At 55.7% G+C, this 52,959-nt stretch carries 41 protein-coding genes and 1 pseudogene (1 of these 42 only partly in view); 12 read left to right on the plus strand and 30 right to left on the minus strand.

What is annotated here, in order from left to right:
- The 6 genes from dnaJ to LEPIL_RS00345 all read right to left on the minus strand — a co-directional run.
- Positions 1-646 carry the 5' portion of a molecular chaperone DnaJ gene (dnaJ, locus tag LEPIL_RS00320; RefSeq protein WP_002768820.1) on the minus strand. It extends 461 nt beyond the left edge of the window, so the window shows 646 of its 1,107 coding nt (coding positions 1-646); its start codon is at positions 644-646; its stop codon lies beyond the left edge, outside the window.
- Between the two features lie 100 nt (positions 647-746).
- Positions 747-2,651: a molecular chaperone DnaK gene (dnaK, locus tag LEPIL_RS00325; RefSeq protein ID WP_002768821.1), complete on the minus strand. Its 1,905-nt coding sequence runs from the start codon at positions 2,649-2,651 to the stop codon at positions 747-749.
- 43 nt (positions 2,652-2,694) lie between these two features.
- Positions 2,695-3,348, minus strand: a complete 654-nt coding sequence (locus LEPIL_RS00330; protein ID WP_002768823.1) for a nucleotide exchange factor GrpE — start codon at positions 3,346-3,348, stop codon at positions 2,695-2,697.
- Between the two features lie 40 nt (positions 3,349-3,388).
- Positions 3,389-4,483 carry a heat-inducible transcriptional repressor HrcA gene (hrcA, locus tag LEPIL_RS00335; protein WP_040918006.1) on the minus strand — a complete coding sequence of 365 codons (1,095 nt, stop codon included), beginning with the start codon at positions 4,481-4,483 and terminating at the stop codon, positions 3,389-3,391.
- 211 nt (positions 4,484-4,694) lie between these two features.
- Complete coding sequence (locus LEPIL_RS00340; RefSeq protein WP_002768827.1) at positions 4,695-5,207, minus strand: tetratricopeptide repeat protein; 513 nt, start codon at positions 5,205-5,207, stop codon at positions 4,695-4,697.
- Positions 5,204-6,241, minus strand: a complete 1,038-nt coding sequence (locus tag LEPIL_RS00345; protein ID WP_040918008.1) for a hypothetical protein — start codon at positions 6,239-6,241, stop codon at positions 5,204-5,206. Before LEPIL_RS00345 ends, LEPIL_RS00340 begins: the two co-directional genes overlap by 4 nt.
- 7 nt (positions 6,242-6,248) lie before the next feature.
- Here LEPIL_RS00345 and LEPIL_RS00350 point away from each other — a divergent pair, with 7 nt between their 5' ends.
- Positions 6,249-7,274, plus strand: a complete 1,026-nt coding sequence (locus tag LEPIL_RS00350; protein ID WP_002768830.1) for a metalloenzyme domain protein — start codon at positions 6,249-6,251, stop codon at positions 7,272-7,274.
- A gap of 5 nt (positions 7,275-7,279) precedes the next feature.
- On the opposite strand, the gene LEPIL_RS00355 is transcribed toward LEPIL_RS00350, so the two are convergent.
- Both LEPIL_RS00355 and LEPIL_RS00360 read right to left on the minus strand, forming a co-directional pair.
- Positions 7,280-8,569 carry a tetratricopeptide repeat protein gene (locus LEPIL_RS00355; RefSeq protein WP_002768832.1) on the minus strand — a complete coding sequence of 430 codons (1,290 nt, stop codon included), beginning with the start codon at positions 8,567-8,569 and terminating at the stop codon, positions 7,280-7,282.
- Complete coding sequence (locus LEPIL_RS00360) at positions 8,566-10,533, minus strand: hypothetical protein (protein WP_002768834.1); 1,968 nt, start codon at positions 10,531-10,533, stop codon at positions 8,566-8,568. Before LEPIL_RS00360 ends, LEPIL_RS00355 begins: the two co-directional genes overlap by 4 nt.
- A 70-nt stretch (positions 10,534-10,603) precedes the next feature.
- Between LEPIL_RS00360 and LEPIL_RS00365 the strand changes: the two genes are divergently transcribed.
- Positions 10,604-11,242 carry a class I SAM-dependent methyltransferase gene (locus LEPIL_RS00365; protein ID WP_002768836.1) on the plus strand — a complete coding sequence of 213 codons (639 nt, stop codon included), beginning with the start codon at positions 10,604-10,606 and terminating at the stop codon, positions 11,240-11,242.
- A 299-nt stretch (positions 11,243-11,541) separates the two neighbouring features.
- Positions 11,542-12,102 carry a hypothetical protein gene (locus LEPIL_RS23245; RefSeq protein ID WP_002768838.1) on the plus strand — a complete coding sequence of 187 codons (561 nt, stop codon included), beginning with the start codon at positions 11,542-11,544 and terminating at the stop codon, positions 12,100-12,102.
- A 61-nt stretch (positions 12,103-12,163) separates the two neighbouring features.
- Here the strand turns inward: LEPIL_RS23245 and mtaB are convergent, their stop codons facing one another.
- From mtaB to LEPIL_RS00400, 7 genes and pseudogenes are all read right to left on the minus strand, one after another.
- Positions 12,164-13,603 carry a tRNA (N(6)-L-threonylcarbamoyladenosine(37)-C(2))-methylthiotransferase MtaB gene (gene mtaB, locus LEPIL_RS00370; RefSeq protein ID WP_157135001.1) on the minus strand — a complete coding sequence of 480 codons (1,440 nt, stop codon included), beginning with the start codon at positions 13,601-13,603 and terminating at the stop codon, positions 12,164-12,166.
- The gene (locus LEPIL_RS00375; protein ID WP_002768841.1) at positions 13,572-14,345 is read right to left on the minus strand and encodes a tetratricopeptide repeat protein; all 774 of its coding nucleotides are present in this window, start codon (positions 14,343-14,345) and stop codon (positions 13,572-13,574) included. Before LEPIL_RS00375 ends, mtaB begins: the two co-directional genes overlap by 32 nt.
- A 57-nt stretch (positions 14,346-14,402) precedes the next feature.
- The gene (locus LEPIL_RS00380; protein WP_002768843.1) at positions 14,403-14,900 is read right to left on the minus strand and encodes a hypothetical protein; all 498 of its coding nucleotides are present in this window, start codon (positions 14,898-14,900) and stop codon (positions 14,403-14,405) included.
- Between the two features lie 187 nt (positions 14,901-15,087).
- Positions 15,088-17,547, minus strand: a pseudogene (locus LEPIL_RS00385) (ATP-dependent Clp protease ATP-binding subunit); the annotation flags it as partial.
- A gap of 111 nt (positions 17,548-17,658) precedes the next feature.
- Positions 17,659-18,807, minus strand: coding sequence for a hypothetical protein (locus LEPIL_RS00390; RefSeq protein WP_157135002.1), 1,149 nt, complete (start codon positions 18,805-18,807; stop codon positions 17,659-17,661).
- Complete coding sequence (locus LEPIL_RS00395; RefSeq protein ID WP_002768849.1) at positions 18,770-19,501, minus strand: ABC transporter ATP-binding protein; 732 nt, start codon at positions 19,499-19,501, stop codon at positions 18,770-18,772. Before LEPIL_RS00395 ends, LEPIL_RS00390 begins: the two co-directional genes overlap by 38 nt.
- Before the next feature lie 7 nt (positions 19,502-19,508).
- On the minus strand, positions 19,509-20,843 hold the full coding sequence (locus tag LEPIL_RS00400; RefSeq protein ID WP_143464762.1) for an ABC transporter permease: 1,335 nt from the start codon (positions 20,841-20,843) through the stop codon (positions 19,509-19,511).
- Positions 20,844-20,934: 91 nt separating this feature from the next.
- On the opposite strand from LEPIL_RS00400, the gene LEPIL_RS00405 reads away from it, so the two are divergent.
- The 5 genes from LEPIL_RS00405 (at position 20,935) to LEPIL_RS00425 (ending at position 26,193) form a co-directional block, all read left to right on the plus strand.
- Positions 20,935-21,903 (plus strand): hypothetical protein, encoded by a 969-nt coding sequence (locus LEPIL_RS00405; RefSeq protein ID WP_002768852.1) that lies wholly within the window; start codon positions 20,935-20,937, stop codon positions 21,901-21,903.
- Positions 21,904-22,312: 409 nt separating this feature from the next.
- Positions 22,313-23,320 carry an IS5-like element ISLil2 family transposase gene (locus tag LEPIL_RS00410; protein WP_002768854.1) on the plus strand — a complete coding sequence of 336 codons (1,008 nt, stop codon included), beginning with the start codon at positions 22,313-22,315 and terminating at the stop codon, positions 23,318-23,320.
- Positions 23,321-23,735: 415 nt separating this feature from the next.
- Positions 23,736-24,131, plus strand: a complete 396-nt coding sequence (locus tag LEPIL_RS00415) for an NINE protein (RefSeq protein WP_002768855.1) — start codon at positions 23,736-23,738, stop codon at positions 24,129-24,131.
- Positions 24,128-25,360 carry a hypothetical protein gene (locus tag LEPIL_RS00420; RefSeq protein ID WP_002768856.1) on the plus strand — a complete coding sequence of 411 codons (1,233 nt, stop codon included), beginning with the start codon at positions 24,128-24,130 and terminating at the stop codon, positions 25,358-25,360. The genes LEPIL_RS00415 and LEPIL_RS00420 overlap by 4 nt, the downstream gene beginning before the upstream one ends.
- The gene (locus LEPIL_RS00425; RefSeq protein WP_002768858.1) at positions 25,357-26,193 is read left to right on the plus strand and encodes an inositol monophosphatase family protein; all 837 of its coding nucleotides are present in this window, start codon (positions 25,357-25,359) and stop codon (positions 26,191-26,193) included. The genes LEPIL_RS00420 and LEPIL_RS00425 overlap by 4 nt, the downstream gene beginning before the upstream one ends.
- 64 nt (positions 26,194-26,257) lie before the next feature.
- On the opposite strand, the gene LEPIL_RS00430 is transcribed toward LEPIL_RS00425, so the two are convergent.
- The 6 genes from LEPIL_RS00430 to LEPIL_RS00460 all read right to left on the minus strand — a co-directional run bounded on the left by LEPIL_RS00430 (position 26,258) and on the right by LEPIL_RS00460 (position 33,775).
- Positions 26,258-27,445 (minus strand): DUF1574 family protein, encoded by a 1,188-nt coding sequence (locus LEPIL_RS00430; RefSeq protein WP_002768860.1) that lies wholly within the window; start codon positions 27,443-27,445, stop codon positions 26,258-26,260.
- A gap of 9 nt (positions 27,446-27,454) precedes the next feature.
- Complete coding sequence (locus LEPIL_RS00435; RefSeq protein WP_002768862.1) at positions 27,455-28,879, minus strand: MBOAT family O-acyltransferase; 1,425 nt, start codon at positions 28,877-28,879, stop codon at positions 27,455-27,457.
- A 3-nt stretch (positions 28,880-28,882) separates the two neighbouring features.
- Positions 28,883-31,009: a pseudouridine synthase gene (locus tag LEPIL_RS23250; RefSeq protein WP_002768864.1), complete on the minus strand. Its 2,127-nt coding sequence runs from the start codon at positions 31,007-31,009 to the stop codon at positions 28,883-28,885.
- Between the two features lie 137 nt (positions 31,010-31,146).
- Positions 31,147-32,016 (minus strand): SH3 domain-containing protein, encoded by an 870-nt coding sequence (locus tag LEPIL_RS00450; protein ID WP_002768866.1) that lies wholly within the window; start codon positions 32,014-32,016, stop codon positions 31,147-31,149.
- Positions 31,976-33,100 (minus strand): HEAT repeat domain-containing protein, encoded by a 1,125-nt coding sequence (locus LEPIL_RS00455; RefSeq protein ID WP_002768868.1) that lies wholly within the window; start codon positions 33,098-33,100, stop codon positions 31,976-31,978. The genes LEPIL_RS00450 and LEPIL_RS00455 overlap by 41 nt, the downstream gene beginning before the upstream one ends.
- Positions 33,101-33,232: 132 nt before the next feature.
- Positions 33,233-33,775: a polyhydroxyalkanoate synthesis regulator DNA-binding domain-containing protein gene (locus LEPIL_RS00460; RefSeq protein WP_040918014.1), complete on the minus strand. Its 543-nt coding sequence runs from the start codon at positions 33,773-33,775 to the stop codon at positions 33,233-33,235.
- A 175-nt stretch (positions 33,776-33,950) separates the two neighbouring features.
- Between LEPIL_RS00460 and LEPIL_RS00465 the strand changes: the two genes are divergently transcribed.
- The gene (locus tag LEPIL_RS00465) at positions 33,951-35,582 is read left to right on the plus strand and encodes an acyl-CoA dehydrogenase family protein (RefSeq protein WP_002768871.1); all 1,632 of its coding nucleotides are present in this window, start codon (positions 33,951-33,953) and stop codon (positions 35,580-35,582) included.
- 155 nt (positions 35,583-35,737) lie between these two features.
- Here the strand turns inward: LEPIL_RS00465 and LEPIL_RS00470 are convergent, their stop codons facing one another.
- From LEPIL_RS00470 to LEPIL_RS00490, 5 genes are all read right to left on the minus strand, one after another.
- Positions 35,738-37,909 carry a single-stranded-DNA-specific exonuclease RecJ gene (locus LEPIL_RS00470; RefSeq protein ID WP_002768872.1) on the minus strand — a complete coding sequence of 724 codons (2,172 nt, stop codon included), beginning with the start codon at positions 37,907-37,909 and terminating at the stop codon, positions 35,738-35,740.
- Positions 37,906-38,256, minus strand: coding sequence for a membrane protein insertion efficiency factor YidD (locus LEPIL_RS00475; RefSeq protein ID WP_002768873.1), 351 nt, complete (start codon positions 38,254-38,256; stop codon positions 37,906-37,908). The genes LEPIL_RS00470 and LEPIL_RS00475 overlap by 4 nt, the downstream gene beginning before the upstream one ends.
- Before the next feature lie 91 nt (positions 38,257-38,347).
- Positions 38,348-38,893 (minus strand): ferritin family protein, encoded by a 546-nt coding sequence (locus LEPIL_RS00480; RefSeq protein ID WP_002768876.1) that lies wholly within the window; start codon positions 38,891-38,893, stop codon positions 38,348-38,350.
- An 85-nt stretch (positions 38,894-38,978) separates the two neighbouring features.
- On the minus strand, positions 38,979-40,103 hold the full coding sequence (locus tag LEPIL_RS00485) for a hypothetical protein (RefSeq protein WP_002768878.1): 1,125 nt from the start codon (positions 40,101-40,103) through the stop codon (positions 38,979-38,981).
- Between the two features lie 34 nt (positions 40,104-40,137).
- Entirely contained in the window at positions 40,138-40,959 is an 822-nt protein-coding gene (locus LEPIL_RS00490) for a DUF2167 domain-containing protein (RefSeq protein ID WP_002768879.1), read from the minus strand.
- 131 nt (positions 40,960-41,090) lie between these two features.
- On the opposite strand from LEPIL_RS00490, the gene LEPIL_RS00495 reads away from it, so the two are divergent.
- The 3 genes from LEPIL_RS00495 to LEPIL_RS00505 are packed head-to-tail and all read left to right on the plus strand — an operon-like array spanning position 41,091 to position 45,059.
- Positions 41,091-41,810: an ABC transporter ATP-binding protein gene (locus LEPIL_RS00495; RefSeq protein ID WP_002768880.1), complete on the plus strand. Its 720-nt coding sequence runs from the start codon at positions 41,091-41,093 to the stop codon at positions 41,808-41,810.
- Positions 41,810-44,149, plus strand: a complete 2,340-nt coding sequence (locus LEPIL_RS00500) for an ABC transporter permease (RefSeq protein ID WP_002768883.1) — start codon at positions 41,810-41,812, stop codon at positions 44,147-44,149. Before LEPIL_RS00495 ends, LEPIL_RS00500 begins: the two co-directional genes overlap by 1 nt.
- Before the next feature lie 16 nt (positions 44,150-44,165).
- A complete protein-coding gene (locus tag LEPIL_RS00505) occupies positions 44,166-45,059 on the plus strand; it encodes an efflux RND transporter periplasmic adaptor subunit (protein ID WP_002768886.1) in 894 nt (297 codons plus the stop codon).
- Positions 45,060-45,236: 177 nt separating this feature from the next.
- On the opposite strand, the gene LEPIL_RS21390 is transcribed toward LEPIL_RS00505, so the two are convergent.
- The 4 genes from LEPIL_RS21390 to LEPIL_RS00525 all read right to left on the minus strand — a co-directional run bounded on the left by LEPIL_RS21390 (position 45,237) and on the right by LEPIL_RS00525 (position 52,855).
- Positions 45,237-47,180 carry an adenylate/guanylate cyclase domain-containing protein gene (locus tag LEPIL_RS21390; RefSeq protein WP_002768888.1) on the minus strand — a complete coding sequence of 648 codons (1,944 nt, stop codon included), beginning with the start codon at positions 47,178-47,180 and terminating at the stop codon, positions 45,237-45,239.
- Positions 47,181-47,297: 117 nt separating this feature from the next.
- On the minus strand, positions 47,298-47,909 hold the full coding sequence (locus LEPIL_RS00515; RefSeq protein ID WP_002768889.1) for a GNAT family N-acetyltransferase: 612 nt from the start codon (positions 47,907-47,909) through the stop codon (positions 47,298-47,300).
- A 61-nt stretch (positions 47,910-47,970) separates the two neighbouring features.
- A complete protein-coding gene (locus LEPIL_RS00520) occupies positions 47,971-50,811 on the minus strand; it encodes a bifunctional diguanylate cyclase/phosphodiesterase (protein WP_052608095.1) in 2,841 nt (946 codons plus the stop codon).
- A 175-nt stretch (positions 50,812-50,986) separates the two neighbouring features.
- Positions 50,987-52,855 carry a gamma-glutamyltransferase family protein gene (locus LEPIL_RS00525; RefSeq protein ID WP_002768891.1) on the minus strand — a complete coding sequence of 623 codons (1,869 nt, stop codon included), beginning with the start codon at positions 52,853-52,855 and terminating at the stop codon, positions 50,987-50,989.
- Positions 52,856-52,959 lie beyond the last annotated feature (104 nt).

The following is a 52,959-nucleotide window of genomic DNA, read 5'->3' on the forward strand; positions in this document are numbered from 1 at the left end:
GCCTCTTCTCTTTCACGCCCTGTCCGTTACACGAACGGCACGGATCTTTGATGATCTTTCCGTTTCCGCGGCACTGCGGACAGGTCGTCGTCACCGAGAAGAATCCCTGTGTCGTGCGCACCTGACCGCTGCCCTGACAGAGAGGACAGATCTGCGGACGGCTTCCTTTCGCAGCGCCGGAGCCTCCGCAATCCTCACAGGCCTCGTTGCGCGGTATCTCGACCTTGATCTCCTTTCCTTCGGCGGCCTCTTCCAGAGAGATCTCGACGTTGTAGCGAAGATCCGATCCGCGGCGCACGCCTCCCTGCGAACGATAGCCGGCCCCGCCGCCGAAGAATTCCGAGAAGATGTCGCCAATATCGCCAAAAATATCAGAGAAGTCGGTGTAGGCGCGGTAGCCGAAGCCCTGTCCTCCCATTCCATCGACGCCGGCCTTGCCGTATCGATCATAGGCCTGACGCTTTTCAGGATCGGATAACACCTCGTAGGCTTCCGTCGCCTCTTTGAACTTCTCCTCGGCCGTTTTGTCGTTTTTGTTGCGGTCGGGGTGATACTTCAGCGCCAGCTTCCTGTACGCCGACTTAATATCGTCCACCGATGCGCCTCGTTCGACGCCGAGTATTTCGTAATAATCGCGATCTGCCATCGTTCCTCTGCGTTCAGCGGTTCTCCGCATCCGGGTTAGTCAGGACGCCAGGCGCCCTGCATTCCTCAACAATCGGGCGGGGCTTACCCCGCCGCAAACATCACTTCTCATCATCGACAACGGTATAATCCGCATCGACAACCTTTTCTCCAGAAGGAGCGGCATCAGGCTCGCCCTGCGCAGCGGCGCCAGGCTGCGGACCGGCGCTCTGCGCTCGACCGGCGATCTCGCCGATCAGTTTGCCGAGTTCGTCCTTCGCCTGATTCAGCGAGACAAGGTCCTGTGAATCAAGCGCCGTTCTTGCGCGTCGTACGGCGTCTTCGGCCTTCGCCTTCTCGTCGGCCGGCAACGCTTCGCCAGCCTCAGAAACCGCTTTCTCAACGGCATAGATCAGCGAATCGAGTTCGTTACGGGCTTCGATCGTCTCTTTGGCCTGCCTGTCTTTCTCGGCGTTCGCCTCGGCGTCGCGGACCATCTTGTTGATCTCTTCTTCCGTAAGACCGCTCGAGCTCTCGACGCGAATCTTCTGCTCTTTGCCGGTGCCCAGATCCTTCGCAGAAACGTGAACGATACCGTTTGCGTCGATATCGAACGTGACCTCGATCTGTGGCATGCCGCGCGGCGCCGGAGGAATACCCACGAGATCAAAGCGAGCCAGCGTGCGGTTGTCGCGGGCCATCTCGCGCTCGCCCTGCATGACGTGAACCGATACGGCCGTCTGGTTATCCGCCGCCGTCGAGAAGGTCTGACTTTTGCGAGTCGGAATCGTCGTGTTACGCTGAATCAGACGTGTGAAAACGCCGCCCAGGGTTTCAATACCCAGCGAAAGCGGAGTCACGTCGAGCAGAAGAACGTCCGATACCTCGCCTGCAAGGACCCCGCCCTGAATGGCGGCGCCGACGGCTACTACTTCGTCAGGGTTAACAGAGCGGTTCGGCTCTTTCTTGAAAAGATCTTTTACAAGATTCTGCACGGCCGGAATACGCGTCGATCCGCCGACAAGGATAACCTCGTCGATATCGGCCGCGGTCATACCCGCATCGCGCAGGGCGTTCTCGCACGGAATGCGGGTACGCTCGACGAGGCTCTGCGTGATCTGATCGAACTTCGCACGGCTCAGGCTGAGATTCATGTGCTTCGGACCGGTCTGGTCGGCCGTAATAAAAGGAATGTTGATCTGCGCCTGCATCGTGCCCGAAAGCTCAATCTTCGCCTTTTCAGCCGCCTCTTTCAGACGCTGCAGAGCCATCTTGTCTTTGCCGAGATCGATGCCCGACTCTTTCTTGAATTCCTCGATCATCCATTCCATGATCGTCTGGTCGAAATCGTCGCCGCCAAGGTGCGTATCGCCGTTCGTCGACTTGACTTCATAGAGGCCGTCGGCCAGTTCAAGGATGGAAACGTCGAACGTTCCGCCGCCGAGGTCATATACGGCGATACGAGAGTTCTTTCCTTTCTTATCAAGGCCATAAGCGAGAGCGGCCGCCGTGGGTTCGTTAATAATACGCTCCACTTCAAGACCAGCGATACGGCCGGCATCTTTGGTGGCCTGACGCTGTTCGTCGTTAAAATATGCGGGCACGGTAACGACGGCCTTTGTGACCGGATGACCGAGATACGCCTCAGCCGTCGCCTTCATCTTCTGAAGAATCATGGCCGAAACTTCTTGCGGAGTGTAGGATCCATGATCGGTTTCGATCTTCACACCGTCGTTACCCGACTTCACGACCTTATACGAAACATACTTGAGTTCTTCGTTGATCTCAGAATAGCGACGTCCCATGAAACGCTTCACGGAGCGGATCGTATTCGCCGGATTCGTAATGGCCTGGTTCTTCGCAATCTGGCCCACAAGACGCGTTTCGGCGTCGGTCAGCGCCACGATGGACGGCGTGGTGCGCGTGCCTTCGGCGTTTGCTATGACGATCGGATCACCGCCTTCCATCACAGAAACGCAGGAGTTCGTTGTTCCAAGGTCGATTCCAATAATCTTTTCTTTTGACATAGTCTGTATCCTCTACATATCGAAGCCTGATTGCCGGCTTCTTTTAGTTTGCATTTCCTTCTTCGTTTTTCGCTTCCTGTTCCGCATCCTTTCGCTTTCCGCGAATCACCTTTACGGTCGCCGGACGCAGAACCTGACGTTCTCCACCATCTGAAATCTGTACATAGGCCTTTTTATACACATGCTCCACCTTCTCGCCCTCGAAGCCTTCGCGCTCTTCCAGCTCGACGGCCTCCATCAGATACGGATCAAAGTCGTTACCCGCATCGACCTCGGGCCTGATGCCTTCGCGACCGAGAATGTTCAGGAATTCGCCGCGAATCATGTCGACGCCGATTACGAAATTCTTAACGGCCGGATCTTCGGTCGGCGCGGCGAGCACCAGGTCAAGGTTATCCACGACCGGAATCAACGAGCGCACGAAGTTTGAAACGGCCGACGTTCGCGCCTTTCCCATCTCTTCTATCATACGTTTGCGATAGTTCGAGAAATCGGCTCGTTCGCGCGCCCAGTTCTGCTTCGTCTCTTCAAGCTCGGCCTTCAGGGCCTCGATCGGATCAAGAGGCGCCTCGTTCGATCCTTCGGCTTCTGCCGCTCCCTGCTCTTCGGCTGCATCGTCTTCAGGTCTTCCCTGAGCCTGCTCGATTCCTTCAAGCGTCTCTTCAATTCCCTGTTCCTTTTCCTGCTCTGGATGCATCGTATAACCTCTCTCAATCTCCCTCTTTTTCCAGGGTTATTCACTTATTCATGCGGGTCATCATTCCCGAGATAATAATCCTCAAATATTCAAGCACACGAACCACCCTGCGATAGTTCATGCGATTCGGGCCGACGACGCCCATCGCTCCGATGTTTTTTTCGCCCATGCGATAGCTACCGGCAAGAATCGTCAGGCCCGACAGCGTCGGATTCCGATCCCCTTCGATCGTGACTGCGATGTCGTCAAGATCGACGGCCCTGCGTAATATGCCGCGAAAGATGTCTTTCATTTCATAGATACGGGAGACGTTGAGCTCGGGAGAACCAAGCTCTTCAACGACGCGGTCAAGGCCCGTAATAAAGACGTCGTTCCTCTGTCCCATCGAAGCAAAATGCACAGATAGCGTCTTGAGAAGAAGGCTTGCATACTGATGCAGCTCTCCTTCAAGGCCCACCGGACGCTCGCCTAACTGGCGTTCCACGTCCTGGAGATCGAGGCCCTGAAACTGCTCGTTCAGATAACGCGATATCTGCTGCAGATAGCCGCGGGGAATCCGATCCTCGATGGTGATGTTTTTCGTATAAACGGTGCCCGATCGGGTAAGAATGACCATGAGGATCTCGTCGGGCCCGACGTCGATGAGCTCGATATGTTTGAGAATCGTTCGTTCGGCCGATGGCGCCACGACAAGCCCGGCATGATTCGTCAGCATGCTCAGGATCTTGCTTGTCGCCTCAAGCACGTCTTCCATCTGAAAATTGCGACGCAGATACTCTTTCTGGATGGCCATCTGCTCTTCTTGGGCCGGATCAAAGGGCGGAAGACGAGCGGGCATTCTCGTAATAAAAAAGCGATATCCGCGCTCGGTCGGGATGCGACCCGCAGAGCGATGAGGAGCAAAGAGCATGCCTTTTCGGCTCAGCTCGGCAAGAATCGAGCGGATGGTGGCCGAACTCAGGTTCAGATCAAAGGACTGCACAAGCTGAAGGCTGCTGATCGGCACGCCGTTCATGATGAAGGCCTCAATGACAAGGCACAGGATCTCCTCCTCCCTTGCTGTGAGGTGAAAGTTCTCGACCACAGAACTGCCCGGATCGGCCGGGATCATCATATAACCGGATCTTTCTTCCATAACTCAAAAACTAAAAATCATTACGATTTCAGCTCACCGACCACCGCCCTGGGCATCGAGCCCGGGCTCCTTCCGACACGGGAAAGAGTTCTGGCCGGGAAGCAACCACCTCAACCGACTGCCAGGACGGCATTAGCAATCGACAGATGCGACTGCTAATCATCAGGTAAAAAATAGGATATCGGGGCTCGGGTGTCAACTCATTATTGTCTCAAAAAGGATCGATTGTGGCAATTCGGATGTAAGTCTGCTTTCTCAGACGTGCCTCTTCATACCGCCCCAGTTCATCAAGGATGGTGATCGAATTATAGAGAGCCTGGTGAAAGGTCGGATCGAGTCGCAAAGCCCGATCAAAGGCGGCAAGCGCCAGTTCGGATTGATTCAGATACCATAGCGCCATGCCAGCATAGAAGTGGCGCCAGGCGAGAGCCTTCTCCTGCCCCGGAATCCCTTCGTAGATGCGGATGGACTCTTCAAGCATACGCAGGGCCCGCCTCAGATCGACGACATAGTCGGCCGATTCTCGCCGCATGAGCAGACAGCGCACCAGGCCCATCTTCAACCGATCGCTGGTCGGTTCCTGGCGGAGCGCTGATTCGAAAACCGGGCAGGCCGCGTCGAACTGCCCCTTCTTGAGGAGGGCTTCGGCGGCCTCTGATTCGGCCCGGAGCCCTCCGGAAAAAAAGAGCAGGCATACGGCGACCGAAACGCAGAGGCGCCTCATAGCACCGCCGAGCTGACAAGGTCGGCGCTGACCGGCATCTGAAAGGAGCTCACCTCGATGCCAAAGCCGGCGGCAAGCTCGCCGACCGTCTGCAATAAAGGCTCAGCAGGCGAATCGGGGGTCAGCAATATTTTCAGGCCATCATGACGCAGGCGCAGAATCAGAACGAGGCGCTGATGAGAGAGGACCCGGCGCAGTTCTTTCAAGAAGCGGTGGCAAACCTGTCCGTCGACAAGTGAGCCGAAGTGAAACTGAACAAGACGCGCACCGTCAGCAAGGTTCAGGAAGGAACGCACCTCGCGGGCCGCCGCCTCATAGATGTTACGCCTGAGATGGGAGCGCTTCTCTTTTTCGAGATACCGAACAAGCAGCGGATGGATCCAATCAAGGGCCGAACGCAGCTCCTCGACCGGTAACAACGGAGGCTCCTCGTCAAAGAAAAAGACGAGCAAGGCCGGGGCCGATCGATCCTCCCGCGGAATCGAAACGACGCCGCCCAGAGAGGCCAGGAATTCTACCGTAAACCTCTTCGCAAAAAAGGGATTCTCTTTCAACGAACGATCGATGACGAATGACTGAACGGAGTCTCTTGTGAAAAAGGGGTCGCGCGCCGATACCCAGAGGTTCTGACGCTGCGCATCGTCCAGGCCGGCACTCAACAACAGACGAAATACCCCCTCCTCCCTGGAAAAGAGAAGCACCGCCGATCCAAGAGCCGAAAAACGTCGGTTCCAATCGCCGAGCAGCGACTCCGGTAGCTCACCTTCTTTTTCTACATAGAGACGGGCAACGGAGCCGGCAAGACCGGTCAGCGGAGGGCCGAGCTCCTCGAAACGAATCGTCGTTTCAGGACTCTGCGTTCCGTGGCGCTGAATCGAACGGGCAAGCTCCTTCAGTTCGTCGGTGAACACCCTGTTGCGAATCGGTGGATGCCTTTCGGCCCCGGCCTTTTCTGGAAGGCTCCGCATCCTTTCACGCAGATGCAGGGCCTTCCAGAACGCCGGATCCTGCCATTGGTCTAATTCATCGGCCATAGAGATTATGGAAAAGCTTTCTATTCATAAGCGACGCGGCAACGAAAAAAACTTTACCCTTGTCGGGCCGTTCTATTTAAATGGAACTGACGTGAGCGTTATCTACTTCTTCATTGACGGGATCGGCATCGGGCCAGACGACCAGGCGACCAACCCTTTCTCGCGGTATGCCACCTCGGTTCTCTCGGTCTGTTCGGCATCGTCCCGTGCAGATGCGCTCAGCCGCGACTTCCTGCTGCTCCCGCTTGATGCTGCCATGGGCATCGATGGCCTGCCTCAATCCGCAACAGGGCAGACAAGCCTCTGGACGGGCGTGAACGCTCCGCAGCTGCTCGGCCACCACCTGACCGGCTTTCCCGGACCGACGCTGCGTGCGGCCATTGAAGAGCATTCGATCTTAAAAAAATTCAAAAACGAAGGCTTCGCAGCGACTCTTCTCAATGCTTACAGCGAAAAGTTTTTAAAGAAGCTCGAAAGCATGCCGCGCTTTGCAAGCGCCTCGACGCATACGCAGAAGGCCTCGGGCCAGCCGCTTTTCACGCTCGCCGATCTTGAGGCCGGTCGTGCTCTGTATATGGATATCACGCATCAGATCATGCATCAGTACTATCCTGAAACGAAAGAGCGTTTTCCCATCGTTGATGCTCACACACGAGGCGCCGACCTTGTGCGCATCGCACAGGATTATGAGCTTGTGATCTTCGAGTACTTCCTGTCAGATAAGGCCGGGCACAGTCAGGATTTCGACGCCGCGCAATTCGTTATTGAAAGCCTCGAGACCTTTATTAAGGGTATCTGTGAGGCGATGGGGCCCGACGATACGCTCATCATTTCGTCGGACCACGGGAACCTCGAGGACCTATCGACGAAGACGCATACGCATCACCGCGTGCCGCTTCTGGTATACGGCAGGCTCATGAAGGATTTAGCCGGCGATATGCAATATCTCTACGACATCCCCCGGCGGCTATACGAGATTTACGGCTTCGCCCTGCCCCCGCTCATTCTACCGCAGCGCCCCCGGGCCGGTTAACGTCGTTACGGCGTCTGCTTCTTCAAGAAGTTCTCGGTCTCCCGCATCCACTGTTCGGCGCGACGCGTATAATTCCCGTCGGGGAATTCCTGCACGGCTCTATTGAAGATCATATAAGCGGCCTCGTACTGCTGCACGTCGAAGAGCAGGATTCCCTTGCGAACAAGAGCGGCCTGATCAAGAGAGGCGTCGGGATTGGAAAGGACGCGATCGAACTGAGCATGCGATTCGTCGCGATCCTCAAGCGATGCATAGGCCTCGCCTGCTCTGAAAAATACATGTTCGAGCTGTCGGTAGATCTTATTGCGCAGCTTCACGTCTTTCAGCTGCTCGGGCGAGAGGCCGTTCAGAAGATCCGCCGCTTCCATGAAAAGCTTGAGCGCTTCACGATGATTGTTCTGCCGCGTGAGGTTGAGTCCCTTTGCATACAGCTCTTCGGCTCGCAGATAATCGGCCGGCTCTGTTCGCGCCCCCGGAGAAGCCTTCTTCGGTTTATCCGTGCCGGCCGGCTTCTTCCTGTCTTTCCTATCTTTCTTCGTGTCGCTCTTCTTCGGCTCTTCTTTCCTGAAGATGTCGTCGGCAAGGTGTACGTCAAACAGATCGGGATCGGATTCCGTCATATCGGCGAAGCGACGGGCCGACTCCCCCGAAAAAGCCGCATGAAAGTTGTCGGGATAATACTCAACGGCGATGCGATAGCTCTTCTTCGCCTTCGTACGATCTCCCTTCTTCACGTAATAATCACCGAACGCCGAATGCACCCGAGATTGAATAATTCGATCCGTCGTGCGCGAAAGAAGAGACTGCAGAATAGAGCGGCCTTCATCTTCATGACCGGCCAGCAGAAGGATGCGTCCCAGCAGAAAATCGACGTTATCTGAAAGAGATCGATCGCCGATATCCTCTCGTTTCAGGGTGCGCAGATGTTCGAGCGCTCGCCGGTCGTCGCCCAGTCTGTAAAGCGCCGAGGCCAACCCGAATCGGGCCACCTGATTGACTTTGCGATCGGTATCATAAGAAAGGATGTTCGTATATAGCTCCATCGCCTTTGTCGCAGAATCCTTCGAATTCTGACGCAGATACTCTTCGGCGCGCAGCATGTCGCTTCGCAGCTCTTCTTCGGAATACGGCTTCGGTCGCCGTCCCTCGCCGCGATCGTCGGCAAGAGCTCCATCTGTGATTCTCTGCCCGGTGAAATCGGCGCGCATGCGGCCATAATCGAGGCCGACGACAAGAACGCCGGCTGCAAAGAGAAGCAATCCGCCTGTCAGGTAATAGATCTGTCGGGTATTCATCTTTTCATCCTTTCAAGACTGATACGATACCAGAAGAGGGCTCGCTCGCGATCATGTGCCTGGGCGACAGGATCTTTGAAGATCTCGCGAGCCTCTTCATACTTCTGCAAACGAAACTTCACAATACCGAGATAGAAAAGCGCCTTTGACCGCAGCTCTTCAGTAAGATCCGTACCGGCAAGATAGGCGTCGAGCTGCTCTTCGGCCTCTGTATAACGCGCCCCCGTAAAGGCCCCGGAGAGGATCTTCTCAAGTCGCGCAGCCGCATCTTCTGTCGGCCTCGACTCTTCTATCGTCAGCGGATGTCTCGAGAAGTATACGGCAATATACGTCTTCGTCGCCGGATCATATTCGGCCAGACTGTAGTAGTGATCGCCCGCTCCGGGGTTACGATCGACGGCCGCTCCGTCCGAAACGGCAAAGTCACCGAGCAAAACGGCCTTTGATTGCAGAGCGGCAGGATCGTTAAGAGGTTCTTTTGCGCGAAAGGCCTGTATGCGCGTCGCCGCAGATCCCGGAACGACCTTCCAGTTCAATCGGACGTTTTCACCCTCGGGAATGATCTCGAATCCCGAGATAGCCGACTTCAGAGCATCATCGGGCTTGGTGTCGTCGGGTTTGGTATCATCGGGCTTCGTATCGGTAGCGGTGTCAGCCGTATCCGTTCGCGGAGCCCGCAAGCTCACGCCGAACATCGTAAAGGTACGACCGGCCTGGAATACGCTTAACAGCTCGCCCGACGTCGTAATCGGAAGCAGAGCATAATAGTACGTGCCCGCACCAAGTCCGCTGTCGCGAAAGCCGCCGCTGCCGGGAGATGCCGTTCCCAGCTCCTTTGAATTCGCAAGGATCTCGGCAGACGTAATCGGCATCGTATTACGAAAGACGCGATACTCTTTAACCGTCGGGCCGGGATCAATCCAGATCAGCTGAATCGTATCGCCGCTTGCAAGAAAGGCCGTCAGCGACTCGGGCAGAAACGTATCATACCGCACCTCAAGCTTGGGCCGTCTGTGCGTGTGTTCGATATAGGAGGCCTGATACTTCAGATCTCTGTAAACCTTGCCGGTAATGGCGTCACGCACGGCGATGCCGTAATACATACGCTTCCCTTCGACGGCTCCTTCATCTGTGAAGAACGGAGTGCCCTCTCGCACCTTGCCCAGGTTAACGGCACGATCGATTCGCTCGGCCGAATCGATGGGCTCGGCGCTGCGAAAAATCTCGTATTCAATGCCGCGAATGGGCAGGCCCGGCCAGTTCAAGACGACTCCCTTTTCGGTGTCAAGGGCGGTCAGACTTTTGATATAAAAGTCCTCAGGCTTCAGGTTCGGATCGCGATCGGACTGTGTGGCCTCGGGCTTCTGTGGATCGGCAGGCTTCGATTTATCCTGCCTGTACACCATAAAAGGCACGACCGTATAGTTCTGACCGGGCTTCAGTTCCAGCCGTCCGTCACGCGAAAGCTCGAATGCCGTTACGACGGCATAATAGTACACGCCTTCGGGCATATCCCGGTTCAAGAAAACCTGCGTTCCCGCTGCAAGAGGCGGCGACGTCAGGTTATAGGCCTCAAGAAGGATGGCACGATTGGCAATCGGCTTACTGTAGCGAACGACATAGATGGGCGTTGAGGCGTCAGGATACAGATCCCACGAGATCTTCGCCGTAAAGGGCTCGCTGGGCTCGGGCACGACGGTCAGGTTACGCACTTTAGGATACCCCGGATCAGCCGGATTCATTTGCGGATTGGTCGTGTTGTTCGCGTTTGGAGCGGTTTGAGAATCGGGTTTTGTCGAGCTCGGGCTGCCGTCTCCCGTTGCCAGAGGCAGCGGATCGATGCCCGGAATGTTCTTCGCCCTGTCGGCCCCCGCAAGCAAAACGGGCACAAGCAGCGCGCAGAGCAAAAAAAGATTCCGGATAGCCAAAAAGGCTTTTGCCGATTTTCCCGATTTCGCAATCATGACGTTCTCCTTGAATATCGGACTGCCTGAGAGCCGAATTCAACCATCAAAAAAAGAGTTTTTTTCCAGAATGCGCGGACTGCCCTACTACGAAGAATCCGACTACCACCGCTACCTGCTCTCGCCGGCGCGGCGCGACCTCTTTCCCGTCGACCCCATCCTCGATGCCATCGAGTGGCGCGGCAACGAAAACGTGCTCGATTTCGGCATGGGCAACGGCTATTTTCTCAGCGGATTGCTACGGCGCACCGCTCCGAACGGACATGTGTGGGGTGCCGAATCTCAGGAGCTGCTCATCGACTACATTCTACGAAAAAAGGTAAAAGAAGACATCGAGCGCTTCACGCCCTTTTATGTGGAGCGGACGGAGCATCCGCTGCTGCCCGATTGGATCCCCATGATGGATATCATCTTCTGCTCGATCGTGCTCTCTACGTTTGCCGATCCGACATTGCCCATTAAAAGCGTGGGACGTGCCATGAAACCGGCCGGCAAGATCCTGATCGTCGACTGGGAACGCGTCGAAGCGCCATCGGGCCCTGCTCTCGTGCAGAAGATGTCGCTCGACCGCATGAAATTCTGCATCAACGAAGCCGGATGCCGTATCATGAAAGAATGGAAGATTAATCCGTATCTCTATGGCCTTGTCATCGAAAAAGATCCGGAGCTTTTCGAAGAGCGGCACTTCCAGGACGCCGTTGAAAATTAAGGCCCGCCCGCACCCCCTGCGTCCGGCGCGTGGCGCGATCCTGCGCCAGGCGCCGTCGCTTTCCCATCCATGGTCCGCTACGCAGGGGGAGCGGGCAGGCTGGCACCGGGGCAATGGGACTTCTGGTCTAAGCCTGTCCCGGCTGCAGCGCTCCCGCCCGAAAGCGTGACACGGAGGTCAGAGCGGCCCTGGGGTGCCGGGCAGAGACACTATACTTCAGCTCGCAAAACGGCAGGGGGACCAGCAGGCTTTACGGAGAAGGGAATAAGGAAGAGGGGAAGGTTTAGAGTTCTACAGGTATGAAGAAAGTCTACTGTCTTGTTCTATTGTTGCTTGGTGGCTGTGCAGGTACGGAAAGACACATTCCGCTTACTGCACACCATCGTACAGCAACAGAATGCAGAAACTGTGAGAAGATCTGTATCGCTGTTTCAGACCGTACGACACTCTATAAAGATCGCAGCTACACGCTCCATGCGCAACAAGCCATTATAGATGAATTGCGCCACTCTCTAAGTGCTCAATTCCAAACTGAAATCTATCCTCGCTGTTCCATAGATTCTATGCTATTGCGACTAACGAAAATGGATGTTGTATTGGAATTTGACAGTTTCTTCTGGCCTGTGCTGGGGTGGAGCTTACGGCTTTCCCTTGATATGGAAACATATGCCGGCGGTACAACCAGGACCTTTCGTGCCTCTTCTGACTTTCTCGGCAACGTGCGCCGTGACTTTTCAGTACCACCGGTCGAAAAGGTAGCTCGAACTGCGTTTCCTGCCGGCGTGGAGCAGGCATCATGTAGAGTTGCTCAGGCGCTTCTGAAAGCCTCTACAAACCAGTGCGAACCGAAAAGACCATAACATAGAAGCGATTTCGTAAGAACGGCCTGATCTCATCGCTATCTGTTAGCTCTCTGTCTCTTCAATCCACCGGCCAGCCCACCCTGCCCTCTGCCTGGAGCTTGAGTTTTACAAGCTGGCCGCGGCGCAGAGTCGTTGTGTCGCTGATGGGAACATTGAGACGAAGAAATTCGCCGGTTAACGCTTCCATAAAGAGAGAACTGCCGACCTCTTTTGCTTCTGCCTTTGCCTCTCCTTCAAGAACGCCTTCGACGATACTTCCGTCCATGCGGCGATAGAACGATTCCATAGCGGCTTCTTTATGTGCCGCCACGCGCTGCATGCGTTCTTTGACGGTGGTTCCGTGCACACGTCCGGGCATGACGGCGGCAATCGTTCCCTCGCGAGGCGAAAAAGGAAAGGCGTGTACGCCGGCAATATCAAGATCGACGAGAAGCTTCAGTGAATCTTCGAAATCGGCGTCGGTTTCGCCCGGAAAGCCGACCATGAGATCGGTGCCGAGAAAGACGTCGGGGTTGATCGATCGTACCTTTTCGATTCGCATGCGGAAGGTTTCGGGCGTATAACTGCGTTTCATCTGCCGCAGAATATTCGCCGAGCCGCTCTGCACGGGCACGTGCAGATAGTTACAGAATCTCGGATGCAGGCTGAGTTCGGCAAGGCGCTCGTTTACGTCGGACGGCTCGATGCTTGAGAGGCGAATGCGCGCATGCTTCACCGTTTCAAGCATGCGTTCCAGCAGATCGGCAAAGCGCATGTTATTCTCGCGAAACCATCCCAGATTGACCCCAGTGAGAACGATCTCGGGAATTCCCGCCTCGTCCATACGCCGTAGATGCGCCATGATCTCGGCCGCATCGCGCGAGATGCCGCCTCCTCTTGCCTGGGGAATCTTGCAGTAGCTGCACTTGCGGTCGCATCCGTCCTGTATTTTCAGATACGCCCGGCTGTGATCGACGGGAAACACGTCGCCATAGGCAAAGGGATCGGTTAACACCGCCCTTTTACCGCGTCCCGGATCGGCGATGGCGCCGCCAGAGAGCGAGACCTGCGCGGATGGAGGCGATTGTGTCGTGCGCAACGAATGCACTGATTGCGAAACAGGGTCGGCGTCGGAACGGCGTTCCTCTTCAAGCATGCCTTCGATGATCTCGAAGATATTCGATTTACGATCGTTGCCGACGACGGCGCGCACGCCAGGGATGCCGAGGATCTTTTCTGGGTCGGTCTGCGCATAGCAGCCCGTCACAAAGATGCGGGCCTGCGGATTGCGTCGCAGCACCTGTCGGATGATATTTCGATTTCGCGCGTCGGCCGATTCGGTGACGGTGCACGTATTGATGATGGCGATGTCGGGCCCGTCGGTTAACGGCACGATGCGATAGCTGTGCCGGCCGAATCGGTTCAGTATGCCGTCGGATTCATACTGATTCAGACGGCATCCGAGAGTGTGAATGCCTACGCTGAGTTCAGTCGATTCGGTCGAGGTTGCTTTTTGCAACGGCGTACTCTCCATCAAGCTCCAGCGCCTTACGATAATACTGTCGCGCCAGGTTCAGCTTCTCTTCTTTCTGCGTCGGATTGGCCTCTGCCAGTCGCTCGTTTACGATGCCGAGGTTGTTATACAGACGCTTCGTCCACTCTTTATCGGTCATCTTAATACGCAGGGCGTTCTTGAACCTGAAGTCAGCCGTCTCATAGCTGCCTTCAAGCATGTAGATAAGACCGTCGAGATAGATGGCAGGAAAGAAGTTCGGATTCTTAGCGATGATGGCCTCTACCTGACGACGGGCATCGGCATATTTCTTCTGTTCGAGAAAGGTGGCGGCCAGCTCATAGCGAACCCAGTGCTCGTCGGGAAACTTGCCCGCCGTACGACGCATCATCTCAAGCGCCTTTGCCGTCGCTCCTTTCTCGCGCTGCAGCGTCGCCATATAAAGGGCCGGACCCGGCTGATCGGGATGCTCCTTCATCGCATAGAGCATATGCGCCATCGCCGAATCAATGTTGCCCTGACGATGGTAGTTCGCCGCCGCCAGCATACGCAGCTCAAGCGATCCTTTATTCGCATCAAAGACCGAACGGATCAACTCAAGAGATTGCTCGTACTGCCCGGCCCTGTAGAGCTTTACGGCCTCGGCGTATTCGGGTGGAGCGGCAAACAGAGCCGAGCCTGCAGCCGAAGCAAAAACGATCGCAATAGCCAGGCAGGAGAAGGATAAAGAAGAGATGCGGTTTTTCATAGCGACTCAACCGGATTATCGGCACGGATCAGCGGGCCAATCAATTTTCGAAAAACGTCAGAGCTGACGGTCACGACGCTCTTCGGCGGCGACGGGCAGAATCGAAGGAACGGGAAAGTTGCGTGAAGGATCGGCAGAAAGAAATCGAATGCGCAGAACAGGTCGTTTTGCAAGCAGGGCATGTTCGATCGCCTCGTCGCCGACGTAGGTCTGTTCGTTCCAGTACAGCACAGGCAGGTCGATCTCGGCGTTGTGACGCAGAACGGGCTCCGCTCCTCTGCCATCAAGCAGCTGCGCCGGACTGAGGCGGCCCTTGCCCGAGTACTCATGCCCGCGATGGCGGAATTCATATTCGAGCTCAAGCTCGTCGGCATCGGCCGGAACGCGAATCGATCGAATGCCGGCCACGGCCTGAAAGCTGCGCTTCAGGCGCCAGTTATAGAATCGCAGGCCGAGCAGGATGGCCAATCCGACGCCGATGAGGGCGAACACCCAGGCAGCGATGCCGGGCGTGGCCGTCAGAGCGGACGAAAGTGCGGATTGCCATCCTTCCATACTCTGTTACCTTCTTCGATGCGATCTCGCGATACGAAAGCTCTCAGGTCAGCTGACCTGAGTTTGCCGGGCGAACCGACGGCGAGTTGCGAACGGAAACGCCGCGCAGCTTGAGCTGAGCCGCTTCCTTCTCTTTCTTCTGCGCCTCTTTACGGGCACGCTCGGCCAGCTTCTCGGCATACAGCGCCTCGTACTCCGCCCATTCCTGTTCGTCGTACTTCAAAGAGCGTTTGCCCTTTTCGTCTGCCTCGGACCGGATCAGGATCTTTGTAGGCTCACGAAAGGCCCCTTCGAGGAAGCGGTTCGCCATATAGTCCTCAACCTCGCGCTGCAAAGCGCGACGCAGCGGACGGGCGCCGAACTTCTCGTCGAAGCCGATCTCGGCAAAGTAATCGCGACCCGAATCGTCGATCTCGACAAGGATCTTGCGGTCAAAGAGCTGCTCGTTCAACCGACGCAGCATGATTCCGACGATTTCTTTGATCTGCTCTTTGTTAAGCGGATGAAAGAAGATGATCTCGTCGATTCGGTTCAGGAATTCGGGGCTGAAATGTTTTTTCAGCGCCTCCATCGCCTTCTCGCGACGTCCGATCTCGACCTGAGCGGCGTCTTCGGAGAATCCCATCTTGCCGCCTTTTTGCATCTCACGGGCGCCGAGATTCGACGTCATGATGATGATGGTGTCGCGGAAGTCTACCTTGCGACCATGTGTATCGGTCAGCGTTCCTTCTTCGAGGATTTGAAGCAGGATGTTGAAGATGTCGGGATGCGCCTTCTCGATCTCGTCGAAAAGCACGACGGAGTACGGACGACGGCGCACATACTCGGTGAGCTGCCCGGCATCGTCATAACCGACATAGCCCGGAGGCGAACCAATCAACTTCGATACGGAATGAGGCTCCATGTACTCCGACATATCAAGACGGAAGAGAGCGTCTTCGGTACCGAAGAGAAACTCGGCCAGCGTGCGGGCGAGCTCGGTCTTACCGACGCCCGTCGGCCCGAGAAGAACAAACGAGCCCGACGGCTTGCGCTGATCCTTGAAGCCGGTACGCGAACGACGCACGGCGCGGCTGACGAGATGAAGCGCATCGGACTGACCGACGACGCGTTTTTGCAGCTCTTCTTCCATACGCAGAAGCTTCGAGGCCTCGCTCTCTTCGATCTTTTCAAGAGGGATGCCCGTCCACATGCTGACGACGGAGTAGATATCTTCAGAGATGATCTCGATGGCCGAGCTCGACAGCTTCTCCTGCCATTCGCGATTGATATCTTCAAGCTCCTGCTTTTTCAGATTGATCTCGTCGCGAACCTGTGCGGCCTTCTCGTATTCCTGCGCCTTCACAAGATCGTCTTTCTTGCGCGTTAACAGCTTCACCTCTTCTTCGAGGGCAAGGATCTCTTCGGGTCGCGAAGAATTCTGCAGTCGGGCGCGCGAGCCGGCCTCGTCGATGATGTCGATGGCCTTATCGGGCAGGAAGCGCTCGGTGATATAACGCTCCGACAGCTTCACGGCAAGCTCGATCGAATCCTCGGTGTAAACAACACGGTGATGCTCTTCGAAGGTCTTCTTGAGACCTTTGAGAATGAGGATCGTGTCGTCGATCGACGGCTCTTTAACGTGAATGGGCTGGAAGCGACGCTCAAGCGCCGAGTCTTTCTCGATATACTTGCGGTATTCGGTAAGCGTCGTAGCGCCGATGCACTGGATCTCGCCGCGGGCAAGGGCCGGCTTCAGCATATTCGCCGCATCGATCGCTCCTTCGGCAGCACCGGCGCCGATCAGCGTATGCAGCTCGTCGATGAAGATGATGACGTTCTTCGAGTTCTGAATCTCGCGAATGATCTTCTTCAAACGATCTTCAAACTCGCCGCGGTATTTCGTACCGGCAACAAGGGAGGCCAGATCAAGGGCGATTACCCTCTTATCAAAAAGCAGATCGGGCACTTCCATCGAGACGATGCGCGAGGCCAGGCCTTCGACGATGGCCGTCTTACCGACGCCTGCCTCGCCGATCAAGACGGGGTTATTCTTCGTCTTGCGGCAGAGCACCTGCGTCAGACGAAGGATCTCCATATCGCGGCCGATAACGGGATCAAGTTTCTTATCGGTGGCAAGGGCGGTCAGGTCGCGGGCAAACTCGTCGAGAGTCGGCGTGCGCGACTTCTCCGTCGTCGCCGGACGCGTCGCCGGTGCCGGACCGGCAGAGGCCACGCCGAGGATGCGCAGGATCTCGCCTTTGATGACCGAATAGTTCACCTGAAAGGAGGCAAGGGTCGCCCCGGCGATGTTGTTGTTGTCTCGTAAAAGGGCGAGCAGGATGTGCTCGGTGCCGACGTAGTTATGCTTGAGACGGCGCGCCTCTTCTTTCGAGTAATCGATGATCTTCTGGTATTTATCGGGATTCGGCGACAGCTCGAGCAGCATGGCACTGCCGCCCTGACGCGACCGACGCTCCACCTCTTTCTTCAGCTGCTTCAGATCGATGCTCAGATTCTTGAGGATCTTGATGGCAACCGAATCCTCTTCGCGAAGAAGGCCGAGAAGGATATGCTCGGGGCCGATCATGTCGTGGCCGAGGCGCTTCGCCTCTTGCTGTGCGTATTCGTTTATGACCCGTTTGGCTCTTTTCGTAAAATCAAACATGAAAGACCTCTACTGATAAGAAAGAGGGATTCCTCTCCCTGTCATTCCTTTTTCACTATCGGCCGCCTGCTCCCATTTCAAAGAGAAAAGCGTCGAAATCGATATGCGCCATCAGAGCGTGCGCAGGAACAGTCGAACGATCCGGCGCAGAGCACCCGAATCCCGGACGGGCAGAAGGACGGTGGCGCTGCTCTCGATGGCAGAGCCCTCGCCCGCCGAACCACGAACAGAGAGGCCGCCACGACGCAGTGCGGCCAGCTCGGCCAGCCAGATCGCCGGATCAGACTGACGGCGGAAACGCAGACTCATCCGCATCCCGTTACCCGCATTGGACGGACAGGCCGTCAGAAATCCGAAAAGCGGATGCGCCTGAAACCACAGATGCTCGTCAAGGGCGGCGAGCGTCGCAAGCACCTGCTCTTCGAACCGTCCGATCTGCTTGAGAATCTGCTCCTCTCGCAGTGCCGGCTCGCCCTGTTGTGATTCCGATGCAGGATTTGCGTTGGCCTCAGCAACGGGCAGGCGCAGAAAAAAGGCCAGGCGCAGATGGTCCTCGTCGTCGGCCCGGATCTCAAAGCTGCCGTCCGCTGAGATTCGCCTCGCCCCCTGACGCACGGTTGCATACGCCGGCGAACGCTCCTCAAAAAAGCGGACGACCGAACTGCCGTCGGCCAGAAGAAACTCCTGTAAAAGCCGCCGCTCAGGATCAGGCAGTCGGCTGAGATACGGAACATCGGGCAGATTGCGGGCTACACGGATGCGCACCACCAGCTCCCCCGCCTCGGGTTCACAAGAGGCAGGCTCGCCTGCGCCCGGCGATGCAGGCTGTGGCTCGCTCCTGTCGCCGTTATCAACCGTTGAAGAAGGATTCAGCTCTGCGCGCTCGGATGCTGTCGTTAACACATCATGCAGCAGTCGATGCCGGGCCATCGCCGCCCGCGACGGTGCAGGGCGTTCAAATAAGGGGGGCTTGCGTCCTCGCTCTTTTGTGATCATCTCTAAAAGCGAATCGCGAAAGGTATCGTAGCAGCGGGAACAGCCAAGACGCTCCGAGAAGCGAATCGTCGCAAAATCCAGCCCGCAACCCGAGCAGCGAAGCGCAAGCGGATCAGGCGCCGTTTCGAAGTAGATGCGACAGTGCTCGCAGTAGGGCTCCACCCTCGCCTTCTCGGGATTCAGCCGGAAGACTCTCAGAACCTGGCCGCAATGACCGCAGCGCATACTATGCGATACGTTCCAGCTTTCCGTTTCGGAGCGCATGGCGATGCGGAACGCGGCGCGCCAGCTCCATGTCATGCGTGACGATGATGAGATTGAAACCGATCTCGGACTGTAACTCCCAGAGCAGATCGGCTAACTTCTCGGAGTTCGTGCGATCGAGGTTACCCGTCGGCTCATCGGCGAGAATCAGAGGCTTATCGCCGACAAGGGCCCGGGCGACGCCGGCTCGCGCCATCTCGCCGCCCGAGATCTGCGACGGATAATGATTCAGGCGATGACCGAGTCCGACGCGCTCAAGCATGGCGATGGCCTTTGCTCGCATATCGGGAACGGAGCCGCGCAGAATCCACAGAGGCATCATCACGTTTTCAAGCACGGTGAAGTCGGGCAGAAGATAATGGTGCTGAAAGATGAAGCCGACGGTCGTCGAGCGAAAGCGCTCGATGTCGGCCTCGGACAGTTCGGTCAGATCATGGCCGAAAACCTCAAGCGAGCCCGAGCTCGGATGATCGATGGCGCCGAGCAGATGCAGGAAGGTACTCTTACCGGCGCCGCTTGCTCCTTCAACGGAGAGGATGGCGCCGCGAGCCACATCCATATTCAGATCGCGCAGAACGTCGACGCGCTCCCCTTCAGAGGCGTAGTGACGCGAAAGATCGCGCACGCGGATGACGATCTCTTCTTCTTCCGCCTGATCGGCGGCGGTGTTACCGGGTACCGTATTCACGTTCATATATGCCTCAGTCGTTGCGGATCGTCTGCACCGGATCAAGCTTCGCCGCCTGTCGCGCCGGGAAGTATCCGGCGAAGCCCGACAGGATCAGCGTTACCATGGCGATGCCGAAGATGAAGCTGATGTCGGTGTTGACGGGAAGATGATCGAAATAGTAGATCTGCCGCGGAATCAGATGCACCGGGGCGCACTGATTGGAATAAAGATGGCACAGTTGATCGGCAAGGTCTTCGACAAGCTGAATCGTGCGCTCCAGATGCTTTGATAGAAAGATGCCCAGCGCTCCGCCGATCGAGGCGCTTAAAAAGCCGATGAGCATCGAATGGCCGGTGAAGATGATAAGCACCGAGCGCATCGACATGCCCATCGCACGCAGCATACCGATCGAGCGGCTTTTGGATTTTACAAGCAGATACGACGTTACCCAGATGCCGGCGATTCCGGCGACGATGAGCAGGCCGAGGATGATCATCATCATCGTCTTCTCGAGTTGCAGGGCGGCCAGAAACGTGCCCTTCTCGTCTTTAATCGTGCGCATGCTGTAGTCGAAGCGGTTGCCCGGAATACTATCGCGGATCATGCTTTTCGTGGAGTCGAGACGCGAGAGATCCTTGAGCTGAATAATGATCTCGGAGGTGCGTCCGTTCATATCAAGCATGCGCTGTGCGGTGACTAACGAAACGAACATGAGATTCTGATCGAATTCGTAGAATCCCGTGCGAAAGTAACCGGCGATCGTCAGATCGGCGCGCTTGATCTGCAATCCGCGCGTAAGCACGCCGCCGGCCGGAAGAAAGACCGTAATCGTATCGCCGACGTTCCATCCGTAGTAGCGGGCCATCTCGCGACCGACGATAACCATGTTGCCGTCGTTCATATGATCGAGCAGGCGCTGATCGTAATGCACAAGCGGAGGAAAGTCGTCGAGCTGGCCGCTCTGCAGCTGCTCGCTTTTCACGGGGATGGCGCGCAGCCCCTTACCGTCAAAGCGTCCCTGATTCTCAAGCAGACCGTTCGCCGTGATGCTCGGGAAGACCGAGCGTATGTCCCCTTTCAGCGCCGGATCTTCTTTCAATATGTTCGTGATCTCGTTGTAGTCGTTGAAGGTGGCGCCCGTCATCGATCGAGTGAGCGTAATATGATAGCCTGAATTCCAGAGAGACGAACGCACCTCGGTCTGAAAGCCCGTGAACACCGAGAGCACGACGACCATGATGAGAACCATCAGCGCCATGAAGATGAAGGAGAGACGCGTGCCCAGGCTGAACAGAGCAAGGCGACTCTGCCCGCGCAGATAGCGGGCGGCAATAAATAATTCCAGCAGGTATCCGGACGGTATCACCCGGCCGAGCTTCACAGATGCGACTCTGCGGTCAACAGGGTTTCTTGAATAACGGTTGCCCTCAGATCGACGTCTGACATACGGGTTTGAAATGAGACGGTTTGACCTCGTTCTGTTCTCCCTTATCTTCGCCTACCTGCTCAGCGGATGGACCGGCTTCTGGGGCGTACAGCGCACCGGCCTTGAAGAACAGCCTCTGCGCATCGACTTCGAGCCCGGCTTCTTTGAGATCCTCAGAACGGAGGGCACCTTTCTCGATGAGCTGCAGGACTCTCTCGTCGAAAGCGACTCCCGTCCCGAACGTCTTTTCGATCACGTACACCGCGACTTCACGCAGAATCTCGTACTCGCCGCCGCCTTCGGCTTTCTTCTTGTATTCACGCTTCTCACCGCCGTCGCCGGTATCACAAAGCGCTGGTTCTATTCGCGCATGAAGCGCATGGTCTTCCTGCCCGTATCGTTCTTTCTGCTTCTGTCGCTGCTGCTCTCGCCGAAAGAGCCTCCGCTCGGCATGACAAGCGCCGTGCAGCAGCTTTTATTCTTCGGGCCGTTTGTCATCAAAAGCGCCCTGCTCTTTCTGTGCACCGCCGGATGGATGGCATCGACGCTGAAAGTCGACGAGAAAGACTTTCTTACGTATCTGCGACGTGATCCGCTTAACGTGCGTCGCGCCATACGCGATCGTGTCGCTCCCGCTGCCACCGATCTCTTTTTTATCGCCGCCGTCGGCGCCCTTATCACCAACGTCGTATTGCTTCCGTTCTTTCAGCTTCAGATTCACTTCGCCGAATACTTCGCCTTCGTTTTAATTCCAGGCCTCGTGCTGCTCGCCATCTATTACGTGAACTCGTATCATAAAGTCGCCCTGCTTCGCGGCGAAGACGGATCGTGGGGCACGGCCCTGGCCTTTCTCTCGTTTCGCATGATGCGCAACTTCCTGTATTTAACCGCCCTCGTGCTTGTCGTCGTGCTCGTACTCGGCGCCATACTGACCTTCAGCTACAGCAACCTCAATCTGCTGATCGAGGCGGGTGTGGTTTCAGAGACGCCTGGGCTCTAAGGCCGCATCGTTCCCTCCCTCTTCCCCGCGTGGCGCACTCCATACGCCAAGCGGGGCGCTCCGCGTCCTGCTCCGCTGTCGGGAGGGAACGATGCAGCCGGCTTTGGTTAGACGGGAGAGCACCTGGCCCGGCACGCTCCGCTCTCAGGTGGGTGCGGGTGTGACGGGATTGGGGCGCATCGCCCATAGCAAAGGCCAGTAGTGGTTATACAGGCATCGGGGCGATCGGGCTGCTTCGAGCTCCGCTTCGCTTCGGCCTCCTCGCTACGCTGCGCTTGGAAGCGAGTGTCTGATTCTTAACGGGAGGGGTGGACGCCGGAGGTCTGAGCTTTCGACTAACGCGAATCGGCCTTGGCTTTGTTGTACTGAAAATGCTTGTACCCTGCAATGAGTCGTATAAACTGAACGCATGGCCCGGAAAAAAGCTGAAACACAGACCGAAGCAAAAGAGAAAACACGTTATCGTGTAAAGAACTGGCGGGAATATAACCAGGCCCTCGTGAACCGGGGAAGCCTGACCGTATGGATCTCAGATGATATCAGCACGACCTGGGCAGCGGAATACCGTCATAGAGGACGCGGCCATCAGCCTGTTTATTCGGACCAGGCAATTGAGTTCATGCTGACTCTCCGGGGCCTGTTCAAATTCCCTCTTCGCCAGACCACCGGTTTTGTAAGGTCGCTATTCACGATGCTAAAGCTGGATCTGCAAGTGCCCGATTATTCACAGGTTTGCAGAAGACAGGCGGGGATCAAGATGAAGCCGATCAATGCCTCAAAGGCTATGAAAAAAGGCGTGGATCTGGTTATGGATTCGACGGGGCTGAAAGTCTATGGCGACGGTGAATGGATGACCAGAAAGCATGGTCCCTCAAAACGTCGTACGTGGCGAAAACTGCATATCGGAATCGACGTTAATTCCGGCGAGATAGTTTATGCCGAGTTAACAAGCAATAATGAGGATAGCGGCGACAGCAAAGAAGCGGTAAAGGCGATGCGAGATTTGATTTCGTCAGGCGTGAAAATAAAGTCGTTCAGGGGCGACGGAGCCTATGATACTCATGCTGTTTACAATACCGCCCGCATCAACGGAATCAATGTGATCGTTCCACCCCGCGAACATGCAGTGACGCTCGATGAAAAGTATTCAAATGCGGAAAGGTTCAAGATATCCTGGCAGAGGGATGATACTATCAGGGCTGTGAGAGAGAAGACCCGAGCAGCATGGAAGGAGGAAAGCGACTATCATAAGCGATCACTCGTAGAAATGACTTTCTTTCGTTACAAAACAGTATTCGGAGAAAGGATGGCCGCTCGTAATTTCCCAAACCAGCAAGCCGAAGTTCTCTTGAGAAGCCGGTTGTTGAACAAGCTCAATCAGCTCGGCAAGCCCGTTTCTGTTCCGATAAAAACCTGAAGACTCAATGTTAAAACGACTGAGCATGGAAGTTCGCACTCTACTGACCGTTTCAATACAACAAAGCCTCGGCCTCCCCGCGCGCGTTATGTCACATTGCGCCCGACGTTAGCATATCAGTACACCGACGCCCGACGCTGGCAGACCAGTATTCCCGTCCGCCCCACTGCCAGACAAATACTCCCGTCCAACACTGGCAGATTCGTTTCCCGTCAGCCCGACACCGGCATCTTCTTCTCCCGTTTACGCCCCATCGTACCACTCCGATCTTCCCGTTGACGCTGCTGACAACATCTGCTCCGCTCCCACCGCCCGACATTCGCCGATTCCTTTGCCTCGCACGTATTCCTGCCCAATCGCCCCTTAACCCCCTAAAATGCTTGTCGGATGACACTGTGCCGTGCATCCTGGGCCCATGCAGGACACACACAGCAAGTCTATTGGCTACCTTGTCTGGATCTTCGGATTTCTCGGCGCCCACCGCTTCTACTATGGCAAGCCGGTTTCAGGCACCATCTACTTCTTCACCCTGGGCCTCTTCGGTATCGGCTGGATTATCGATCTCTTTCTGATCCCTTCTATGGAAAAAGAGGCAGAGCGCCGCTATGAACCAGGACCTTACAACTACACTATCTCCTGGCTTCTTCTGACCTATCTGGGCACTTTCGGAATTCATCGCCTTTACCTGGGAAGAATCGGTACAGGCATCCTCTATATGTGTACTTTCGGCCTTCTTTTTCTTGGCGTTCTCTGGGATTTCTGGCATTTGAATGAGCTTGTTTCTGAGCGCAATCGGGAGAGCCGCTCATGAGTATTACGCGCAAGGGCACGGGCTGGGAGCTTCTTCAGAGCTGGTACATTCTGCTGACGCTTGTTCCATTTGGGTTCACGTCATTCCTGGCATTCCTGTATACGTTTCTTCGCGTGAAGAAGATCACGCATCTGCTTGCCTCGGTCGTCTACCTGGCAGGCATCGTCGGGCTGTTTATTCTCGTCGATAAATACCCAGATCAGGAAAGTCGGCCGGATTGGTTTGACGGTGCGATGTTCGGCCTCCTGGGCCTGTGGATCGTTTCTATCATTCATGCGGTTCTGATTCGCAAGGAGTTCCTGCTGCGCCTCGAAGCGGGCGAAGAGAAAGAAGCCGTCGATCATTCGACGATGCGCACGAAAATCCGCAAAGAGATGGGAGTGAGCAAGAATCCGGTCAACGACGTGCTTGTGGAATATGCCGACGAAGATCTGTCGGTGCGCGTCTGCCGCACCATCCTGAATAACCTGCCCTTTGCTCCGAACTTCGATTCGTATCGCGACATAGACGGAGCGGTGCGTCGTATGAATCCCGACGCCGACGAAGAGCTGCTTCGCCGCGCCGAGCAGATCGCCGAACGAGACGACGGCGTCTTGAAGGTCGTAAAGACCGGCATAGCCCTCGATCGCGTCGACGGCGGGCTCGGTATCTACACCGGCATCAAGAATTCCGTCGATGCCATCAAGAATAAGGATCGGGAGCGTACGTTCGAGGCCGATCCGCAGCAGGCCGCCGATGCAGGCGTGAAGGCGCTGGCTCTTGCGTATATCATCGCCTCGCTCTATGACGGATCGCCGGTCGATCGCGTGAAATCCTTCCTTTCGACAAAGGCCGGACAGGAGGCGCTGATCTACTTCGCCGCCGTCGAGGTCGCCCTGCCCTTTACGGATAACCTTGCGCAGGCGTCGGGAAACTGGATGTCTTCCCTTCTTGCGTCGACGGGAAGCGAGGCCGAGAAACGCTTCGGACAGTTCGCTCAGGGCGAGTCGCTTGAAACGGCGAAGGGCATCCTGCAGACGCTGAGCCAGAGCCTCGACCAGATCCTCGACCAGACGCGAAACAACCTGCGTCCGTTTATCGAGAAGACGCAACAGGTGCTTCCTTCAATTATGAACGTTACCGATTCCGTAACAGGCGGAGCGGCCACCGCCCTCGACCTGCTTCCTATCTGGAAGCTGCTCTGTGCGCGGATTGCGGCCGAGGCCTGTGCGACAAAGGCGGCACGATGATCCATTCGATTCCCGCAGAGTTTCCTCTTGATGAAGTGCAGAAGCGCATGCAGTTTCTGCTCGGCGTTCTGCCGGCCATCGGCGAGAACATCGTCGAGTATCAGAAGGAGGTCGTCGCGAACCGGAACGCCCTTCCGTTTAAAGAGATCCTCGCGAACGTCGACGAACATGCGGAGCGTCCTATTCTGCATGCGCTGACGGGCAGCTTTCCCGACGATCGCTTCTCGTCGGAGCTTGCCGGCGATCAGGGAGAGGATTCCGACTTTCACTGGTGGATCGACGCTCTCGACGGCTCCCGTAACTATATTCACGGAAATCCGCTTTACTGCATCTCGGTTGGGTTAACCTTTCGCGAGCATCCCGTCGCCGGCGTCGTCTATGTGCCGACGTTTAAAGAGACCTACCGGGCGATCTTCGGCGACGGATCGTTCAAGAACGACCACCCCATCGAGGCCTCGGGTACGGCCAGCCTTGATACGGCCCTTGTGGCATCGGGGCTTCCCTATCAGCGGCGCGGCATCATCACCGAGCTGATCGGCGATATGTCGGCCATTCTCTCGGCCGGCGCCGGTCTGCGTAAAACAGGATCGGCCGTGCTTGACCTCTGCTGGATCGCCGAAGGTCGCTTTGACGGCATGTGGGAACGCAACGTGCATCCCTGGGATACGTGCGCAGCGAGCGTGATACTGCGTGAGGCGGGCGGGCGCCTGTCTGATTTTCAGGGCCGCATCTATGACGTCAGCACCGGCGACGTTGTCGCTTCAAACGGATTGCTGCACAACGACATCCTGAACATCCTGAAACAGGTGCGCGAGGTGGACGGTATCAACTGAGAAGCGTCACTGAGAGTCGTCCCGGAAGCCTCCCGGACGACTTCAGGCACCGTTGATTACGGACTCACAGAAAAGGAATCGGCCCTGCCGGACGCTCGGGCCTGCGCCCGAGCAACGTCTCCAGTAGCGTCGTCGTGATGGCAGGGAAGCAGGTCACAGACAGGTGGCTTGCATCGTAATAATCCTGACAGGTCATGCGACCGGGCTCGTTAAAGTTAATCGTCTTGATGTCGTTCTCTTCGGCTATCTGAACGGCCCGCGTCCAGATCTGCGAGATGGCCGGCTCCTCTTCGTAAACCTTGCGCAGATGCGGATTGACGGCCGGCCAGAATACGACGGCCGTTCCTCCGGCCTGCTTGATGCGCTTCATCGCCCTTTCGAGAAAGAACATCTGCTCCTGCGAGACGACGAAACGCTGCAGATACAGCGAAACAAGCTGGTCGGTTTCGGCTTTCAGCTTTTCATCGGACATGCGTCCCCACCATGCCAGCTGAGCGCCGCCTGTGGCGTTCAGAATCGTGCGGTGCGGCGACTTATAGTAGTTATAATATTTGAGGTCTTCATGGCGCACCGTCGCCAGCTGACGCAACATCACCAGCTGATCCTGACTGAACTGGTCTTCGCGTACTCCAAGCGAAGAAAGCTGTTTATCAAGATCGGGCTGCGTGAGCGATCCCTGGATGCGCGAAAAAAGCGTTCCAAACGAGAACTGCATGCCCTGCAAAGCGAATCGACGCGATCGCGTATAGATGTCCATATCGCGCTGCGGTATCATCGTTCGATTCTCTTCGATAAAGCGTTCGTCGACCGCATAGACGAGAACGGGCGATCCGAATATGCCGGCATTGCGGGCAAGGCCGTCGGGCGAGAGACCGATGATGAAGTGCTTCGGAGCGTTCGGCATCGCGAGGATCTTCTCGATGAGATAATCATGATAGGCAGGAACGGCCTGTGGTCCGGCGAAATTCCAGATGTCGGGATTCTTATAACCGGCAAACATGGCCACATGGCGACCGATACCGAACGATCGGGAATCGCCGAGTACGATCACCGTCTGCGAAGAATCGCCGATTCGCTGCAGATGCTCTTTTAGCAGATCAAGCTGCTCGGTGCGCTGCCTGTAATACATCATGCCGCCCGGTTGCACGAAATGATCGCGCACGGAGGGCAGCAGGAATACTTTATCGAGGCCATAGAGTAAGGGAAAAAGCAGAACGGATAACCACAGAAAAGGACGTCGCAGGAATTCCATATCGTATCCTCAGAACTGGAAGTAGAAGAAATCGCGGCCCTGTCCCGAATATTGCAAGACGAGTGCGAAGACGAGAACGACGCAGAGAGGCAGCAGCCAGCGATCGTATTTGCGAAGCTCTTTAAATCGCTCAGGCCACTGTTCGATCGCCTGAAAGAAAAAGACCGCCACAAGGCCGTACAGGATCAGTCCGGTTTCTACAGGAGCCTTCTGCTCGAACTGAAACGAGAACATGTGCGAGAGCAGATCGAGAGAACGCTCGAAGCTCGGCGAGAAGAAGAAAACGGCCGTCGATAGAAGCAGAAACCAGGAAATCACAAGTCGCGGAATACGAGCCGGCCATGTATCGGGCCATTCTTTCCATCCACGGCGAAACGAGAATCCTTCGAGCGATAGGATGAGGCCGATCAGGAATCCCCAGGTGACGAAGTTATACGATGCCCCGTGCCAGAGACCGCCTATAAAGAACGTGATGATCAGGTTCATGTAGTTGCGCATCTCGGGAACACGAGAGCCGCCAAGCGGTATATAGATATAGTCTCGAATCCAGCCGCTGAACGTCAGGTGCCAGCGTCGCCAGAAATCCGACATCGAAACCATCAGGAAAGGAGCGCGAAAGTTTATCGGTATATCAAAGCCAAGAAGCAATCCCATGCCGCGTGCAAGATCGGTATAGGCCGAGAAATCCGCATAGAGCATCGCCGTCGTCATAAAGGAATACAGCCAGATCATCGGAGCCGAGATCTGCGAAAGATCGCCTCCCATAAACGGAGCGACGACAGGAGCCAGGCGGTCGGCGATCAAGAGCTTCTTAAAAATACCGGCCACAAGAAGCCAGACGGCGCGCCGGAATGTATCAAGATCGGGAACGGTCTTTTCTTTTATGCTCTGCAGTTGCGGCAGAAGCTCCGTTCCGCGCATGATCGGACCGGCAATCAGTTGCGGAAAGAAGAGAATATAAAGCAGAACGTCGACAAAACGATGTCTCTGCGTATAGGTTCCACGATAGATGTCGATGCCGTACGACATGATCTGAAACGTGTAAAAACTGATACCGAGCGGCAGCAGAATCTCTGCGCCTTCGAGTCGATCGGCCAGTCGCAGATTCGGGCTGGTCAGGCCGTCGATTCCGAACAGGCGGCCGACAATATCAAAAAAGAAATAATAGTATTTAAAAAGCGAGATGTTGAGAACGTTAACAATCTGTAGAGAATAAAAAAGCCACTTCTTCGGCCAGAGCCGCCATACTTCGATGACGGCGTGATTCAGAGCGATGATGAAAAGCAGGTGAATGGTGAACGGAATGCTCCATGTTCCGTAGAAAACCAGTGAGGCGATCAGAAGCCCGCCGAAGCGCCATCGAACGGGCAGGATCCAGTAAACCGAAAAAAGGATGAGAAAGAAAACTAAGAACGGTATCGTAACAAATAGCATATCTCACTCTTTCCAGGGACGGAATCCCTTCAGTACATCCTTCTCTTCGGTCTTTTCTCCGGAAAGCAGTTCGTCGGGCGAGAATGTAAAAAACTCCCCTTCCGGTACGGAGTGATCTTCGAGAGACAATCGGCCCACAGAGACCCTCTGCAGATCGACGACCTGATATTCCAGCGCCTCAAACATGCGACGGATCTGACGGTTGCGGCCTTCGGCAAGGATTATCTCGACGCGTTTCTCTTTACGATCGATCACGCGAGCCGAGATGGCACGTAAGACTTCGCCTTCATCTTTCACGCCGCGGCCCGTCATGATTCCGAGATCGGCGTCGTCGATGGACGCATCAACGGTAACGAGATACCTCTTCGTCACGCCCTGACGCGGATGAGCGATGCTTTGAATAAAGGCTCCATCAGACGAAAGGATAACCAGCCCTCTCGATTCGCGATCGAGCCGCCCTGCATAACCGAGGTTCGCATGTTCTGCAGGAAGCAACTCATAGACCGAAGGGTTACCCGGAAACGAACGTCGCGACACGACATAGCCCGGAGGCTTATTCAATGCGATATAAACGCGGCTCTCAGAAGGACGCACGGTCTTGCCGTCGACAAGTACAAGATCATCGGGCTGCACGCGATAACCGAGATCGTCGAGTGTTTTTCCGTTCACCTGAACGCGACGATCCTCGACAAGCTTCTCGACCTCACGACGAGATCCAAGCCCGCAGTAGGCGAGGTAGCGATTGATACGCATCGCCTCCGTTTCAGTGTGCTCCTGTATGCCCGATCGCACCGCAGCATCCAGTTCTTTCAGGCGGTTTTTGGCTGCATCGGCTGGCTTTGCCACTTCGGCTTTGTTTGCGTCTGGAGTTGGCAGAACAAAATCAGGCTCTTCTTCGATCGCAGCGGCTCCGCTTTCCCAGTCCTCGGACATCGGTCGCAGACGCGTTGCCTTCGGCGCCGGTCCTTTTCGTTCCGGACGATCAAAGCCACGGCCCCTATCACCACGATCAAAACTGCTGCCGCCTTCTTTACGATCAAAGCTGCGCCCGCCTTCCGGACGATCGAAGCTACGGCGGCTATCACCACGATCAAAGCTACGGCCGCCTTCTTTGCGATCGAAGCTGCGCCCGCCATCTTTACGATCGAAGCTACGCCCGCCTTCCGGACGATCGAAGCTACGTCGGCTATCACCACGATCAAAGCCGCCGCCGCCTTCTCTACGATCGAAGCTGCGCCCGCCTTCCGGACGATCGAAGCTACGGCGGCTATCACCACGATCAAAACTGCGTCCGCCTTCTTTACGATCAAAGCTACGCCCGCCTTCCGGACGATCGGAGCTACGTCGGCTATCACCACGATCAAAGCTACGGCCGCCTTCTTTGCGATCGTAGCTCCGCCCGCCTTCCGGACGATCGAAGCTACGTCGGCTATCACCACGATCAAAACTGCGTCCGCCTTCTTTACGATCAAAGCTACGGCCGCCTTCCGGACGATCGAAGCTACGGCGGCTATCACCACGATCAAAACTGCGTCCGCCTTCTTTACGATCAAAGCTACGGCCGCCTTCCGGACGATCGAAGCTTCGTCGGCTATCACCGCGATCAAAACTACGACCGCCTTCTTTGCGATCGAAGCTACGGCCGCCTTCCGGACGATCGAAGCTTCGTCGGCTATCACCGCGATCAAAACTACGGCCACTGTCTTTACGATCGAAGCTGCGACCGCCTTCTTTACGATCAAAGCTACGGCCGCTGTCTTTACGATCGAAGCTGCGACCGCTGTCTTTACGATCAAAGCTACGGCCGCTGTCTTTACGATCAAAGCTGCGGCCGCCGTCTTTACGATCGAAGCTACGGCCGCTGTCTTTGCGATCGAAGCTGCGGCCGCTGTCTTTGCGATCAAAGCTACGGCCACTATCACCACGATCAAAGCTACGGCCGCCTTCTTTACGATCAAAGCTACGGCCGCTGTCTTTACGATCAAAGCTGCGGCCGCTGTCTTTACGATCGAAGCTACGGCCTTCTGTTCTGCCTGATGCCGGACGGGATGATTTCTTGCTTGTTCGCGCCGATGGACCTTTTTCAGATCGTCGATCGGACGAGGAGGATTCAGACTGTCGTTTTACCATGATGGGCCCTGCGAGGATTTCGCGTTATTTTGATTCGATCCTGCGGCCTTTCAACCGCTTGAAAACATCCCGCTTGCGCCTTCAGGAGCGCCGTAACTGGAAAGAGCGAGCCCCTTGCGGGGATGTGCTAAGGGGAATCAGGGATTCTCTTTAGCCTGCTCTTCGGATGCCGGTTTTTCTTCGACATCTTTTTCTTCTTCTGTTTCAAAGCCCTTTTTGAACGTGAACTTCTTATCGCCTTTTGCCGACGTCATGCGGAACTCTTCGCCAAGATCGATGATCTCAAATTGCTGACCGACCGGAGATTCCTGATTCAGAGTAACACGCCGCGTTTTCGGATCAATCTTGTATTCGAGGATAACGCCCGGGTTCTTTCCAAAGAAATACTGAAACTTCCCGTTTTCGGCCAGAATAACCTCTTTGTTTTCCTCGACTCCTGGAACAGCGAGATCGTCTTTTTTCGGCTCTTCTTCTTTCTTCTTTTCTTCTGCACCGGCAGGGATGAACTCAAGACGTCGATATCCGGTCGAGCCGTCGGCATTCAGCTCCCACCAGATGCCTGGCAGATTCGCCTGAACGACGACAAGGTCGGGAGCATCGACGACCTCTTCGGCCTCGCCGGTCGGGATGCGCGAAAGCGTTCCTCCGTACACCCAGCCTTTCAGATTATTATCTTTCTGTACAAAATACCAGTAATCTTCGGTCTGGCCGATGCGGGATTTCTTATCGGTCCGTTTCAGAACCTTAACGGATTCGCCTTTGCGGATCGTATCGATCTCAAAGCCATACGTCGTCGGATCCGTCCGCATGATAGCCGCTTCGACCTTGCTGTAAAGCACGCTTGCCTCAAAAAGGCCGGTCGAGCCACCCTCTTCCTGACACGCCGTAATGGTAAAAAACGAAGAAAGCAGAAACAGAAAAAGGGCGACACGGCCGCCCTTCAACCTGCCCGTAGCTTCAGATCGATCAACGTCTCGGTTGTTCTGTTGGTTGCAGCGGTTCGCCATGAACCCAGATTCGAGTCGGTCCGGTGTCGAAAAGCGGATTGGGCGGTAAGATATTATCGAGGTTCGCATTGCGGATGGCCTGAAGGAGCACATTTTTCACGATGGGATGGGTCTCAAGCAAAAAAGCATCGTGAAGATGGAAGAGTGATTCGCCCAGCGAAAGCTCGCGAAGCCCCGACGCCGCATCGAGGCGCACCCGCACGTCGTCATGCTTCAGGTATTTGCCGATCAGATCGCGGTAATACTGCCCCTGTGTCGTATCAAGATGCAGAATGCCAAAGCAGAGGCGAGACTTGACGACATCGTCGGTTTCCGTGCCATAGCGGGCTATCATGGCGTCACGGGCCTTATCGCCGCCGAGCAGCGCCGCCGAAAGCACGGCAGCGAGTCGCACGTCTCGGTACGGATGATCGAGAAACGGCAGGACGACGTTCAGCGATTCCGGATCGCCGATCTCACCGATCGCCACAAGCAGGTGATGCATCAGGTTTACGTAGTTGTAACCCTCACGGCGAACGCGCATGTACTCGTCATTGTGGTCGAAGTCCATGGACTTGAATTCGTCGGCCGTCGACCAGTAGCCGTCAGGAGAAACGGGAAACAGATACCCTTTCTGCATGAGAGCCGGACCGGTTTTATTGTTGGGCACGGCGAGATCAAAGGACTTCTCCTGAGCGGCCTTCTGCGCCGTCGCCTCATAGGCCTTGCGCTCTTCTTCAAGGATGGCATTCGTATACTCGACGGCCTTTGTCAGCGCCGGCAGCGATTCTTTGCGGCGAATATAACCGAGGGACTGTGCGATGCGGCTTTTAATGTAGGGATCGAAGTTTGCCATGCGACGCTTATTTTTATCGTCCAGGCCGTGCAGCAGCTCGGCCGACAGCGGTCGCACAAACCGGTAGCGGCGAAAAGATCCCATCCAGGCGATGGCCTCAAGTTTTTCGCGGACGTTTCCGTTTTCAAGATAACGCTCGTATTTTTCATGAGCCGCCTCATAAAAGGCCTTCGCATCGTCGCCATCACCAGCAAAAACGGCCGAAGAACAGAGCATCAGGGCTAAAGCGCCATATCGCATGGATTTCATAATTGCCTCACGGAGAAGAAGATCCCTCATACTCCCTTCGTCAATGAAAAGTGCAGTCTTTAATTGATAGAGGAAAAAAACGGGATATCGCACTCGGACAGTCGGACGAAACGCCATCCGATAGAAAAGCGGTCAGCGGCCGATCTTCTTGATCAGACGGGCCACCTCTTCAAGGCGCCCCGATAGCTCCTCAAGGCCCGGATTCTCAAGGTCAGAAAGCTGCGATACGGCCTCCTTTGCCCTCTGCTTCAGCTGCTCGCCGTGCTGGCTGAGCTGTGCCTGAAGCAGATTCACAAAATCGGGCTTCTCGCTGATCTCAAGCTCTCCTCTTTGCACGAGATCTTCGACGATCTTTTCGAGCTTTTCTGGAGTCAGCCATGCTGTGCCGATCCCGCCCTGGATCAGGCGCATGAGAAAGCCCGAGAGATTCTGAGAGACCTCTCGAATCAGGGAGCTGAGTAAGAAACTGCCGAACTCGGCGCTGCGTTCCTCGGTGGTGATCCGCAAGAAAGTCTGCCCGAGAACACGCACGGTGATGTCTTCGCCGGTGGCGTTGTCAACGACGCGCACCTCTTCGCCCTCCCTGATATAGCGAGCGACGTCGTCCAGGGTTACGGTCTTGCTCGTACCGGCATCGTAGAGCCGGCGATTGGCGTATCGTTTGAGTACCTTCATGCTCGACCTTTTTGCAGTGCACCAACCGACGATCCCACGGTCAAGTCGAATCCCTCGAACGCGGTTCACAGAATTCCCGGACAGAACTTCCACTGCCTCGTCCGGCGCAGGCTTTTTTTTGCCGCTGCAATCTGAGATTTGTTTGGCCGGAGAGCCGCCCGAAGAAATCTGCATCATGCAGCAATCTATAAGCACGTTACAAGAACTGTACAATACTCATCTGGCAAAGGTGACGACGGGACTGGCGAAGGCCTCGGCAAAAGACCAATCCGTCTCCGTTGCAAAGATGGATGAGAACCAGTATGTACACTACAATCTGGCCTTCTGTACGGCCGAGAAATACATCGCCGACTACTTTCTGAGCTACGCCGAAACACGAGGCGATGTCGAGAAGTCGATGGCCGCCATTTTCTACGCTGAGGCCTTCCAGCACTTTCGCAGCGAAGTATCCTCACGTCCCGCTGAATACACCGTCAGCTCCGACGACATCGCCGCCCTCTTCAAGGCCGAAGTCAATGCAGCCGTTGCATCCCTTCTTGATAAGAAGAACTATGATGCCGTCGCCAACGCCGTTCTCGACGGCAACTACGGCGACCTGGCCACCGACGACTTCAAAGAGATCCGCGACGTATATCGCAAGATCGCCGAGAACACCGTTATGCCGCATGCCGAGCATGTGCATCGCCATGACGATTTCATCCCCGACGACATCTTACAGGAAGTAATCAACAACGGAGCCTTCGGTCTTTCCATTCCCGAACAGTACGGCGGCCTGCTTGATATGATGGGCAACGTCGGCATGATGATCGTTACCGAAGAGCTTTCGCGCGGCGGACTTTCCATCGCCGGCTCGCTGATCACGCGTCCCGAGATTCTCTCCAAGGCGCTGATCAAAGGCGGCACCGAAGAGCAGAAGCAGAAATGGCTGACCGCACTGGCATCGGGCGAACGTATGGCCGGCATCGCCGTCACCGAGCCTAACTACGGATCAGACGTCGCCGGCATGAAGGTTACGGCCGATAAGGTCGACGGCGGCTGGGTGATCAACGGCGTGAAGACCTGGTGTACCTTCGCCGGTTATGCCGACGTTCTTCTTGTTCTTGCCCGTACCGAGAAAGATCCGGAGCTCAAGCATAAAGGCCTCTCGATTCTTCTCGCCGAGAAGCCTCGCTCTAAAGACCACAAGTTCGAATTCACTCAGCCTTCTGGCGGTCATATGACCGGTTCGGCCATCGCCACGATCGGCTACCGCGGCATGCACAGCTATGAAGTGAACTTCGACAACTGGTTCGTACCCGATGAAAACCTCGTCGGCGGCGAGGCCGGTCGCGGCCAGGGCTTCTATCTGCAGATGGCCGGATTCGCCGGCGGACGCGTACAGACCGCCGCTCGCGCAACAGGCGTTATGCAGGCAGCGACCGAAGCAGCCGTGCGTTATGCAAAAGAGCGCAAGGTATTCGGCAAAGAGATTAAAGAATACCAGATCACGCGCTGGAAGATCGCACGTATGGCGATGATCACGCAGGCCTGCCGTCAGTACGGCTACGAGGTCGCCCGCATGATGGACGATCATAAAGGCAGCATGGAAGCGACGATGGTGAAATTCTACGCCTCTCGCATCGCTGAATGGGTCACGCGAGAAGCGATGCAGATCCACGGCGGTATGGGCTATGCCGAAGAGTATCCGGTTTCGCGCTATTTCGTCGATGCCCGCGTCTTCTCGATCTTCGAAGGGGCTGAAGAGGTCATGGCGCTTCGCGTCTGTGCCCGTGACATTCTCGATCAGGCCATCAAGGCATTGAACTGAGGTTCCGACGAATCCTGAGACTGCGTTTCCGGACTCGCTCTGTATAACCCGAAAGGCCCGCCTGATAAAAGAGGCGGGTCTTTTTATGCCCTGATCGGCAGCCGAACATAGTCACCGCAGCTACTGTTGCGAGCGTTGATCCGCCATTCGCGGCATCAAAGCCCTGAGAGAAAGAGCTCCGCACCGACATCGACTTTTGCATCGACGTCTCTGACCGCTTTTCTATCGCCACCCTGCCCGCCTGCCTCTGCGCCGCTTTCACCATCCGTCGCTTCGGCCTTCGTCGAATCAGACGCCCGCTCAATGGCCTGTAGCCTGAAGCGCAGCGGCTTCATACGCGGAATGCGATTCTTCTCAAACGAGCCCGTGAGATTCCACAGTACAGGGTTTTCCCTGTCACCGTCGACGGCAGAAAAGACCTCGTCGCGCAACGCCTCAGGACAGTTCCAGTAAACGAATTCAAGGGTTGCAAGCGCTCCCGAAACGCCAAAGCGCAGATGCACGCCTTTCTTCATCGTAGATGGCGAGACGATGCGCACGGCGCGGAGCTGAATTACGGGCTCCGGATGACCGGGGCCGAACGGTTCAAGCATCGACAGCTCTTCAAGCAGGGCTCGGTTTAACCGACGGGGATGCAGCGTCACCGACGGAGATTCTTCTACGATCAGGGGGCGATCTCTGGTTTCGATCTCAAAGGCAAGCGCACGGCGATACAGCGCCTGCTCGAACTCTTCGATGCGATCGTAGGCGATCGTAAACCCGCAGGCCTCTGCATGCCCGCCGATCTGCACGAGGTATTCCGAAAGCGGCAGCAACAGCTCAAGCATGTTCCAGCCCTGACGGCTTCGCGCCGAGCCGCGAGCGTGCGGTCCGTCGGGATTCACCCATACGACCGGACGCCCCGTCGCCTCAAGCAGCCGTGTCGCCATAACGCCCGAGATGCCGGGCTCTAACTCCGGATGATAGAAGAAGACGACGGGACGGCTCTCATCAAACGTGAAGTGACTTGCGACGATACGATGGTTCCGCTCCGTTCGTTCTTTTCGCAGGTTATTCAGCTTACGCAGATCAGAGGCAAGCAGACGGGCCTGGGCGGCATCGGTGCAGAGCAGCAGATCCAGCGCCTTCTCGGTCTGACCGAGGCGACCGGCGGCGTTGATCAGCGGATTGATCGTAAAGTTAAGGTCTCTTGTATTCAGATCAAGCGGATCAAGCCCCGATTCGTGCATCAACGCAAGCAATCCGGGACGCACCACATCTGAAACGGATAACTTCAGTTCTTTTATAAAGGCGGAGCGATCGGGGCCGAGACCGAGCGCGACCATACGCCGGTTCTCGCCCACAAGCGGTACAAGGTCGGCGACAAGGCCGACAGAAACAAGATCGCATTCGCGAAGGGTGCGGATCAGAAGCTCGCGTCGGCGTAGAAGCGTGCAGGCAAAGAGATAACGTCCGAAGCCGACAGGAGAGGAAAGCAGAAGTCTGCGCCAGCGACTTTCGGGATGAGCGGCAAAGAGAGAACACATGCGACTCAACCCGGCTATGTCAGAGGGTATGGGCTTCAAACCGAGCACTTCCACTGCCCTGACGGCGCTTTCACGATCGGCGTAGCGGCCGAGATAGGCCCCCGTTCGGTATGCAAAAACGCCTTCGCCTGCTTCAAGAATGAGGCATTGCTGCCACAGACCCGCCTGCCGCATCTCGCGGGCGAGGATGAGTTTGAAGGCAAGGCCTACGGTTGCGATCTTGCCCTGATGTTCCAGCTGCGATGCCTCTGCATAGAGTCTGGGATTCACAAAGGCGATACGGGCCAGTTCTTCTTCGATGCCTTCAGGAATATTTGGAATATGATGATCAAGGATGATCACATCTTTACCGGCCTTCATGATCTGCACGGCCTCTTCGAGATGCGCCGATCCCATATCAAGCAGGATCACAAGCGAGGCATCGGCGTCGCATAAACGCTGCAAGAAGCTGCCCGTAAGCCCGTAATCGTCGCCTTCAGACGAGTTAATAAATCGAATACGGCTGCGATCAAGGCCGGTGCTGCGCAGATAGTCGGTAAGAAGAACGGTCGAACTCACTCCGTCAACGTCGCGGTCGCCGGCGATCCAGATCTCGCGTTCCGCTCCTGACGGTCCGGTAGCATGTGTGATGGCCTTCTCGAGTAATTCGACGGCCTTTTCCATATCGGGAAGAAGTAGAGGGCTGTGTATCAGTAACTCTTTCGCGAAAAAATCGTCGTTACAGATATGGGAATAGGCCGGATGCTTCTCAAGGTCTTCGAGAATCTGCAGCGGAGTTATACGGGAGGTCGATCGTTTCATGGCTGCTCCGAAACGTCGATGGAGAATAGCGAGGGCTCGCTTTTGCCAAAGGAATCATCGACGGGATCGTAGTATCGACGATCCTCTGAGAGCTTTCGCGGAGTGATCGTATAGTTGCCGTGAAGCCGCCCACCTTCCCGAATAAACAATCTGTCGACGGTCAGAAAGAAGCCGATCCATCCGTGCTCTTCGATAGCATGCTCACCCCAGCGGGCGCAGGAAGGATACATAGGGCAGCGCGCACCGTCCCACTGAGTCGCTTCTTTATGCTGGTCGATGATTTTCTTCACCGGAAGAAGGCAGCTCTGCAAGAGCACTGCGGCGATGATAACGGCAAAGCGACGCATACACTATACAGGGTCAAGAAGCCGCGCCTGTGTAAAAGAAAAAAACCGCCCGAAGGCGGTTTTTTCGCGTATCTACCTGTATTTCTGAATTTCAGTTTTCGAGGTCCCAGTAGCCGGACGGCTGGCTGTAGGGCGTCCCCTGCGATTTATAGGCCGAGAACGATTCCAGAAGCAGACGGCATTCATCCTGGAAGTTGGCAAGCTGCCTGAAAAGATAGCGGATATCCGGGTTGTCGAATTTCTCGCCCATCTTTGTGTAAAACTCGGCCGCATCTTCATGTGTCTTCGTGGCCAGCCCCAGTGCGTCCATCTCGACGCCGGCAGCATCCCTTTCTGTAATACGATCGAGTCGGCGCATGAGGATCTGTAGAGACGTGCTGTTGAACTTCTGCACCTGCGATGCCATCTTAAGATTCGGGAGCGCCTGACCGCCGTTCACGCCGGCATAGATCTCGCCGATCATGCGGATGTGTTCGTCTTCATCTTCGGCCAGCTGATAGAAAAGCGATTTAATCGGTCCTTCGGGCAGGCTTTCGGCGTTTCGCATGTAGAACTCGAACACCTTTTTCTCGTGCTCGATACAGGCGGCAACGGCTTCAAGAAACGTTGTTTTTTTGACGGGTTTGAAATGAGCCATAGCTCTTTATAACAGAGCCCTGTACGATTGCAACTCAAAATTGCATAAAATTCACGCTATGGTTTGACGCCAAACGATTACCCGCTCAGAACCGAACCAGGCAATCCGGGCATTCTTTCGCGTTTAGTTCGTAAAGCTGCAAACATCGCGGACATATACGTCCGGTATCGTTAGTCGTCGCATGGGCGACGCTTCGATTTGCAATGGATTCCAGAGCGATCAACCACTCCTGCTCTGCACGACCTGCATTCGCTTTTTCGATCATGCCTTCATCGTGAATCGGATGTTTCAGATCACGTATCATACAATCGACCATCGCGTCTCGCTCTCTTTCTTTAAGAAGAGCCAGTCCGACGGTTATGGCAGACTCACCGGAAAGCGCTGCCGCATACAATCTTTGCGCCGATCGCAGAGCATACGGAGGAGCGACAAATATCAACAAGGCCTGAAAAAAGCGTTCCAGTCGCGATCGCTGCAAGATTTTGCGCGCAGTCACAAAAAACAGGGCGGCCTGGGCAACGGCAAACAGAGTAAAGATGGCGAGAATGCCCGGAAGGTTTTCCACAAAGACGCCGGAAAAACCGAAGATGGGAAGCATAACGAACAAATAAAGAAAATAAAGAATCGTATTTAGCAAAAGCGGTCGCAGCTTTTGGCGCACGGTTCGCTCTTTCTCGACGATGCGCTCGACCTCATCGGGCGCGATCAATCGCTTTGCCGAAAACGGAGAATCGCCATAGTTCCCTGCATCGTTCGCTTCATCGTTCGCTTCCTGGAGGACTTTCCATTCTTCCTTCAGTCGTGCAAGTTCTTCTATCGACAGACCGCTGACGATACTCCGACTATTCCAGACGATGCTGCCATCTGAAAAAACGGGCTCCGCCGTCCATGGGATAACGACGCGGGGCTTTCGCTTTCGCTTCCGGGCAAGGCTGATAACGCTCCCCACGATGATTCCCTGTTCACAGGCTGACAACAGAGGTAGTCTCGCCGCAAGCGAATATGAAAACGGCAAGATCGAAGCCGGCATCACGGAGCCTTTCGAGAACTCGTAAAGACTATCAGGCGAGCGCATCTGCATTCGCGTGAAGAGGCCCGATACCCCCGTCCAGAAAAGCAGCTGATGCGGACGCACAAAGACCACACACTCCCAGAGATACAGGAGAAGAAAGATGACGTAGAGATCGATGTACGGATTCAACGAAAACATGCAACTGCTCCGCCGGAGCGGAGCCCGATCAATATCATTGTTTACCCGTAATCTTTTTCCAGAAAGTCTTGAGCAGGCCGCCTGCAGCAGCAATTCCGACAACGATCAGTTTCCAGAACTTGGACAGCAAACCGCTCTTTGAGGCGGCGACGACGGCTCCACCCGTAATCAGAGCGGCCAGCCCGTACTCGGCGATCTTATCGCCTTCGCGCCATTCTGAATACTTCTTGCCGCCTTTGAAGTCGTATTTCTGAAGCAGGGATTTCGTCGCCGTGATCGCCTGCGTCATCTTTTCGGGAGAGGCGACGATGGTGGCGCTCATGACGCCTTCGCGACCGAGCAGCCGGATGTTATAATTGATCACCTTCTGCCCCTCTGATTCGTTCACCGTTCCCCACTCGAGGTTATTCGTCTTCGGATCGTAGTGAGGTTTTTCATGCCAGGAAACGAGCGTCAGTTCGGGTAATCCGTGTTCGCGACGCCATTCGTTACCCGCCTTCGAGCCCTCTTGCAGCGATTTAAAAAGAGCGTCGGCATCAAGCTCTTCGCCGTCGGCCTTGATATAACCGGAATCCTCGAATTCAAAAATTACGTACCAGTCGGAGTTGTCAGCCGGTTCGATATAGCCCTGTTCAAGATCAGTGGGCTGGTTCCCGAAGTATTCCATGATCTTGCGGGAGTCGGCTCCATCGGCAAAAACATAACCCGTCGGCAGATCGATCTCGGCCTGACTGCCAAGGCTCACTTTAACCGGCCCGGATTTCCAGTCGATGGTCGGCGCCTTGCGCTCTTCCTGAGCATGCAGAAGCGTTGTAAACATCAGACCGAAAAGCAGTACCGCTACTTTTTTTAACATGGTTTAACTACGTACCGCTGTGCTGACGCTATTTCAAGAAATTTCTACAGACTGCGAAACAAAAAAGGCGAGGCATCTGCGAAAAGGGTTGCGGATCGCATCCGTATAAAGTGTTTGTAAAGTTGATCAACATGGCCTCGCGAAAAGAAAGCCCGGTATTCGTTGCCGAAGGAATTCAAAAGATCTACCGCATGGGCGAGGTCGACGTACCCGCCCTGCACGGGGTGGACCTGAAGCTGTATGCCGGCGAATTCGTCGTCTTACTCGGTCCTTCGGGCAGCGGCAAATCCACCTTGCTTAATATTCTCGGCGGGCTGGATGTACCGACAGATGGAACCGTCTGGTTTGCCGGTCAGAAGCTGAAAGAGGCCGATGAAGAGCAGCTGACCGTATTCCGACGCAAGCATATCGGCTTCGTTTTTCAGTTTTATAACCTTGTACCCGGCCTGACGGCGCGCGAAAACGTCGAACTGGCGACCGAGCTATCGTCGACCCCGATGGATCCCATGCAGGCGCTCGGCATGGTCGATCTGAAAAACAGAGCCGATCACTTTCCCGCCCAGCTCTCGGGCGGCGAACAGCAACGCGTCGCCATCGCCCGTGCCATCGCCAAACGCCCCGACGTTTTACTCTGCGACGAACCGACCGGAGCGCTCGATTTTAGAACGGGCGCCGTCGTGCTTGAGGCCATCGCTACCGTTAACCGTGACCTCGGGACGCTCACCGTCGTCATCACACATAACGCCTCGATTGCTGAAATCGCCGACCGCGTCATCACGATGCGCGACGGCACCATTCTATCCGATACGACGAACCGCAAAAAAAAGAAGCCGTCTGAGATCTCCTGGTGATGAAGACACTTGATCGAAAGCTGTTTCGCGATCTGATCGCTCTGCGCTTCCAGGGATTATCCATTGCGCTGGTCGTCGCCGCCGGCGTGGCGATCTTTGTCGCCTCTCTCAGCGCCTACGATTCGCTTCTGGGAGCGCGTGCCCGCTTTTATACGGCGGCGCGCTTTGCCGAGGGTTTCGTTACTCTGAAACGGGCGCCGAGGTCCGTTGAAGAGAATCTGAGCCGTATTCCAGGGATTGTGGCCGTACGTTCGCGCATCTTACAGGAGGCAGTGCTTGACCTACCCGGCGACAATCTGCCCTCGGCGGCGCGGTTTATATCTATAACGGACGATCTCAACCGTCTTGTGCTGCGAACCGGTCGCATGCCGCGCAGCTCCGACGAGGTCGTCCTGAGCGAGAGCTTTGCCATCGCAAACCGATTGCAGCCGGGCGACACGCTTGTCGCCATCCTGAACGGACGAAAGAAGACGCTCAGCGTCGCCGGAACTGCGCTATCCGCCGAATATGTTTATGTTTTTCGTCCCGGCAGCTTCCTGCCCGACGATCGCCACTACGGAATCATCTGGATGAATCGCGACGCTCTTGAGGCGGCCTTCGCCATGCAGGGAGGCTTTAACGACGCCATCTTTATCTTTGCTCCCGGAGCCCACCGTCCGTCCGTATTGAAGCGTATTGATCGCGTTCTCGATGACTATGGCGGCGTCGGCGCCTATGATCGCGATCGCCTGCCCTCTCACTCTTTTCTACGAGATGAATTCAAACAGTTGCGTATGACGGCGTTTATGGTGCCCAGCATTTTTCTTGGAGTGGCCGCCTTCCTGCTGCACATGGTTTCAAGCCGCCTTGTCTCTCGAGAACGCGAACAGATCGCCACGCTGAAGGCGCTCGGCTATTCTAACGTCGACGTGGCGCTGCATTACATAAAGCTGATCTCAAGCGTGAGCGGAGTCGGTGCACTTATTGGAGTGATCGTCGGCGTCTACCTCGGCGATGGCTGGACGGGTATGTACGGCGAGTTCTACAAGTTCCCCGATCTCAGGCACGTCTTTGATCCGATGCTTGCCGTCTATGGCATCGGCATCGGCCTTCTTGCAAGCACGATCGGCGTAATCTTTTCGGTCGTTCAAGTGATCCGACTGCAGCCGGCGCAGGCGATGCGGCCCCCGGTGCCGGCCAGCATCAGCTTTGCTCCTTTCGAGCGATTCCTGCGCGGAATCTCCATCACCGCACGGCTTGTCATACGTCATCTTTTTTACCGTCCGCTGCGCACCGTGCTCACCGTCGTTGGCATCTCGTTCTCGGTGATGATCATGGTCGTCGGCACCTTCTTTCAGGATGCCGTCGACTCCATGCTGCGCATTCAGTTCGATCTGATGCAGCGCGAATCGGTGACGATATCGTTTATCGTTCCGGTCGCCGCCCGCAGCCTGAACGAGATCACGTCGCAGCCAGGCGTTATCCTCGCCGAGGGATATCGACTTGTGCCGGTTCGCATCCGAAGCGGACATCTGAGTAAAGAGCTGCTGATGCAGGGCATTCCCGAAGACGCCTCGTTGCGAAGGCTTGTGAACAGCGAGCGGAATGTCGTTGTGCCTCCCAAAGAGGGGGTATTTATCAATTCCATCGTCGCCCGAAAATTCGGACTCAGCGAAGGTCAGACGATTGAACTGGAAGTACTCGAAGGGAACCGGCGCAAGGTTCGCGTGAAGATATCGGGCTTGATCGACGAGATGCTCGGTCAGGGCGTTTATATGGAACGTTCGGCGGTGAACCGGCTTCTCTCTGAGGGCCCTTCGGTGAACCTGCTTGCTCTGCGCACCGACGCCCGACAGGAAGAGGCCCTGCTTCAGAAGCTCAAGGGTTATCCGACCGTCTCGGGCGTGACGACGCGGGCCGGCACATTGAAGGTCTTTTACGAGATGATGTCTCGCTCGATACTTGTGACGGCCTTCATCCTGCTTGTCTTCGCCATGATCATCTCGATCGGCGTCGTCTATAACACGGCGATGATCTCCCTTTCGGAACGCAGCTTCGAGCTTGCCACGCTTCGCATCGCCGGTTTTACAAAACTCGAAGTCTTCGCCATCCTGATCGGCGAAATCACCGTGCTCACCGTTCTCGCCCTTCCTCTCGGAGCGGTGTTCGGCTACGGCATGGCTCTGGCCATGATCAACACGGTCGATACGGAAGGCTTCAGCATACCGCTTGAAATCTCCATGCAAACCTACGGCATGGCCGTCATTACGACGATTCTAACGACGATCGTCAGCGCATTCATACTCTACAGAAAAATCAAAGGACTGGACCTGCTCAGCGTGCTGAAGGTACGCGAATGACATCCGGAGACGCAATATGGAACGCATCGTTAACTATTTGAAAACTGCCCTTGAAACCGGCCTGGAATACATAAAGAAGCGACGCTGGTACTTCATTTCGGCCGCCGTCGTCATACTTCTGCTGCCTGCCTTCTTTCGCGATCCGGCACTGCCCGTCGAAACGTCGACGGTGAAGCGCGGGATCTACGAGCAGATCATCGAAGAAGAAGGCATCACACAGGTAAAAGAGAATTTCACGCTCTATTCGCCGGTGAACGGCATCCTGCGTCGCATCGAAAGGCATGCAGGCGATCCCGTTAAAAAAGGGGACGTCGTCGCGCTGATCGACTGGGATTATGCGCGAAAGGTAACGGCCCCCATCACCGGAACGATCCTGCGCATTCATCGCGAAAGCGCAGGCCCGGTGGCGATGGGTTCTCCTCTCATGGATATCGGCGACACGTCCCAGCTTGAAATCATCGCCGAGGTACTCACTCAAGAAGCCGTCGCCGTCCGACCCGGTAACGCAGTCACCATCGAAGGATGGGGCGGTACTCCCGTTGCGGGCACGGTCCGTACCGTCGAGCCCGCCGCGTTCAAGAAGATCTCGTCGCTCGGCGTCGAAGAGCAGCGCGTTCGCGTCATCGTCGATTTCACGCCGCCCGAAGGCATGGGCGAAGGCTTTCGCGTCTATCTGCGCATCATCGCATTTCAAAAGCCCGACAGCGTTCTTGTGCCTTCTGCGGCCATCTTTCGCGACGGAGAGGACTGGGTACTCTTTCGCGTAGACGGCGGTAAGGCCCGCCGCACGCCCGTTATCGTCGAGCATCGCAGCGGAACGGTCGTCTCAGTAAAAGAAGGAGTGAAAGAAGGCGACGTCGTTATCCTGTATCCCGGAGAGCTGATTCGCGACGGGGTGCGCGTCGATTAAGATTTGCGTTTCAGGACGGGTTCAAACAGGCAGCTGAAAAAGTCCATCCGTGGACTTTTTCAGCTGACGGATTTTTGCGCTAAGCCCAAAAATCCTTACAAAATGGCCTTTTTGGAAAAAGGCCATTTTGGCAAAACATCCTATTTTGCCTTAGCAGGCTGCTTTTTCAACAGCCTGCTAATCCGCGCGCCTCTGCACGAGCCTGTACATCATCATCTGCCCTTTGCCCTTGACATCGACGAATCCGCGCGATTCACAGTGCAGGCGATCCCGAACAAGCTGATACGTCGCTTCTGAGACGTTGATGGTTCCGGGCGCCGCATGCGATTCCATACGGCTGGCGACGTTTACCGTATCGCCCCAGATATCGAAGGCGAACTTTTTGCTGCCGATCACGCCCGCAGTAACGGGACCGCTGTGAATGCCGATGCGATAGGACCAGATACGACGACCTTCGCGCTCTTTGCGGCTCATGTAGTTATCCATCCATGCTTTGATTTCGAAAGCCGCCTCACAGCATCGAATCGCATGATCGGGTTGAGCGACCGGTACGCCCGACACGGCCATATAGGAGTCGCCGATGGTTTTCAATTTTTCGATGCCGCTACGTTCCATGATTTCGTCAAAGGCGCGAAAGCAATGGTCCAGCTCGCTTACCAGATCGCCGGGGTTCATCGACTCGCTGAAATGCGTGAAATCCACGAAGTCGATGAAAATCACCGATACGGACGGATAAAACATCGGACGCACGCTGCCCTGCCTCTTGAGCTCTGAAGCGACCTCTTCGGGCAGAATATTCTTTAAGAGGCCGTCCGAGCGATCTCTCTCGACCTGAAGATCCTGCGTTCTTTCTTTCACTTTTTCGTCGAGTTCGCGCGTAAGGGTTTCGGCGGTCTGAAAGGCCGTGGCAAACCTTTTCGAAAGCAGAAAGGCCTGCGCAAAGAAGAATACGAACAGGCCGAACGGAACAAGAAATACCGAATCGATAAGCCTCATCGCATAGAGCGCATCGTTCAAATAGGCCGCAAGAAAGATCGTAGATCCGGCAAGAAACGAGCGCGCCGTTTCACGATGATGCAGCGTCGCACGGATCAGCACGTAGAAGAAATAGCCGGCCGCTACGAGCGTATAAAGCTGAAAGGCCATCAGCGATTGCGAATACACCTGCATCGGCAGAAACAGGACGATCAGCACAAACGGAACGGGCGTCAGCACAGCGATGCGATCGATCCAGCGAACGCCTTCATCCGGATAAAGACGCCTTATAAAGAGGATTAAAGGCGAAGCGGCCATATAGAACGTTAAGTATTCGAGAAAGGTCGAGATCTTCCAGGTAATGGGCGCAAGACGAAAAAGGAAGGCCTCGCCCGTAACGGCCAGTCTGACAGAGATGACCAGGGCAAAACACGAAAAATAAAACGTCGACGGATCTTTCGGACGCAGCACAAAAAGCCCGAAATGATACAGAGCGATCAGAAAGAGCGACCCGGAGAGAAAGACGTCAAAAAACAGGCTGCGCTCCTGAGCCAGCTTCAGCTCCGATTCCTGCCCCAGCTGAATCGCATCTCGAAACCCGGGTCTCGGATAAATCGAGTTAACCATGTGAAGCGTAACGCGATTCACGCCTGGCGTTGCGGGAACGGATCGCACAAGAGGTGCATAATAAAGCGGAAAAACATCGGCCTCCTGTTTATAGATATTCGCGTTGCGAGCGATCTCCACTCCGTTCCAGTATAGCACAAAGGCCGTATCCATAGACGGAATACGCACGGCAAGAGGCGCAAAGGCCTCGGGCAAAACGACGTCGGCCTCAAAGACGGCCTCACCCGATATCGCTACGGGCAGACGGCTTTTATAGTCCATCCAGTGCGACGGCACCGGAACCATCGTCGTGCCTTCCAGCGTCTGTGAGGGATCTCCGAGCTCATTCCAGCGAAAGCGCCATTCGCCCGACAGTGGAACAGGTCGATTCTGAAACTGATAGTTCGTAAGCTCGATTCTACCGGCGAGTACTTCGGGCAGCACTTCGGATTTCGGCAACCGACATCCGGCCGAAGAAAAGAAAAAGAGAAGTAAGAACAAAAGGCCGCTCAATGACATCAGGCGCACGTTTGCATTCATGTGCGACGAAGTCTGCCATAGAGGCGCTGCTTCCGCAAGCGAATTTTCCAGATCCGCTCTTCAGGAGGCGGTTAAATCAGCAGGAAAAGCCCGGACGTCTTCGCGCAATCGCGTCCGTTAAGAATGCAGGACCGTGTTGCTCTCGCAAAGATGCAAGAATCTGCTCCGGCTTACAGTCATGAGGATACCGTCATGATGGGCCAGCGCATTGCCGCCGAAGAAATCGCGCAGGAGCAACCGCTGCTCAAATCCGTGCCTGGCGTAAAGCCGCCGGGCTGGATGCCATGATTCGGCGACAGTCAGGATGATCTGTTCGATCTGCTCGTATTTAAAGAGGATGCTTCGCAATCCCTCTCGCAACAGCACCGATGCATGCCCTCTGTTTCGATGAAGCGGATGAACGGCGATGCTCGATATATAGAGGCTATGGCCGTCAGCATGATGCGAGCAGACCTCTTCAGGCCACTCTTCAAACAGTTCTTCAGTCCAATGCTCGACCGACCAGAGTTCGGTCGTAAGAAAACCGACGACCTCATCGGATTCTTCAAGAAGTAAACAGCCGGCGGCGAACTGTTCTATGCGGCTGCTGTAGATCTCTTCGCCTTCCCAGGCGTCGGGATCAAAAGAGAGGCCTTCAAGCTGTAGAATAGCGTTCCGGTCATTCAGGGTAACGGGTCGAATCCTGAACGAAACGGCCGGAGCATTCTGCATCGATGGCATGGAGGGCATGGATGATTCCGAAAATGCGCCGACGCTTTTCGTGACAAGGCAAAAAACCCGTCCGTGAAGCCTATTCAGAGGAGCGCCCGACATAGGCCTCAAATTCTTCGAGATCCAGCGGCGGACTGAAAAGATATCCCTGAAACGCCCGACAGCCATGCCCGACCAGGAAATCTCGCTGCTCTTCGGTCTCCACGCCTTCGGCAAGAACGGTTAATCCAAGGTTTTCGCCAAGCTGGATGATCGTTCGCGCAATCGCTTGATTCGCTTGAATATGAAGCAGATCGGCCACAAAGGACTGATCTATCTTCACCTGATCGAGCGGCAACCGCCTCAAATACGAAAGCGACGAATAGCCCGTTCCAAAATCGTCCAGGGAAAACTTCAGGCCGATCGCTTTCAGCTCGTTCATGCGCTCGATAACCTCGTCGGTGTCGCTGAAAAGCATGCTTTCGGTTAGCTCAAGCTTCAACTTCTCGGGTAGAGCACCGGTTTCATTCAGGAGGCGCTTCACCCAGCGCGTCAGGTGCGGCACCTTTACCTGCTGAGCGCTGATGTTAACGGCAAGCGTCAGATGCGAGAATCGCTCGTCGTTCTTCCAGAGCGCAAGCTGCCTGCAGGCTGTTTCGAAGACAAACTGACCTATGGCAACGATCAGACCGCTCTCTTCAGCGATCGGAATAAATCGGCCCGGCGGAATGACGCCTGACACGGGATGCCTCCAGCGAACGAGGGCTTCGGCTCCGATCACCCTGCCCGATTCGTTCACCTGCGGCTGATACTGAACGAAAAGATGACCTTCGCGAACGGCTCTGTGAAGGTCCTCGAGAATCGACGACCGGTTAACGACGGTCGCCTGCATCTGCATATCGAAGAATCGCACATGTCCGCGACCGGCCGATTTCGCGCTGTAAAGAGCCGTATCGCATCGTTTCAAGAGCTCGTCGGGCGACAGAGCGGAGTCGGTGAACAGAACCACTCCGATGCTTGTCGAGCAGTAGTATTGAAACTGCCGCTCGCTGCTGGCATCTTCGAGAACGAACGGGCGACTCAGAGCCTCTTGAAGCCGCAGAGCCGTCGTTTCGGCCTGCCTGGCTCCGACATCGCCTCGATCAAGATTATCGAGTATGACGATGAATTCATCTCCGCCGGGATGACTGACCGTATCGCCGCCATGAAGCACGGACTTCAATCTCTTGCCCGCTTCGACCAGAAGGCTATCGCCGACCGTGTGCCCGTAGGACTCATTGATAACCTTGAAGTCATCCAGATCAAGAAGCAGCAACGCTCCCTGTCGACGGCGCTCCTCCACCGAGGCGATCAGCTGTCGCAGGCGATCCATCATCAGCTTGCGATTGGGCAGCTCGGTTAAAGGATCGTATAACGAAAGCCGCTCGATCGTTTCGGCGGCCGCCTTGTTCTCAGAAAGATCGCTGCAGCTGGCCACATAGTGGGTCACCTCACCGGCCGCTCCCTTTACCTGAGAGATCATCAGCCATTCCGGATACACTTCGCCGTTCTTGCGCCGGTTATAAATCTCACCCTGCCAGACGCCCGCTTCATTGATCTCCTTCCACATGGCCGAATAGAATGATCGATTCTGCCGTCCCGATTGAAAGATGCGCGGAGTCTTTCCGATCAGCTCATCGGCTGTATAACCTGTAATCTGCGTGAAGGCCGGATTCACTCTCAATATGCGCTGCGAAGCGTCGGTGATAAAGAGGCCGATATTGGCCTCGAACGTTTTCGCCGCCAGACGCAGCTCTTTCTCGGCCTCGCGAATCTCGGTAATATCGTGCGCTATACCGAGAATTCCGATCAGCTCGCCGTCTGACAGATACATCGGAGTCTTCGTCGTTTCATATTGTCGCACGCCTCCGCCCGGTTGAGGGATGATCTCTTCGTTACGAACGGGGCGTCCCTGTTCAAGCGCCATTCGATCCCGGCGGCGATAGACGATCCCGAGGCTTTCACCGAATAAATCTTCATCACGCCGTCCGATAATCTGTTCTTCTGTTCGTTGAACCAGGCGCCCGAAGGCCGCGTTGCAGGCAAGATAGACGCCCGCTTCGTTCTTCAGCCAGACCGGATCGGGAATAGTCGAAAGCAGCGTATCGAGTCGCGAACGTTCCATCTCAAGGATTCGGTAGGGCAGCCTGACACCGGAATAGAAGAGCCCGCGATAAACAAGACCGTACGAGACCACCTTATACAGATGTCCTAGTACGTTATGCAGATCGGTAACGTCGGCATAAAACGTGAAGAACATCTCAGACAGGGCATGCACCCAGGAGGCGGCCCCCAGCCATAGCAGATTGTCGTTCTTCTCTGCCCTTCCCTGACGAAAGAGCAGAATGGACGCCATCGCAAAGGCTATCGTAAGCAAATACTCCGCACCGATCTTCAAAGGAGTGAGTCCTTCGCCGGGAACAAATAGCGCCGGTATCTTCCCTATAGCGAAAAAAGCTACATACCAGATCAAAGCGGATAGCACGAACGAAAGCAGAAAAATGGCATAGCTCTTTCTGACCGCTATGACCCGCCGGGGAAGGAACACCACGCCAAACAACACCAATACGGCAACCAGGCGTCCGGCAAGCCACAGAAAGGTAGGACGATCAACCGCGCTTTCGGCCAGAAAGAAAGGCATACCCGAATAGCTCATCGTATGGGCAAGATCGACGAGAGCGATACAGAGGAATCCGGCCCCCAGCACGATCCGGCGAAGGCGGTTCTCCTGATACATCAGGCTCCAGGCCAGCAGAAACACCATCAACGACACGGCTATGGCCGGCAGTTCCAATAATATATGAAGAGATGCGTAGCCGTGACCAAAAGGTGCGACAAGATCAGAGGACGCCAGCCAGTAGGCCGGAATAAAAAGCAGTGTGAGAGCGATTCCCCAGGCCATCTGCCGGTTCCACAGAACCCGCAAGAGTCTGCGACCCGGCGCTCTCGATAGACGTTGAAGGACCGCCTCATTCATAACAGAAATGTTGCTATAGTAGACGCTGAAAATCCCTGCAATCCGTTTTTTTCCTGTCAACACACGCGAAAACAGCGCTCACCGTCGCAAAATGATGGCGCTACCGCCCGAGCGCCGTCGTCTCTTCGCGCGGATCTGCTCCGGCGATCAGCTTCCCGTCCGCAGCGACCATGATCGCCCCGACCGCTCCGAAATCCTTATCCCACAGCGGATCTTCTTCTGGTGTATAACCCAGATCACGCAAGCCTGCTGCTGCCGTCGCATACAGATCGGCCTCAAGACGGATATGCGCCGGCGAGGACTCATGCGGCGCAAACGACGAAGGCCAGGCGATCGAATAGAAGCGCGGAGCGGCGATGGCCTGAGCCAGATCCATACCGAACACATGCATGTTCAAGAAAACCTGAACAAGGGCCTGCGCCTGCATATCGCCTCCGGGAGTCGAAAAGGCCATGTGAAAGCGCCCGTCTTTGAAGACGATCACCGCATGCGGCGTTATACGCGGACGCTTCCCGGGCATGAGGGCGCTCACATGCGTCGGATCAAGCCGGAACTGATCCATGCGATTCCCCAGATTGAGCCCCGTACCTGGAATCATCGGCGTCTGCGGAAAATCCGACGGCGTCATGACGACGGCATTGCCTTTTGCGTCGACGATCACGAGCTGACTTGTATCCTGTCCGGCCGAGAAATCGGTCATCGCAAGCAGCGACTGTGCCGGGCTCAGCCCCGCAAGCCTCTGCGATATAGAAAGCGCCTTCACCTGCCCCGCCGCCGGAAGTTCTGCAAAGGCCCGGTCGGTCATCGCCGCTCGACGTGTGGCTGCATATTCTTTTGAAAGAAGCCTTTCAAGAGGAACGTCGATAAAGGCCGCATCGCCCACATAGGTATCGCGATCGGCCATCGCCAGATCGATGGCCTGCGTCACCGTATGAATGTAGGCGGGCGAGTTATGGCCCATACCTTTCAGGTCGATGCCGTCGAGAGTCTGCAAGACAAGCGACTCCATGATGCCCTGCGACCAGGTGCCCGTCGCATACAGAGTATAGTCGCCGATGTGGCCGACGACGGGCTTCTCCCATCCGCCGGAGTATCTCGCAAGATCGTCATAGGTGATCAGCCCGCCTTCTTTTTTGTGATAGGCGGTGATCTTTTCGGCGATCGGTCCTTTATAGAAATAATCGCGAAGGGCCTGCAGTGCCTCTTTGCGACTCGCCCCTTTTTTTAACGCCTCGCTTTCTGCCTGTGCCAGCTCTTCAAGCGTGTTCGCCAGATCGGTGAAGACCATGCGATCGTGCAGATGCACGGGCCGCCACCACTCCCCTCTGATGAAGATGCGCGAATTTTCGGGCATGAGAATCGAGAATCCGATCCGTTCGACTAACGAAAAGTCAAGGTTGCGCACGATGATCGGATGCGCCGGGAAGCCCTCCCGCGCAACGACGATGGCCGGCCTGGAAAGCTCGGCGAAAGACATCGTTCCGCATTCTTCAAGCAGGCTGATGATCACATCGGGCGATGCCGGAATCAGCTGCGACCACAGATCCATCTCGGGCACGGTCTCGAACCCCCGTTCTTTAAACCGTTCGATCGTCGCAGCCGCCGGCGCCTTTCCCGCCGCTATATAGGACTTCACCTCAGCCGTCTTCGCGTTATAATAAAGCATCGGCGCCACGCCCGGAAACGAGGCCGCCTCGCCATGCGTCACGTTCAGCGTTAACAGCGTCGCCACGGCCGCATCGCAGGCCGTTCCGCCTTTCGCGAGAATATCGTAGCCGGCCTGCGACGCCCAGGGCGTTCCTGCAACGACGGCAAACTCTTTCACGTTTAATAGAGGCTTTTCTGTCTTTGTCGTAAAGGTATACGGCATCGGATCGCGCGGGCCCTTCGGTAGCATCGCATACACGGCAAGTAGCGTCAGGATAAAGGCAAGCAGTCCGATTCCCGACCATTTGATGATTCGCTTCATAGTTCCCCTCAGAATCCCGTTCTGCGACGGGTGATTCAATGAATTCTCGGTCGGGCCAGAAGGCAACCAACAACTGTCTGGTTTTGTGGGGGGGGGGGGGGGGG

Source organism: Leptonema illini DSM 21528 (assembly GCF_000243335.1).
Lineage (GTDB): Bacteria > Spirochaetota > Leptospiria > Leptospirales > Leptonemataceae > Leptonema > Leptonema illini.

What these genes read in the sequence shown, in the direction of transcription:
- dnaK (WP_002768821.1), bottom strand. Translation starts at nt 2,651, where the DNA reads ATGTCAAAAGAAAAGATTATTGGAATCGACCTTGGAACAACGAACTCC.
- LEPIL_RS00330 (WP_002768823.1), bottom strand. Translation starts at nt 3,348, where the DNA reads ATGCATCCAGAGCAGGAAAAGGAACAGGGAATTGAAGAGACGCTTGAA.
- hrcA (WP_040918006.1), bottom strand. Translation starts at nt 4,483, where the DNA reads ATGGAAGAAAGATCCGGTTATATGATGATCCCGGCCGATCCGGGCAGT.
- LEPIL_RS00340 (WP_002768827.1), bottom strand. Translation starts at nt 5,207, where the DNA reads ATGAGGCGCCTCTGCGTTTCGGTCGCCGTATGCCTGCTCTTTTTTTCC.
- LEPIL_RS00345 (WP_040918008.1), bottom strand. Translation starts at nt 6,241, where the DNA reads ATGGCCGATGAATTAGACCAATGGCAGGATCCGGCGTTCTGGAAGGCC.
- LEPIL_RS00350 (WP_002768830.1), top strand. Translation starts at nt 6,249, where the DNA reads ATGGAAAAGCTTTCTATTCATAAGCGACGCGGCAACGAAAAAAACTTT.
- LEPIL_RS00355 (WP_002768832.1), bottom strand. Translation starts at nt 8,569, where the DNA reads ATGAATACCCGACAGATCTATTACCTGACAGGCGGATTGCTTCTCTTT.
- LEPIL_RS00360 (WP_002768834.1), bottom strand. Translation starts at nt 10,533, where the DNA reads ATGATTGCGAAATCGGGAAAATCGGCAAAAGCCTTTTTGGCTATCCGG.
- LEPIL_RS00365 (WP_002768836.1), top strand. Translation starts at nt 10,604, where the DNA reads ATGCGCGGACTGCCCTACTACGAAGAATCCGACTACCACCGCTACCTG.
- LEPIL_RS23245 (WP_002768838.1), top strand. Translation starts at nt 11,542, where the DNA reads ATGAAGAAAGTCTACTGTCTTGTTCTATTGTTGCTTGGTGGCTGTGCA.
- LEPIL_RS00375 (WP_002768841.1), bottom strand. Translation starts at nt 14,345, where the DNA reads ATGAAAAACCGCATCTCTTCTTTATCCTTCTCCTGCCTGGCTATTGCG.
- LEPIL_RS00380 (WP_002768843.1), bottom strand. Translation starts at nt 14,900, where the DNA reads ATGGAAGGATGGCAATCCGCACTTTCGTCCGCTCTGACGGCCACGCCC.
- LEPIL_RS00390 (WP_157135002.1), bottom strand. Translation starts at nt 18,807, where the DNA reads ATGCGCTCCGAAACGGAAAGCTGGAACGTATCGCATAGTATGCGCTGC.
- LEPIL_RS00395 (WP_002768849.1), bottom strand. Translation starts at nt 19,501, where the DNA reads ATGAACGTGAATACGGTACCCGGTAACACCGCCGCCGATCAGGCGGAA.
- LEPIL_RS00405 (WP_002768852.1), top strand. Translation starts at nt 20,935, where the DNA reads ATGAGACGGTTTGACCTCGTTCTGTTCTCCCTTATCTTCGCCTACCTG.
- LEPIL_RS00410 (WP_002768854.1), top strand. Translation starts at nt 22,313, where the DNA reads ATGGCCCGGAAAAAAGCTGAAACACAGACCGAAGCAAAAGAGAAAACA.
- LEPIL_RS00415 (WP_002768855.1), top strand. Translation starts at nt 23,736, where the DNA reads ATGCAGGACACACACAGCAAGTCTATTGGCTACCTTGTCTGGATCTTC.
- LEPIL_RS00420 (WP_002768856.1), top strand. Translation starts at nt 24,128, where the DNA reads ATGAGTATTACGCGCAAGGGCACGGGCTGGGAGCTTCTTCAGAGCTGG.
- LEPIL_RS00425 (WP_002768858.1), top strand. Translation starts at nt 25,357, where the DNA reads ATGATCCATTCGATTCCCGCAGAGTTTCCTCTTGATGAAGTGCAGAAG.
- LEPIL_RS00430 (WP_002768860.1), bottom strand. Translation starts at nt 27,445, where the DNA reads ATGGAATTCCTGCGACGTCCTTTTCTGTGGTTATCCGTTCTGCTTTTT.
- LEPIL_RS00435 (WP_002768862.1), bottom strand. Translation starts at nt 28,879, where the DNA reads ATGCTATTTGTTACGATACCGTTCTTAGTTTTCTTTCTCATCCTTTTT.
- LEPIL_RS23250 (WP_002768864.1), bottom strand. Translation starts at nt 31,009, where the DNA reads ATGGTAAAACGACAGTCTGAATCCTCCTCGTCCGATCGACGATCTGAA.
- LEPIL_RS00450 (WP_002768866.1), bottom strand. Translation starts at nt 32,016, where the DNA reads ATGGCGAACCGCTGCAACCAACAGAACAACCGAGACGTTGATCGATCT.
- LEPIL_RS00455 (WP_002768868.1), bottom strand. Translation starts at nt 33,100, where the DNA reads ATGAAATCCATGCGATATGGCGCTTTAGCCCTGATGCTCTGTTCTTCG.
- LEPIL_RS00460 (WP_040918014.1), bottom strand. Translation starts at nt 33,775, where the DNA reads ATGAAGGTACTCAAACGATACGCCAATCGCCGGCTCTACGATGCCGGT.
- LEPIL_RS00465 (WP_002768871.1), top strand. Translation starts at nt 33,951, where the DNA reads ATGCAGCAATCTATAAGCACGTTACAAGAACTGTACAATACTCATCTG.
- LEPIL_RS00470 (WP_002768872.1), bottom strand. Translation starts at nt 37,909, where the DNA reads ATGAAACGATCGACCTCCCGTATAACTCCGCTGCAGATTCTCGAAGAC.
- LEPIL_RS00475 (WP_002768873.1), bottom strand. Translation starts at nt 38,256, where the DNA reads ATGCGTCGCTTTGCCGTTATCATCGCCGCAGTGCTCTTGCAGAGCTGC.
- LEPIL_RS00480 (WP_002768876.1), bottom strand. Translation starts at nt 38,893, where the DNA reads ATGGCTCATTTCAAACCCGTCAAAAAAACAACGTTTCTTGAAGCCGTT.
- LEPIL_RS00485 (WP_002768878.1), bottom strand. Translation starts at nt 40,103, where the DNA reads ATGTTTTCGTTGAATCCGTACATCGATCTCTACGTCATCTTTCTTCTC.
- LEPIL_RS00490 (WP_002768879.1), bottom strand. Translation starts at nt 40,959, where the DNA reads ATGTTAAAAAAAGTAGCGGTACTGCTTTTCGGTCTGATGTTTACAACG.
- LEPIL_RS00495 (WP_002768880.1), top strand. Translation starts at nt 41,091, where the DNA reads ATGGCCTCGCGAAAAGAAAGCCCGGTATTCGTTGCCGAAGGAATTCAA.
- LEPIL_RS00500 (WP_002768883.1), top strand. Translation starts at nt 41,810, where the DNA reads ATGAAGACACTTGATCGAAAGCTGTTTCGCGATCTGATCGCTCTGCGC.
- LEPIL_RS00505 (WP_002768886.1), top strand. Translation starts at nt 44,166, where the DNA reads ATGGAACGCATCGTTAACTATTTGAAAACTGCCCTTGAAACCGGCCTG.
- LEPIL_RS21390 (WP_002768888.1), bottom strand. Translation starts at nt 47,180, where the DNA reads ATGAATGCAAACGTGCGCCTGATGTCATTGAGCGGCCTTTTGTTCTTA.
- LEPIL_RS00515 (WP_002768889.1), bottom strand. Translation starts at nt 47,909, where the DNA reads ATGCCCTCCATGCCATCGATGCAGAATGCTCCGGCCGTTTCGTTCAGG.
- LEPIL_RS00520 (WP_052608095.1), bottom strand. Translation starts at nt 50,811, where the DNA reads ATGGCCTGGGGAATCGCTCTCACACTGCTTTTTATTCCGGCCTACTGG.
- LEPIL_RS00525 (WP_002768891.1), bottom strand. Translation starts at nt 52,855, where the DNA reads ATGAAGCGAATCATCAAATGGTCGGGAATCGGACTGCTTGCCTTTATC.